This is a genomic window from Carboxylicivirga sp. (genome assembly GCF_982718395.1).
Genome location: NZ_CEXQWX010000011.1, coordinates 1 through 57,671, shown reverse-complemented (window position 1 = coordinate 57,671; position 57,671 = coordinate 1). Strand labels below are relative to the sequence as shown.

51 protein-coding genes (1 of these 51 running past the window's edge) are annotated in these 57,671 nt (G+C 38.1%); 19 read left to right on the top strand and 32 right to left on the bottom strand.

From position 1 onward, the window contains the following. A protein-coding gene (locus AC4MRQ_RS04070; protein WP_491196371.1) for an AMP-dependent synthetase/ligase crosses the window boundary here: on the bottom strand, window positions 1–938 show its 5' portion. Its footprint begins 877 nt before the window's first position; the window shows 938 of its 1,815 coding nt (coding positions 1–938); its start codon is at window positions 936–938; its stop codon lies beyond the left edge, outside the window. Between the two features lie 474 nt (window positions 939–1,412). Between AC4MRQ_RS04070 and AC4MRQ_RS04065 the strand changes: the two genes are divergently transcribed. Next, window positions 1,413–1,844, top strand: a complete 432-nt coding sequence (locus AC4MRQ_RS04065) for an SRPBCC family protein (RefSeq protein ID WP_491196370.1) — start codon at window positions 1,413–1,415, stop codon at window positions 1,842–1,844. Between the two features lie 9 nt (window positions 1,845–1,853). Next, window positions 1,854–2,660, top strand: coding sequence for a hypothetical protein (locus tag AC4MRQ_RS04060; protein WP_491196369.1), 807 nt, complete (start codon window positions 1,854–1,856; stop codon window positions 2,658–2,660). A gap of 384 nt (window positions 2,661–3,044) precedes the next feature. Here AC4MRQ_RS04060 and AC4MRQ_RS04055 read toward each other — a convergent pair whose 3' ends face one another. The 4 genes from AC4MRQ_RS04055 to AC4MRQ_RS04040 all read right to left on the bottom strand — a co-directional run bounded on the left by AC4MRQ_RS04055 (window position 3,045) and on the right by AC4MRQ_RS04040 (window position 7,897). After that, on the bottom strand, window positions 3,045–3,629 hold the full coding sequence (locus AC4MRQ_RS04055) for a DUF3267 domain-containing protein (protein ID WP_491196368.1): 585 nt from the start codon (window positions 3,627–3,629) through the stop codon (window positions 3,045–3,047). A gap of 80 nt (window positions 3,630–3,709) precedes the next feature. Further along, on the bottom strand, window positions 3,710–4,468 hold the full coding sequence (locus AC4MRQ_RS04050; RefSeq protein WP_491196367.1) for a hypothetical protein: 759 nt from the start codon (window positions 4,466–4,468) through the stop codon (window positions 3,710–3,712). A gap of 271 nt (window positions 4,469–4,739) precedes the next feature. Then, window positions 4,740–6,638, bottom strand: a complete 1,899-nt coding sequence (locus tag AC4MRQ_RS04045) for a carboxypeptidase-like regulatory domain-containing protein (RefSeq protein WP_491196366.1) — start codon at window positions 6,636–6,638, stop codon at window positions 4,740–4,742. A gap of 332 nt (window positions 6,639–6,970) precedes the next feature. Then, window positions 6,971–7,897 carry an HU domain-containing protein gene (locus AC4MRQ_RS04040; protein ID WP_491196365.1) on the bottom strand — a complete coding sequence of 309 codons (927 nt, stop codon included), beginning with the start codon at window positions 7,895–7,897 and terminating at the stop codon, window positions 6,971–6,973. A 417-nt stretch (window positions 7,898–8,314) separates the two neighbouring features. On the opposite strand from AC4MRQ_RS04040, the gene galE reads away from it, so the two are divergent. From galE to AC4MRQ_RS04015, 5 genes are all read left to right on the top strand, one after another. Then, on the top strand, window positions 8,315–9,343 hold the full coding sequence (gene galE / locus AC4MRQ_RS04035; RefSeq protein ID WP_491196364.1) for a UDP-glucose 4-epimerase GalE: 1,029 nt from the start codon (window positions 8,315–8,317) through the stop codon (window positions 9,341–9,343). A gap of 163 nt (window positions 9,344–9,506) precedes the next feature. Beyond that, window positions 9,507–9,857 (top strand): DUF5684 domain-containing protein, encoded by a 351-nt coding sequence (locus tag AC4MRQ_RS04030; protein ID WP_491196363.1) that lies wholly within the window; start codon window positions 9,507–9,509, stop codon window positions 9,855–9,857. Between the two features lie 126 nt (window positions 9,858–9,983). Continuing rightward, window positions 9,984–11,348 (top strand): hypothetical protein, encoded by a 1,365-nt coding sequence (locus AC4MRQ_RS04025; protein ID WP_491196362.1) that lies wholly within the window; start codon window positions 9,984–9,986, stop codon window positions 11,346–11,348. A gap of 59 nt (window positions 11,349–11,407) precedes the next feature. Continuing rightward, on the top strand, window positions 11,408–12,466 hold the full coding sequence (gene rfbB, locus AC4MRQ_RS04020; RefSeq protein ID WP_491196361.1) for a dTDP-glucose 4,6-dehydratase: 1,059 nt from the start codon (window positions 11,408–11,410) through the stop codon (window positions 12,464–12,466). A gap of 321 nt (window positions 12,467–12,787) precedes the next feature. After that, complete coding sequence (locus AC4MRQ_RS04015; RefSeq protein ID WP_491196360.1) at window positions 12,788–14,602, top strand: methyl-accepting chemotaxis protein; 1,815 nt, start codon at window positions 12,788–12,790, stop codon at window positions 14,600–14,602. 145 nt (window positions 14,603–14,747) lie between these two features. On the opposite strand, the gene AC4MRQ_RS04010 is transcribed toward AC4MRQ_RS04015, so the two are convergent. From AC4MRQ_RS04010 to AC4MRQ_RS03995, 4 genes are all read right to left on the bottom strand, one after another. Beyond that, a complete protein-coding gene (locus tag AC4MRQ_RS04010; RefSeq protein ID WP_491196359.1) occupies window positions 14,748–15,143 on the bottom strand; it encodes a rhodanese-like domain-containing protein in 396 nt (131 codons plus the stop codon). A 112-nt stretch (window positions 15,144–15,255) separates the two neighbouring features. Then, entirely contained in the window at window positions 15,256–16,647 is a 1,392-nt protein-coding gene (locus AC4MRQ_RS04005; protein WP_491196358.1) for an LPP20 family lipoprotein, read from the bottom strand. Between the two features lie 12 nt (window positions 16,648–16,659). Further along, complete coding sequence (locus AC4MRQ_RS04000) at window positions 16,660–17,124, bottom strand: regulatory protein RecX (RefSeq protein WP_491196357.1); 465 nt, start codon at window positions 17,122–17,124, stop codon at window positions 16,660–16,662. A 69-nt stretch (window positions 17,125–17,193) separates the two neighbouring features. Next, window positions 17,194–18,561 carry an NAD-dependent succinate-semialdehyde dehydrogenase gene (locus AC4MRQ_RS03995; protein WP_491196356.1) on the bottom strand — a complete coding sequence of 456 codons (1,368 nt, stop codon included), beginning with the start codon at window positions 18,559–18,561 and terminating at the stop codon, window positions 17,194–17,196. Window positions 18,562–18,665: 104 nt separating this feature from the next. On the opposite strand from AC4MRQ_RS03995, the gene AC4MRQ_RS03990 reads away from it, so the two are divergent. Continuing rightward, window positions 18,666–19,748, top strand: coding sequence for an acyloxyacyl hydrolase (locus AC4MRQ_RS03990; protein WP_491196355.1), 1,083 nt, complete (start codon window positions 18,666–18,668; stop codon window positions 19,746–19,748). Here AC4MRQ_RS03990 and AC4MRQ_RS03985 read toward each other — a convergent pair. The 10 genes from AC4MRQ_RS03985 to AC4MRQ_RS03940 form a co-directional block, all read right to left on the bottom strand. After that, window positions 19,745–20,197: a DUF2147 domain-containing protein gene (locus AC4MRQ_RS03985; RefSeq protein WP_491196354.1), complete on the bottom strand. Its 453-nt coding sequence runs from the start codon at window positions 20,195–20,197 to the stop codon at window positions 19,745–19,747. The two genes, AC4MRQ_RS03990 and AC4MRQ_RS03985, sit on opposite strands and share 4 nt — an antisense overlap. 57 nt (window positions 20,198–20,254) lie before the next feature. Beyond that, a complete protein-coding gene (yidD, locus tag AC4MRQ_RS03980) occupies window positions 20,255–20,527 on the bottom strand; it encodes a membrane protein insertion efficiency factor YidD (RefSeq protein WP_491196353.1) in 273 nt (90 codons plus the stop codon). Further along, window positions 20,520–20,915 carry a ribonuclease P protein component gene (gene rnpA / locus AC4MRQ_RS03975; RefSeq protein WP_491196352.1) on the bottom strand — a complete coding sequence of 132 codons (396 nt, stop codon included), beginning with the start codon at window positions 20,913–20,915 and terminating at the stop codon, window positions 20,520–20,522. Before rnpA ends, yidD begins: the two co-directional genes overlap by 8 nt. A 65-nt stretch (window positions 20,916–20,980) precedes the next feature. Continuing rightward, on the bottom strand, window positions 20,981–21,730 hold the full coding sequence (locus tag AC4MRQ_RS03970; RefSeq protein WP_491196351.1) for a uroporphyrinogen-III synthase: 750 nt from the start codon (window positions 21,728–21,730) through the stop codon (window positions 20,981–20,983). 48 nt (window positions 21,731–21,778) lie between these two features. Then, window positions 21,779–22,819, bottom strand: a complete 1,041-nt coding sequence (locus tag AC4MRQ_RS03965; protein WP_491196350.1) for a DUF4271 domain-containing protein — start codon at window positions 22,817–22,819, stop codon at window positions 21,779–21,781. Window positions 22,820–22,904: 85 nt separating this feature from the next. Then, entirely contained in the window at window positions 22,905–23,486 is a 582-nt protein-coding gene (locus AC4MRQ_RS03960; protein WP_491196349.1) for an LOG family protein, read from the bottom strand. Between the two features lie 18 nt (window positions 23,487–23,504). After that, window positions 23,505–23,939, bottom strand: a complete 435-nt coding sequence (locus AC4MRQ_RS03955) for a DUF417 family protein (RefSeq protein WP_491196348.1) — start codon at window positions 23,937–23,939, stop codon at window positions 23,505–23,507. 14 nt (window positions 23,940–23,953) lie between these two features. Continuing rightward, on the bottom strand, window positions 23,954–24,892 hold the full coding sequence (locus tag AC4MRQ_RS03950; protein WP_491196347.1) for a glutaminase: 939 nt from the start codon (window positions 24,890–24,892) through the stop codon (window positions 23,954–23,956). A 7-nt stretch (window positions 24,893–24,899) separates the two neighbouring features. After that, entirely contained in the window at window positions 24,900–25,589 is a 690-nt protein-coding gene (locus tag AC4MRQ_RS03945; protein ID WP_491196346.1) for a DUF6048 family protein, read from the bottom strand. Further along, on the bottom strand, window positions 25,564–26,061 hold the full coding sequence (locus AC4MRQ_RS03940) for a DUF6452 family protein (protein ID WP_491196345.1): 498 nt from the start codon (window positions 26,059–26,061) through the stop codon (window positions 25,564–25,566). Before AC4MRQ_RS03940 ends, AC4MRQ_RS03945 begins: the two co-directional genes overlap by 26 nt. Before the next feature lie 235 nt (window positions 26,062–26,296). Here AC4MRQ_RS03940 and AC4MRQ_RS03935 point away from each other — a divergent pair, with 235 nt between their 5' ends. Further along, complete coding sequence (locus AC4MRQ_RS03935) at window positions 26,297–27,628, top strand: M16 family metallopeptidase (RefSeq protein WP_491196344.1); 1,332 nt, start codon at window positions 26,297–26,299, stop codon at window positions 27,626–27,628. 80 nt (window positions 27,629–27,708) lie between these two features. Next, window positions 27,709–29,766 carry a M16 family metallopeptidase gene (locus AC4MRQ_RS03930; RefSeq protein ID WP_491196343.1) on the top strand — a complete coding sequence of 686 codons (2,058 nt, stop codon included), beginning with the start codon at window positions 27,709–27,711 and terminating at the stop codon, window positions 29,764–29,766. A 217-nt stretch (window positions 29,767–29,983) separates the two neighbouring features. Here AC4MRQ_RS03930 and AC4MRQ_RS03925 read toward each other — a convergent pair whose 3' ends face one another. The 6 genes from AC4MRQ_RS03925 to panC form a co-directional block, all read right to left on the bottom strand. Next, on the bottom strand, window positions 29,984–30,163 hold the full coding sequence (locus tag AC4MRQ_RS03925; protein ID WP_491196342.1) for a hypothetical protein: 180 nt from the start codon (window positions 30,161–30,163) through the stop codon (window positions 29,984–29,986). 150 nt (window positions 30,164–30,313) lie between these two features. Further along, on the bottom strand, window positions 30,314–31,414 hold the full coding sequence (locus AC4MRQ_RS03920) for a hypothetical protein (protein ID WP_491196341.1): 1,101 nt from the start codon (window positions 31,412–31,414) through the stop codon (window positions 30,314–30,316). Between the two features lie 789 nt (window positions 31,415–32,203). After that, window positions 32,204–33,571 carry a DNA repair protein RadA gene (gene radA / locus AC4MRQ_RS03915; RefSeq protein ID WP_491196340.1) on the bottom strand — a complete coding sequence of 456 codons (1,368 nt, stop codon included), beginning with the start codon at window positions 33,569–33,571 and terminating at the stop codon, window positions 32,204–32,206. 229 nt (window positions 33,572–33,800) lie between these two features. Then, window positions 33,801–34,295 (bottom strand): D-glycero-beta-D-manno-heptose 1-phosphate adenylyltransferase, encoded by a 495-nt coding sequence (gene rfaE2 / locus AC4MRQ_RS03910; protein WP_491196339.1) that lies wholly within the window; start codon window positions 34,293–34,295, stop codon window positions 33,801–33,803. A 133-nt stretch (window positions 34,296–34,428) separates the two neighbouring features. Then, a complete protein-coding gene (panD, locus tag AC4MRQ_RS03905; protein WP_491196338.1) occupies window positions 34,429–34,779 on the bottom strand; it encodes an aspartate 1-decarboxylase in 351 nt (116 codons plus the stop codon). Continuing rightward, window positions 34,769–35,629: a pantoate--beta-alanine ligase gene (panC, locus tag AC4MRQ_RS03900; RefSeq protein WP_491196337.1), complete on the bottom strand. Its 861-nt coding sequence runs from the start codon at window positions 35,627–35,629 to the stop codon at window positions 34,769–34,771. Before panC ends, panD begins: the two co-directional genes overlap by 11 nt. A gap of 254 nt (window positions 35,630–35,883) precedes the next feature. Here panC and AC4MRQ_RS03895 point away from each other — a divergent pair, with 254 nt between their 5' ends. The 7 genes from AC4MRQ_RS03895 (at window position 35,884) to AC4MRQ_RS03865 (ending at window position 45,678) form a co-directional block, all read left to right on the top strand. Continuing rightward, complete coding sequence (locus tag AC4MRQ_RS03895) at window positions 35,884–36,690, top strand: glycogen/starch synthase (RefSeq protein WP_491196336.1); 807 nt, start codon at window positions 35,884–35,886, stop codon at window positions 36,688–36,690. A 12-nt stretch (window positions 36,691–36,702) separates the two neighbouring features. Continuing rightward, a complete protein-coding gene (locus AC4MRQ_RS03890) occupies window positions 36,703–38,460 on the top strand; it encodes a DUF4270 family protein (protein WP_491196335.1) in 1,758 nt (585 codons plus the stop codon). Window positions 38,461–38,662: 202 nt separating this feature from the next. Continuing rightward, the gene (locus AC4MRQ_RS03885) at window positions 38,663–40,651 is read left to right on the top strand and encodes a DUF4954 family protein (protein ID WP_491196334.1); all 1,989 of its coding nucleotides are present in this window, start codon (window positions 38,663–38,665) and stop codon (window positions 40,649–40,651) included. Between the two features lie 24 nt (window positions 40,652–40,675). Continuing rightward, on the top strand, window positions 40,676–41,482 hold the full coding sequence (gene nagB / locus AC4MRQ_RS03880) for a glucosamine-6-phosphate deaminase (RefSeq protein ID WP_491196333.1): 807 nt from the start codon (window positions 40,676–40,678) through the stop codon (window positions 41,480–41,482). A 155-nt stretch (window positions 41,483–41,637) separates the two neighbouring features. Next, complete coding sequence (gene glmS, locus AC4MRQ_RS03875) at window positions 41,638–43,473, top strand: glutamine--fructose-6-phosphate transaminase (isomerizing) (protein ID WP_491196332.1); 1,836 nt, start codon at window positions 41,638–41,640, stop codon at window positions 43,471–43,473. Between the two features lie 323 nt (window positions 43,474–43,796). Then, window positions 43,797–44,285: an arsinothricin resistance N-acetyltransferase ArsN1 family B gene (locus AC4MRQ_RS03870; protein WP_491196331.1), complete on the top strand. Its 489-nt coding sequence runs from the start codon at window positions 43,797–43,799 to the stop codon at window positions 44,283–44,285. Between the two features lie 346 nt (window positions 44,286–44,631). Further along, window positions 44,632–45,678, top strand: coding sequence for a type I restriction endonuclease (locus tag AC4MRQ_RS03865; protein WP_491196330.1), 1,047 nt, complete (start codon window positions 44,632–44,634; stop codon window positions 45,676–45,678). A gap of 55 nt (window positions 45,679–45,733) precedes the next feature. Here the strand turns inward: AC4MRQ_RS03865 and AC4MRQ_RS03860 are convergent, their stop codons facing one another. The 3 genes from AC4MRQ_RS03860 to AC4MRQ_RS03850 form a co-directional block, all read right to left on the bottom strand. After that, window positions 45,734–46,957: a hypothetical protein gene (locus AC4MRQ_RS03860; RefSeq protein ID WP_491196329.1), complete on the bottom strand. Its 1,224-nt coding sequence runs from the start codon at window positions 46,955–46,957 to the stop codon at window positions 45,734–45,736. Between the two features lie 264 nt (window positions 46,958–47,221). Further along, window positions 47,222–48,130 carry a hypothetical protein gene (locus AC4MRQ_RS03855; RefSeq protein ID WP_491196328.1) on the bottom strand — a complete coding sequence of 303 codons (909 nt, stop codon included), beginning with the start codon at window positions 48,128–48,130 and terminating at the stop codon, window positions 47,222–47,224. Window positions 48,131–48,175: 45 nt separating this feature from the next. Further along, window positions 48,176–48,937, bottom strand: a complete 762-nt coding sequence (locus AC4MRQ_RS03850) for a LytR/AlgR family response regulator transcription factor (RefSeq protein ID WP_491196327.1) — start codon at window positions 48,935–48,937, stop codon at window positions 48,176–48,178. Between the two features lie 220 nt (window positions 48,938–49,157). Between AC4MRQ_RS03850 and AC4MRQ_RS03845 the strand changes: the two genes are divergently transcribed. Next, window positions 49,158–49,547 carry a MotA/TolQ/ExbB proton channel family protein gene (locus tag AC4MRQ_RS03845; protein ID WP_491196326.1) on the top strand — a complete coding sequence of 130 codons (390 nt, stop codon included), beginning with the start codon at window positions 49,158–49,160 and terminating at the stop codon, window positions 49,545–49,547. 182 nt (window positions 49,548–49,729) lie between these two features. On the opposite strand, the gene scpA is transcribed toward AC4MRQ_RS03845, so the two are convergent. From scpA to metG, 4 genes are all read right to left on the bottom strand, one after another. Further along, the gene (gene scpA / locus AC4MRQ_RS03840; RefSeq protein ID WP_491196325.1) at window positions 49,730–51,886 is read right to left on the bottom strand and encodes a methylmalonyl-CoA mutase; all 2,157 of its coding nucleotides are present in this window, start codon (window positions 51,884–51,886) and stop codon (window positions 49,730–49,732) included. A 10-nt stretch (window positions 51,887–51,896) separates the two neighbouring features. After that, window positions 51,897–53,765 (bottom strand): methylmalonyl-CoA mutase small subunit, encoded by a 1,869-nt coding sequence (mutA, locus tag AC4MRQ_RS03835; RefSeq protein ID WP_491196324.1) that lies wholly within the window; start codon window positions 53,763–53,765, stop codon window positions 51,897–51,899. Window positions 53,766–53,993: 228 nt separating this feature from the next. Further along, window positions 53,994–54,443: a DMT family transporter gene (locus tag AC4MRQ_RS03830; protein ID WP_491196323.1), complete on the bottom strand. Its 450-nt coding sequence runs from the start codon at window positions 54,441–54,443 to the stop codon at window positions 53,994–53,996. Window positions 54,444–54,756: 313 nt separating this feature from the next. Then, entirely contained in the window at window positions 54,757–56,799 is a 2,043-nt protein-coding gene (metG, locus tag AC4MRQ_RS03825) for a methionine--tRNA ligase (RefSeq protein ID WP_491196322.1), read from the bottom strand. 303 nt (window positions 56,800–57,102) lie between these two features. Here metG and AC4MRQ_RS03820 point away from each other — a divergent pair. Next, window positions 57,103–57,671, top strand: a 569-nt coding sequence (locus tag AC4MRQ_RS03820) for a S66 peptidase family protein (protein ID WP_491196321.1), incomplete at its 3' end; no start/stop codon positions are given.

Genomic DNA, 57,671 nt, shown 5'->3' with positions numbered 1-57,671 from the left:
GCATATAAGGGATAATTCTTACCATTGGTCCGGTAGCGTTCTCCCAAACGCATTGCCCAGAAGAACAAAGCTTTCTTAACACCTGACAGGTCATTTCCTTTCGACACCAGCTTGTCATAGATGCGCTCTATCACGCGGGGTACAGTAACAAAAGCATTGGCTTTAATATCCTTTAAATCCTGTGCGATTGTTCCCAGGTTTTCGGCATAATAGATACTGCAGCCATTAAACTGGTAAAGGTAGTTGATCATGCGCTCGTAGACATGACATAAAGGTAAAAAGCTCAGAATTCTATCCGTTGACATCAGCGGATACCTTGGCAAAGCATCATGCATATTGCTCATAAAGTTTTTATGACTCAGCATCACTCCTTTAGGATTACCAGTTGTACCCGATGTATAAATAATGGACACCAACTCATCTTCTGAAATGTTGTTCCGGATTTCTTTAAACTGATCTTTCCACTTAATACGCTCCTGCTCTCCCAGATTGGTTATTTCACTCCAATTGGCAGCATCCTTGATGTCATTGAATGTGTATATCTCCTTAATACTGCCTATGTCTTTGGCCACTTCTTTTAGTCGACGATAAAGTATTATATCGGATACGATCAGCATCTTAGCATCACTGTGTTCCAGGATATACTTATATTCTTCATCGGAAATGGTAGGATAAACCGGTACATGTACCACCCCAATCATCGACATGCCCATGTCTACAAAGTTCCACTCGGGTCGGTTGTTGGAAACCGTAACTATTTTGTCACCTTTTTGAAAGCCTTTGGCTAATAAACCATAACTAAACAGTCTGGCTTGTTCGCTATACTCTTTAACACTGAATTTAACCCATTCACCATTTCGTTTGGCACACAATATATCTTCTTTATTGATATTTTGCTTGAGGTTAGCAAGCAAATCAAAGGTCCTTTTAATCTCCATAAAACTGATCTATTGGATTTTCCATTCAAACTCGACCGCTAAAGATACAATTTTTTTGATACCATAATTCCGCAAACAGAATTTTACAGCCCGCAGATAGCGCGGATTTACGCTGAAAATAGTTTCACTCGCTTGAGCGAATAGAAATCCTTGAGGACCAGCAGAAAAGAAAAAACTTACGAATCTTAGGTTATATTCTGTATTTGCGATTAATAATGCTTCAGGGAAATCACCTTTAACAATTTCAACCTCCTCCCCACTTCAGCAATTACAAAGCATTCCATGGAATAAACTCGCTAAGCGTTTCTAATGCGTTAAGCGGAGTAGCACCGGTTTGCGCTGAATACAGTTTCACTTAACTGAGGGAATAAGATTCTGTGATAATCTGTGCAATCTGCGGGAAAAAAGCTACGAATCATAAGTAACGCTTTGGAGTTAGGTGATAAACATGTAATTTGCAGAAAACTCTTGTCAATGAAAGAAACTACTATAAAAACAGAGCAGCAATTTAACTGTAAGCCATCCAGACTATGGAAAGCCATCACCAATGTCGAAGAAATGCGCCAGTGGTTTTTCGACAATATACCTGATTTTAAAGCTGAGGTAGGCTTTGAAACCAAATTTATGGTAGATGCAGGTGAACGACAATTTATGCACCTATGGAAGATTATCGAAGTAATTCCCGAGAAGTTAATTAAATACGAGTGGTGCTACGAAGGCTACAAAGGAACAGGATATGTCACCTTTAGAATTGACAAAAATGATCATAAAACATTTTTAACACTGACCAACGAAGGGTTGGAAAGTTTTCATCCGAAAGTGCCCGAGTTCACCAGAGAAAACTGCACAATGGGATGGAGATATTTCATCAATGACAGATTAAAAGACTATATTGCTAAGCTTTAAGTACTGTCAATGAGAAAGAACTGGAAGATGTTAATGCATGTATTGGTGTTTCTGTTACTCACCTTAGTAACGCAAATTGGCGGTGTTGTTTATTTAATGTCTTTCGTTTTTTGCAATCGTATAAAACATTCCTTTCCGTTAAAGGGATTAGCTGCTTTTATTATTATCTATTCTCTTGGTACCTTTCTTACTACGCCTCTACTTGCTAAACTTTTTAACAGAGAGCGCATTGTTCACTACGATAATCTAAAGCCAGCCAATTACATGACTGTGTTGATGAACCGCAATTATGTAAGACCGGAAGTAAATAATTATCTAAGAATGGTTTCGGAAGAACTTGGTAAAAAGAATAAGCATCTTGTAATCCGTTATCTTGATGCAAATTTTCCATTGATTGATGGCTTCCCTTTACTCCCACACCTGAGTCATAGCGACGGCAAGAAAATTGACCTGAGCTTGATATATGAAAACAAACATGGTCAAATTGTTAATTCCTCAAAATCAATAAGTGGTTATGGTGTTTTTGAAGAGCCACGAAATGGTGAGATTAACCAAACAAAAGCTTGCCAAATAGCTGGATTCTCCTACTACGATGCACCTAAATACCTTACTTTAGGCAGCATTAATGACGAACTTCGCTTTTCTGAGAAAGGCACCAAAACATTGATGGAAGCGCTAATGATGCCCAACGCTGTTGAAAAGGTTTTTCTGGAGCCTCACCTGACCGAACGCCTGCATCTGAAACACAAAAAAATCCGCTTTCATGGATGCCACTCGGTGAGGCACGATGATCATATTCATGTGCAGGTCAAGTGATCATCTTGAAGAACAACCAAACGTTTATATCCGAGAACATACAATACTTTGTCTACAAAATGCATTATATTGAATCACTTTCAATAGTTGTGGATTAATGTTAATTCCCGAAGGAAGCCTTATTAATAATTTACTGAAGTTTTCCATGCCTGATAATAATATATGTAGCTTGCTGCGCAAGTAGTTGTAAACCACAAATTGATCAAATTGCACAGATGTGTTTATCTTCGATAAACATGAATTGCATGGCAATTCTCAATTTGTGATAAGTAGCATAATTTGTGGTTAAATTCATTAGTTAATTTGGTTATCAATGGTTGTTTGGTGAATATTCTTCTATTCAATTAATTATTAAATACAGAGACCATCAGTTAAATTAAATTTTCAGTCTATCTTTCTATAGACAAAACAACCTGCTTCAGAAGGATGATCCTGAACCAAATCTGTACTTTTCTCATTTCGCAACAAGTTAACCACCAAAAAGTCTCCGGCTGCTGCCATAGTAAAGAATGTCCCAAACGCCAACATTCCCAGATCTTGTGTCCAGATTCCAAATATTGCAGGTGCCACTCCCAGAAAAACAGCTGGTGTCAGTGCCCCAATAATGTACTGTCTTACACTTAGAGGCTCTTTGCAATGACAATAGGGTGTAAGCATTGTCCATAGTATGCCAAATCTAATAGACTTAAATCCTTGTTTAGCAAAGATCGCCCAGGTGATGCCATGTATTAGTTCATGTAACACAATACCTGATAATAATGAACATACAACGATAGCAAACTTATAACTTACCATCTGAAAACTTAAGCTATCCATAAATCCTTTAATATCAATTACCGGATTCCAGATTAGATAATAAGGTAATCCATAAACAATAAGGATGGGTATCAGAATTATGATTCCGAAAATATTGGCCCAGACTAAGTCTATGGTTAGTTTCTCGGTTTTATAGCCTTCAATTTCATACATAGCTTATTGGTATAAGACAGAGTAATTTCTTTCGTTGTTGGTGTCATATGAATCATTAATATATCACAATTCCAAATAACTTATTTTCGCAATATATGCGCTGATTCATTCAATATTGATTTATCATTCTTATAAACGATCAATTCACCCGGAGGTGTATCATCAGCTCCAATATTATTAATTGAACAAACATATGTATAGATTCCATTGTAAAACTCATATCTATGATTTCCTCCACTACCTTCATGGATTACAGTCCCATTTTTTAATACTAAATCCGGCGCTTCACTCATCTCAGACTTGATTGACCATGAAGCATACCTATATTTCCCATTACTCAATTGATCAATCCTTACTCTAAACCTTTTAGTCCCCATAATAAGGATTGGCTTTTCAAACTCCTTTATGCTTTCGTGAATTAATTCTTTGCTTCCATTAACGAGTGTCTCTATTTTCTTTCGTTCAAACGCAGATTGATAGTTGAGCGCAATCAGTTTTCCATCATAATCCAGCCATAACTCTCCATTGTTAAACATGATACCTCTCCAGCCAACTGCTGACCAATCATTCTCTATATCAGATGAACTTATAATTATCCTTAAACTATCATCGAATATTTTATGATATCGTTTCTGAAATTCATGTTCATTATTAATACTCATAAGAGGGTGTTTTCTCTTCAGTGGGTAAGCAATCATTGTTTTTAAATTATCAACATCATCGTTTTTGATGCAATCAATGAATGTTCTAACAACTTCCTGATGCTCTTCTTTAAGTTCCTGAGAAAAACCCCAATTAAAAGATAATAGTAAAATGGTGATTGTAATTTGTCTTTTCATCCTTTTGTATTTTACGCTGAATATATACGAAAAAATGTATTTCGAAGAATCACTCAATCACAATTAAGGGAAATTGCTTTTGAAACCGCATTTGAACCTTTATTTCCTCAAGTGGAATTTTATAGCCGCAGATAACGCGGATTTACGCTAAAAGTATTCTAACCTGTCTGGCTACGCAAAAATCTGCTGAAATCTGCACTATCTGTGGAGAAAAACTTGTAATCACAGGTGATAATCTTCTTTTAAATGAGCCAATAAACACTTCAGGTCATTAAAACATCAACCTCACCCCAACTGAGACAGACCAGTTATCATAGTTAGCTCCGCTTTGGTATGTTTGTTTCCCATCTATGGTTAAAACAGCTTCGGTCTCTGATAGTAACTCATTGGCCGTCTTACGCGTCAGGAAAAAACCTGATCGCTCTTTCAGGTATAATACATCATCTATGTCGGAAGGAATGTAGTAGTTGACATTAACATCCAGATACAACATTGACGACAGTTGATACAACAAACTGCTCCCAGTTTGTAAACCATGGTGCCTTATGCTGGGCAATGCTTCTATTTTAGAGTTTTTAAAATTCTTTCCTCCAAAACTAAATTCCATATCAAAGTTTTGTACACCAATCGACCGTCCGTATTTATGCCATACATAAGCCAATTGAGGTTCCAAAAACAGGTTATTACCCATTGTTTTCAGGGGGAGTTTGTAACTGATTTGAGGTCCATGCTTTTCTTGTAAATTACTATCACTCAAACCCATTTCAATTATATAGCCAATATTCATTTGTTGTGACAAGTTATAGGCTATCGACATATCTAAAGCTAATGTTGTACCGGCATTGTTTAGTTTTCGTTCATAGCTGACATCTCGGTAGGTTAAGTGTCTTAATCCGGATGACAAGTGATAAGGTTCATATGCAATTTTATAGGAAATATCCAGCCTCCTGAAAAAGTCCAGAAGTTGATCTTTCTTTTTCATTTGCCGATGCTTGTTCTCAAAAATATGTTTCGTCGTTAATGTATCTACCACTTCAATCTGAGCCAAAGTATTATAATCTTTCCAATCACTCTGGAAATAATCAGTTGCTTCCCGGTCGGGTACATAGGCAAGTTGAATCTGACAATTGTATGGAATAGCAGCTACGTTAGATGTTTTGCTTTTCGTAATTACCATTTCCAATGGTGAGTAAAATATGTTTCCGGTTTTAGTTTCTATTTGTTCATTCTCAAAAATTGATTTGAGGAAGCACACCGAATCGCGCAACTGATAGTTCACCACATAGGTTTTACTTAAAGATCTTAAACCATAGCTTGTTTTTATGGGACTGTCAAATCGTCTTTCCAATCCTTGATCTGTTAACTGAAGGTCAAAGCGCAGATAGCTCAATGTAGAAACATGAATAAACATTGTCCCTTTGAACGATTTCTTGCTTCCTGCTTTGGGTTGAAAACTTATTTGATGCACCTGTTCATCATTGTATTTTGTAAGGCCCTCATAAGTATATTCATAGTCCTTATGTGGCTTTATAAAACTATAGCGCTCTTTAACACAATCAAGCTCATGAATAAAATGCGGCCCTCCATAAAAACTAATAGGAAAGGTTTGACCGCTGTCGGCATCAATGTATTTCCGTGATTCAATAAGCTGCACTGTCCCTGATTGTGCATTTTTATAGCTCGATTTATTAGCCTTTGTAATAGCTTCTACTAAACGAATGTACTGGCGTTTATTATTTTGAAGCCCTTCGCGATAAAAAGCTTCATATTGCGTTGGATAGAATGGATAATTTTCGGGTATCTTCTCGTAAGCTTTACGCAAAAAGCTGCGCAAAGTACTATCGGGCATAATAGTTACCTCACCTAATTGCACATCAGCCGGTGTCAATACGATATCGCCATTCTTCAAAAGTTGAGAAACACTGACCTCTCTGGAGTCGTATCCAATACAACTAAAACAGACGGTGGCATTGGCGTATTGCATGGGAACCTTTAGTTGATATTTACCATCTGCATCCGATACAGTGCCTAGGTAGGTATTTTTAATACTGATATTGACGAAGGGGATAGCATTATGATTGACGCTATTGATAATTCGCCCATTAAGTTGTTGGGCACTGATATTACTGTATGCCCAGCAAGAAAAAAATGCTAATAAAAGTATTCGCATAATATGAGTCAGGATTAGGTTAAATGTAATTCAAAGATAAAAAATCTGACCTAATCTCATAAACATAACTTAGTTAGTCCTATCACCGTAGAATGTATCATAGTATAAAAAGCAAAATACGACTCATTGCATATGTAATAAAACATGAATGACCATTCATTTCTCCAGCATTCTTCCTGCAACTTAAAAACTTTCGTAATACACGGAAACATTGGTTGGAATGAAAGGATACCTTTTCCATCCTCTTTAACTTAAGAAAGACGATGGTTTAAATAAAAAAGGCTGCATCAGAAAAACTGAGCAGCCCTAAATTATTTCGGTTCAATAAAATTCTATCGTTGAGTTAACACCCAAACCGTTTTAAAGTTTTCCTGGTTACGGTAGGCGTTCAAATCCGATATTGCATCATTCTTAGAACTATATCCATTTAGAGCTACACGATAACGGTTATTAGGACTGGCTAAAACAAAGGCCTGATCCTCACCCATCTTTTTAATATTATTTAAAAACCGCAATGCCTGATTTTCTGATTTAAAACTTCCTGCAATCAGAAAGTATACATCTGGTTTGGCCGGAATTATCTCCTCAGCAATTGACTCATTAACTTCCTTTTCAGTTGCTACATAAGTCTCTTCTGTCACTTCATCAGGGTTACCTGACGTTACAAAAGATAAAGCATTGGCAGTAATGGCTTCTTTATTATGTAAAGGATTTTTCACAGACTGTGAAATAGCAAATAAGCCAATTACCATTGCTACAGAAGCGGCAATCTGCTTAATACCAACTGGCTGTAACAAGCGACGAACCCTTGCATTTTCGACAACTGGCTTTTGAGAAGTACTTATTGATGTAAAATGGAACGAGCTCAATCCATAAGCTTCTGCAGAATAAGACACTGAATGTTCTGCATCAAACTGCAAGTTACCCAATGCATCCTTTTTCAGGCTTCCTATTTTTTTAATTTCAGCCTTTCCTCCATTATTAATTTTTGTCATGACCTCTCCAACAAATTCCTCGACCATCACCTTAGCTTTCCCGTAGCTTAAATCATTCTGACGGGCCAGCGTACTAATTAATAAGCCATCATTGTGCGACAAGCTACGATTAAAACCAATCTCCTTCGATGGTGGTAAAAACATATTCTTATCAGTATCAATGTCAGCACTCACTGGCGTCGAAACCAAAGCTCCAAGATTCGGAATAATCACGCACTCGTGCGTGAATAATAGATTTGATATTTGTTGGTTAACTGTTGTCATAACTGCAAAATTAAGAAAAAGCCTGCTGATGATATTAACTTTATTTCAACAACTGTTAATTGCCTGTTGATAATAAGTTGATAAAGCTTCTCGTTATTAACCTCTTACTGTGAAACAATGAGCTAAGTTACTAAATAAGAGTTCAAAATCACAAGTTTTTATTGTGGATAAGTAATTTCAAAACCTGTTAATAACGTTAACAAGCTCGATGATTAAGAGCACATTATACCATCTTTACACAAAAACACAATGTCCCTTGCAATCAAACCTACTAGCTCCTTTCAAGCTAGATCATTAAAAGTACTTTCAACTTTTATTAATGTCTTAATTTTCAATTTATGCCAATTTCCTGATCGTTGATTGCAAACGATTTCGTACTTTTACGGCTCGTTTAACGACAATGTAAAAGCTAAACTAATGGCAAAGCAAATTTTAGTAACCGGTGGAACAGGTTACATTGGATCGCACACCGTGGTCGAACTTCAGGAAAAAGGATTTGATGTAGTAATTGTTGACAACCTGTCAAATTCAAAAATCGAGGTATTAGATAACATTGAAAAAATCACCGGGATTCGTCCGGCTTTTGAAAAATTTGATCTTTCAGAAAGAGATTTAACAGATGCTTTTTTCCAGAAGTACCCTAACATTGAAGCCATCATCCACTTTGCTGCTTATAAGGCTGTTGGTGAATCTGTGCAGAAACCATTAGAATATTACCGTAACAATATGGGCTCGTTGATGAACCTGCTGGAGTGCATGAACAAATATAATGTGCCCCATATGGTATTCTCATCATCGTGTACCGTTTACGGACAGCCGGATGTATTACCAGTAACAGAGCAAACACCTCGCAAAGAAGCTGAATCTCCGTATGGTAATACCAAGGCCATATGTGAGGATATTATGCGCGATTACTGTAAATCAAACGAGAAGGTGAATTGTATAGCATTACGTTATTTTAATCCGATTGGTGCCCACCCAAGTGCTTTAATTGGTGAACTACCAGTTGGAATACCTAATAACCTTGTGCCTTTCATCACTCAAACCGCTGCCGGTCTGCGTGAAGAGTTAAGCATCTTTGGTGATGATTACAATACAGAAGATGGAACTGCTATACGTGACTACATCAATGTGGTTGATCTGGCCAAAGCACATGTTGTTGCAATCGATCGCATGTTGGATGGTAAATCAAAAGCTAACTACGAGTACTTTAATGTTGGTACTGGATCAGGCTACTCAGTTATGCAATTGGCTAAAGCCTTTATTGAAGTGACAGGAGTTAATTTAAAATATAAGATAGTAGACCGTCGTGCCGGTGATATCGAAAAGATATGGGCAGATACCACTTACGGTAATAACGAGCTTGGCTGGAAAGCTGAAAAAACGTTAGAAGAAACACTTGCCTCGGCCTGGGCCTGGGAAAAGAATGTTAGAGGAATTAATTAAAAAGCAAAGCTAATTGTTGTGCAATGTAATGCACAGTACATTGGTTCAAAACTCCAAAAGATAAAAGCTGTTAGTAATTACTGGCAGCTTTTTCTATATTCACGAAACAAAATCTTAAACGTGTGGTATAACACATTATTTCTAACCAATTAAATACAGATTTATGGAAAATGTAGGATTAGTAGGAGGATTAATTTACATGGCACTCTTGATTCTAATGATAGTTTCAGGATGGAAAATTTATGAAAAAGCAGGTAAACCTGGCTGGGCATGTATCATCCCAATTTATAGTGCAATTGTGTTATTGGAAATAATCGGTAAGCCATGGTGGTGGTTATTACTAATGTTAATCCCTGGCATTGGTTTAATTTGGGCTATCTGGGCAACAAACCTTCTATCTAAAAGCTATGGTCAAGGCGTTGGATTCACAATAGGTTTATTATTATTATCTCCTATTTTCTACCCAATCCTAGGACTTGGTGATGCTAAGTATCAGGGACCCGCAGGTTCGTAAGGATATATCAACAAAACACGCAGCCCCTTTATTGGGGCTTTTTTATTACTTTGCCTCAAATTTAGTCAGTATTAATTACTTACAACTTTGAAAACAAAGCACATATATTTTCTACTTTACTCCCTATTGATTGTCATATTAATTATTCTAAACATCGACAATCCTTTTTTTTGGGATAAAGATATTCTGGATTCAAAACAAGCTCATTGGTTTATTGAGAATAACTTTAACTTAATAATGCCAGATGCTATTGATGCTGGTCACCCTCCTTTTGTTGGTTTTTTGCTGGCAATATTATGGACTATATTTGGGAAAAACTTAGTTGTTGGTCATGTATTAATGGGTATTGTAGCAATTGGTGTAGCTTATCAACTATACAGGCTGGTTAATTATTTTTTTAAAGACAACTTTGTTCCTCCTGTATTGGCAGTTACATTGGCAGAAGCAGCTTTGCTAAGTCAGATGGTGATTGTATCAAGCGATTTGATCTTAACATTCTTCTTTCTCCTTACATTAAATGCTATACTTAATAACAAGAACACCTTGATTTTTATCGGTGCCATGCTATTAGCGCTTGTTAATTTACGAGGCATGACTACTGCATTTGCCCTAGGCCTTCTGGCTTTATTTATTAACCGCCAACAAATAAAAACACAATGGCAACAGATCATTAAAGTATTACTGCCATTTGCACTTGCCGCAATACCAGGAGTAACTTACCTGATTTTTCATTGGATCACTAAAGGCTGGTTTGTTCACCACGACGACAGTAATTGGCAAGGTTGCTATGAGACGGTTGATTTTAATGGCTTCATCCAAAATTGCATTGTCTACACCTGGCGGATGTTAGATGCAGGTCGTGTCTTGGTTTGGGGAATCGGATTTGTAATTACTATTCTTTTGTGGAAAAAGAAGTATCATGTTGATGATAATATAAAAACGATTGGAACTCTCTTTGTGCTACTTATAGTCATTAGCATACCAAGTTCATTAATGGCTAATATGTTGATCGATAATCGGTATTATCTGCCACTCTTCATCATGCTATCACTTAGTGTTAGTTATTTGATTAGCACATCTCACCTAACACTTTTTGTAAGAAAATCTATATTAACAGTGCTTTTTATTAGTCTTTTTAGTGGCACATTTTGGATATATCCTACTCCTATTTCAAACTGTTGGAGTGCGACATTAGCACACCTGCCTTATCATGAGCTTCGATACGAGATGAATGAATTTATTAAAGAGGCCCATATTGGACTTAATCAAGTAGGAACTTTTGTACCATATTGCACAAGTGACAAATATGTCTTTTTAAACAATAGCGATGAGATATTTAACCGAAGAGATTTTGATCAACACAAATACATCATCTATTCAAATGTATTTAATGCGAGCGATGAAGATTTAGAACAATTGGCTACAAATTGGAAAGTGATAAAAAGTCTCGAAAAAGGACAAGTTAATATGATATTGTACAAACGACAATAATGACTTTTGCAACTTGCTATTAATCTTGATACTTTTGTCCATATATTGATACTAATACCATGAAAAAGATATTAATTACCGGAGGAGCTGGTTTTATTGGTTCACATGTTGTTCGACTATTCGTTGAGAAATATCCCGATTACCACATCTACAATCTGGATGCCTTAACTTATGCTGGTAACCTGGAGAATCTTAAGGATATTGAAAGCAAAGACAATTACACTTTCATCAAGGCCGATATTACCGATGCTGATAAGATGAATAGTTTGTTTGCTGAGCATGGTTTTGATGGAGTGATACATTTGGCAGCAGAATCACATGTTGATCGCTCCATATCCGATCCTTTGGCATTTATTAAAACTAATATTCTTGGAACAGTTAACCTTCTGAATGCTGCTAAAGAATCTTGGAAGGATAATATGAGTGAAAAGCTGTTTTATCATATCTCAACCGATGAAGTGTATGGTTCGTTAGGCGAAACCGGATTATTTACAGAAACAACCGCCTATGATCCGCGCAGTCCATATTCGTCATCTAAGGCCAGTTCTGACCATTTGGTGCGTGCTTACCACCACACTTACGGGATGCAAGTGGTTATTTCAAACTGCTCTAATAATTATGGTCCAAATCAGTTCCCGGAGAAGTTAATTCCACTTTCGATTAATAACATCAAAAACAAAAAACCGATTCCAATCTATGGGAAAGGTGAAAACATTCGCGATTGGTTGTATGTGCACGATCATGCACGCGCTATTGACTTGATTTATCACAAAGGAAGCAATGGTGAGACTTATAACATAGGAGGTATTAACGAATGGACAAACATCGACCTTATTCATAAACTATGTGAGGTAATGGATAAAAAGCTGGGTCGTGAAGCTGGCGAATCGGCAAAACTTATCACATTTGTAAAAGATCGTGCAGGGCACGATATGCGTTATGCCATTGATGCAACAAAACTAACAAACGAGTTAGGATGGGCCCCATCACTTCAGTTCGAAGAGGGTATTGAAAAAACTGTAGACTGGTACCTCGCTAACGAAGAATGGCTCAGCAATATAATTTCGGGTGATTACGAAAATTATTACAAAAAGCAGTACAGTACTGACAGAACATAAATCCTAAAGGCCCAAGTGATATTGGGCCTTTTTAGATCCTTAAATTAGTCTTGACTATTATCCAGACTATCTGTCTGGTATCCCCACCTTCAACTTAACTAACAACAATTCTCTTATTGGATAATAGCGCATAACCATGATGTGATATATCATGAAAAAAACAGTTTAAAAGCATAACCATTTGTATTTATCCGCGTAAGCTCAGCTTTCTGTAAAAGGGTCGGGGAAAACAGTCTTGTGGGGAACAAGCAGACAACTTTTACAACCTGTGAATTTGAGTGTTTAATTAAATCCGGAAGCTCCGGGTAAAAAGAATGTTGTATGCAATTAAGAAGCATCCAATCCAAAATGCTATTGTCTTTTGGGTTTGTGGTATTTATGGTTATTGCCGCTATTAGTATTACCTTTTATTATACAATTAGCAACACTTTAACCAAGGACATCAGAACGCAACAGCTTCATACCTTTATTGAAGCATCGCAAAGTGATTTACGAACAGAATTTGAGAAAGCCATTGAAACATCAGTTGCTCTGGCAAGCGATCCAACTCTTGTTGAGTGGTTTAATTCTTATGAAACGAAGGATTCATTAAAAACGCTGTGTCTTGATAAAATCGATGGTATGGTAAACGAATTTGGTTACCTCACTTCGTTTGCAGTAAGTAATAAAACACACAATTTCTGGTCGCCCAAACACACATTACTCGATGTAGTTTCTACAGAAGACCCTGATGACAGTTGGTTCTTCAACAGTATCGCAACTCCACAACGGATACAATCCAACCTGGATTATAACAGGGAGCTGAATACATCAGCACTTTTTATTAATGTGCTAATGGGATCAGTCAATTCTCCTTTGGGCGTCGCTGGTGTGGGAATCAATATCGACTTGTTAGTTGAAGAATTGACAAAAAGGAAATTTAGCGGAGGCAGTTATATTTGCGTTATCGATCAGCAAGGTACCATTAAACTGTCACAAAATCAGGATCATGTCAATCAAACTTTGTCATCGATTATCAGCTCAGCTGCAGATACTGTTATACAGGCTGATAAAAAAGGCTTGCTAAGCGAATACAAAACAGAGGATAGCGTATATGAAATTGCCTACATGGAAATTGGAGAAACAGGCCATAAGACTGTTTTAATAGTTCCAACTGATGAACTGGTTATTATGCTACAACCCATTCGATACTATTCGTTAATAATAGGTTGCATTTTTCTGGTTCTATCCCTGGCTATGGCTTATTTTATATCACGATCATTATCCAACCCTGTTCTAAAGCTCAACTCAATTGCCAATGCACTTGCAAAGGGTGATTTACGCACACCAATCGAAGATGTTTTAATCAACCGAAAAGACGAGATTGGACGCTTAGCTTCAACCTTTAAACAAATGACAAATAAAATCTCAGAAATAATAATCCAGGCTAAACAAACCGCTGAGTTAATATCAGAAGGTGGAGACAAACTGACAGACTCGGCTAATGAGTTATCAACACGCTCCATGCAACAAGCTACATCCACCGAAGAAGTATCCGCCTCGATGGAGGAAATGGGAGCAAATATTAGTCAGAACGCTGAAAACTCGAAACAAACTGAGAATTTGATGTCTCAGGCATATAAGGACACAAACAATGGCAGCGAAATTGTTAAGCGCGCAGTGGATGGTATTAAGCTAATAGCTGAGAAGGTTCAGATAATCGAAGAAATCGCAATGCAAACGAATATTCTTTCACTTAATGCCGCAGTAGAAGCTGCCCGCGCGGGCGATGAAGGAAAAGGCTTTGCCGTTGTAGCAACTGAAGTACGAAAACTTGCTGAAAGAAGTCGATTATCAGCCAACGAAATAAGCGAAAAAGCGACCGATGGTGTGGATATCGCTATCAAGGCCGGTGAAATATTTGAGAATCTTGTGCCTGATATCCAAAAAGCATATAATTTGGTAGCGGATATTTCTGCTGCTTCACTTGAACAAAACGAAGGCTCAAAACAAGTTAATAAAGCAGTTATGGAGCTTGATGGCGTATCACAAGGCAATGCAGCCGCAGCCGATAATATATCTGAACTCACCGAGTCATTCTACAGCGAAATACAAAAACTAAATGAAGTTATTGGCTTCTTTAAAGTCAATGAGTAATTGAAATAATTATAAAAATTCCTTCTGTACCGAATAGAACTATCAGCTCAAAGCTTTAATGAAAAATACCTCAACTTTCACTCATTAAAGCTTTGGGCTTTCTCTTTTTATGTTATTAGGGATTTAAATGAATCCTAAGATTCACTCAATGGTCAAAAACTTCTTCATCTAAAGGCAAGCCATTGCGACGCCAGCTGATTAAACCTCCTTTCAGCTCAAAAACATTTGTATATCCCAGACTATCTAACAGTTCTGCTGCCGGTTTTGTGCGTATATCTTTTTCGCAATACACAAATAAGGTATCATTCTTAGGAACAAGTATTACCAGTTCTTTTAAATCTTCCTTTTCTGGTGCTGGTGCTGCATTATGAATACGGTATTGGCTAAACTTCTTTGACGGCCGCACATCTATAATAAGTGAATTAGGATGTTTTTGAGTTAATGAATAAAACAGTTTGGCACTGACTCTTTTTGAGTTTTGCGCCATTGATGGCAAATTATGGAGAATCAGGAATCCTAAAATAAAATATAAAGCTTTCATAGTAATCTGGTGTTTATGTTAGCCAACGTACGATTTTTACAGATACATAGTTACTAAAAAACCCGAAGCAATGCCTTCGGGTTCATTATGTATCCTGTAAAGAATTCTTTAATTACATATCCACTTGCTCCAATCGCGGTTCTATCGTCTTTTTAAATTCATCGATCAGCTTTATTCGTGCATCCTTAAGCGCATATTCGTAGTTGCCTGGTCGCATACCTCGAATACCATTAAGACTATCCGCGAAAATTTCGGTTTTTGTATCCAAATCTTTGATTGAAATATTGAAATCAACAAAAACAGTATATACTGAATATCCTTGCCCCTTTCTCTCGTCACCCGAAACAAAATTAGAGTTAACCTTCACCACAAATTCTGCCTCTTCCATGTTAGAAGTAAATGTGAAAAAATTCTCGTTTAAACGCTTCTTCATCATGCCCGTAAAAGCGCCTTTATCATTCAAATCGCCAAAAATCTTTTCTTCACTAATAAAATAAGCTTTTGACTTTAGCACTTCAATTGCTATTCCAACAACTGGCATTTGCTTCTGCGGAAAGAAGATTTGAAGCAGGCGAATGATTTCTTCATCTGTTTCATCATCGACTACATGCCCAAAATCAAAACCAGCAGTTATCTCTTGCATCTTGCGTTTTGAAATCAGTCGGGTAATCGATACAGATGTATAGCCATCGTTATTGGTTCTGCTTTGCGATGATAATATACCTTCACCCTTTGTAAATTCAAACTGAAGCGGAAAACCAACCAATGGTCGTTTCTCCCCATTATTACCGACAAACGATGCGTTTAAACCAATTGGCACCTCCATTTTTTTTGAAAACTGAATTTGATATTTTGATTGCACAGGTGTTAACTCCACACGTCTGAATACGTCTTGTATTGTGCCGAATATGGTTGTTCCAACATTATAAGTGCCATCAACAGTCTTATAAGTTAAATCCTCTTCCAAATGATCCTTCAGGCTGATTGCGCCTTTAGCGAGATAATTCAAGGCTGAATAAGCATCGTAATTATCAATTGCCTTTTGGGCATCAGATAAATAAGAGCTGGCCATCATTTTAGCCTGATCCAGTTTCATTTGCTTGGCACGCGTATATTTTTGTTTGGATAAACGCGTCATTACCCAATACTCTTTGCGATTTTCCCAGGTTAGCACTTGATAGCCCTCAAGGGTTTGCTCCACCGAGGCTTGCACCTTCGATTCGTAAGCCTCTTTATACTCAAAATCAGTTTCTATTTTTTGCAGCACTGAGTTGGATGATATATTCACTTTTATCTCACTGCTCATTTGCTTTAATGCTGCACTGCGAGCTGCCTGACGATACTCAACTGCACTTCCATTTTTAGGTACAGTAGCAATTCCAATATAATAAGCTGGGTCATTCGGTCGCTGCTTTACCCATGCGGGCTTTCTTTTAGCCTGTGCGTTAAATGAAAGTAATAGAGCGATAAATACTATCAGGGTAATGTTTGTTTGTTTCTTCATGACGAATATGCTTCAGGTTATGTCGTTTAACAATTGGTCAATGGACTTAAATACAAGATCAGGTTCAAAGCCTCTCGACTGAGCAAAACGTGCTAATGCTGCTTTTGTTTGCCACTGATCCTTGTTTTTAATTTGCCGTTTCTTGCTATGCAATAACTCTGCCAGTTTTTCACAATACTCTGCTTCATTGATTTCCTCTAATGCTTCCTCAATTAAACTTGAGGTTACACCTTTAGTTCTTAGCTGAAAACGTATTTTTATTCGTCCCCAACCATTAAATCGGAATTTATCCCGAACGTAATATGCCGCATAACGCTTGTCATCAATAAACTTTTCATTCGACAAGCATTGAATAGCTTTATCAACCTCCTCGTCTGACAAATTCCAATTTTCCAGTTTTTTACGAATATCAAAGGTGCAATATTCTTTTCGGGAACACAAAGCGGCGGCTTTATTTATGGCCTGACGGTAATCCATTTGTTAAGTTAATTAAGTCAGGCACGAGTTGATTTACCAACATATGCCTTCAAACCTTTAACCTTCGTCTTATTTGATATATATTCCTTTAATATTCATAAACTCCTTCATCCCGTAATGTGACAACTCTCTGCCATAGCCACTCTCTTTCACACCTCCAAAAGGCATTCTCGGATCTGAGCGAACAAAGTCATTCACAAAACAGCAACCGGCTTCCAACTCTTCCTCGGCAATACGTTTACCACGGGCAATATCTTTGGTGAACACAGCAGCACCAAGCCCAAAAACTGTGTCATTAGCAATAGTAATAGCCTCCGCTTCATCCTTAGCACGAATTAAAGAAGCTACCGGCCCAAATAATTCTTCATGATAAGCTACCATGCCTGGTTTTACATCACCCAATACCGTAGCCGGGTAATAAGCTCCATCTCGATTAGGGATATAACCGCCAGTTAGCAATTTGGCACCTTTGCTAACACTGTTTTCAACCTGGCGATGTATATCTTCACGGAAATTGGATCGAGCTAACGGTCCCATTTTTTTAGATTCATCAAACGGATCGCCAAGCGTTATATCTCTCATTTTATCTGTAAACTTGATAGCGAATTCATCATACACCTCATCCACAATAATAAATCGTTTTGCTCCAATACAGCTTTGACCAGCATTTAATATTCGACCCGCCACGCAAGCTTCAACTGCCAGATCAATATCAGCATCTTCGAGTATAAGGTAAGGATCACTTCCTCCCAATTCGAGAACACATTTTTTTAGATACTTACCTGCTGTAGAAGCCACAGCCTTTCCAGCAGGAGTGCTCCCGGTTAGTGTAACAGCTTTAACTCGTTTGTCCGCTATAATCTTTTCCACCTTACTACTCCGAACAAGTAAAGTTCTGAAAACATCCTTCGGAAAACCGGTTTCAACAAATACATTTTCAATGGCTAAAGCACAACCTGGTACATTGGAAGCATGCTTTAGTATCCCTGTATTACCCGCCATTAAAGTTGGGGCAGCAAAACGGAACACTTGCCATAAAGGGAAATTCCAGGGCATAATAGCTAAAACTGGCCCGATTGCTTGCATGGAAGCATATGATTCTCTGGCTTCAGTATTTATAATTTCATTCTTCAGGAATTCAGCACCATTCTTAGCATAATACTCACAGACTAAGGCACATTTCTCTACCTCTGCGCGGGCCTCGACAATATTTTTGCCCATTTCAACAGTAATATTAAAAGCTAATCCTTCTTTCTTATCCCGAAGTGTTTGGGCTGCATTTAAAAGCAATTTACTTCGATTAAGAACAGGTTCCTTTCGCCATCTTTTATAAGCCTGATAATTAGATTCAAGTGCACTATCCACTTGATCTGAATGAAACTCCTCGTACTCTCTTATAATTTCTCCGGTAGCCGGATTTATACTCTTTAAAAACATGATTGTATTGATTAAGGTAACCACCTTAAAAGTACACCTAAAAATATGAACCTAAAAAGATTTTTATTGGGAAAATAACTGTTTTATGTCTTATTTTTGAAGATATGACCAAACCCATTTTATCTAAAAAAACTGGTGTTTTAATTATTTCAGCTCTTATGCTGTTTAACACTTTAAAAACAAGTGCCCAGATTAATCAGTCTGATAAACCTGTTTTTTTAGGATTAACCAGCTATTATGGTTCATTTCAGGTTCATGCAAGTTCACTTTATCCTTATAATGGTACACATCCATTCGGTGTGGAGTTTGAGATAAGCCGCTTACTACTTAATGATAATATCCGGGAGAATTTAGGAACATTCGTCAAATGGGGTGTTGGGCTTAATTATGTAAACTTCAATCATCACGATCTGGGTTACTCAATTTCTGGCATTGGATACATCGAACCTTTTATAAAAACACAAAACCAATGGCGTTATTCACTTAAAATCGGAGGTGGATTAGCCTATATGAGTAACCCTTTTGATGAAGTAAAGAATCCTCAAAATTTAACTTACAGTACTCGATTGGCATTTCCTTTATATGCTGGTGCGAGTGTGTACTATTTCTTTACGAAGCAACTGGCAATAAAAGCCAGCGCTTCATTTCAGCATATTTCTAATGGCGGCATCAAACAGCCAAACCTGGGTATTAACTATCCGGTAATTGGCATTGGTATGGAGTTGACTAATAATAGCTATAGCATCCCACCAAGAAGAAAATTAAACAGCTATAAAAAAGAAAAACGACTGGAAATGTTATTGGGATATTCATTAAAAGAAGATACTACCAATACCAACGATCTGAATGTCGTTACACTAATGGTTAACAGAAGTTGGCAGATTTCGCGTATTAATGCTTTAACAGCAGCAGCTTTGGTTGAATATCAGCAGATGCCCTCTAAAGAGGAAGCCATTAAGGAGTGGAGTCTGGTGCCAATGTTTGGTCATGAATTCTTATTCGGTCGATTACGATTTGGACAACAGATTGGTGCATACGTTATTCGCGGTGATCAGGCTTCTAATCTCCTGATGCAGAACTATTACCTTCGTTATATCTTCAATTCCAGAATACTTACGGGAGTTAATTTAAAAGCTCATGGCCGGGTGGCCGATTATTTATCTATACAATTGGGTATTCTTTTTTAAGCCTCACCTATAACTCTTGTCCAGCTTACTTTTTTGCCAATCAAAGAAAAACCGATATAACCTTTAACATTGAGCTTATTAGGATTACCATCAAACCACATGTAACACTTATAAGTATTTCCACTTTTAGGATCATAGATGGTGCCATCGGACCACTCTGACTCACTCTCATCATAATGAAAATTTTTCAATAGTTTCAGTCCGATAACTTTCCTTTTCTGAAGATCTTTGTCCGGATTATTTTTATCCAATTTCTCTGATCCATCCTCTTCTGTTGGATTCTTCAACCAGATCACCTGTCCGTTAAATGTTCCATCCTCATTCTGAGATATCTGAATTTTTGAATCACCATCCTGAGTCAGCCATGTGCCTACTACTTTAGTGTTTTTCTGACCGAAAGAAACGATCGATAGCAATACAAAGGCAAGACTTAACAAATACTTCTTCATCATCAACCAATTAATTCATATCGGCTGGCAATATAGTAAAAATTAAGCAAGTTGGATTCAGGGAACCGGATCATGACCATGACCACCCCAAGGATTACAACTGAGTATCCGCTTAATGGCCAGGTACAATCCTTTAAAAGGCCCATGCTTCTTGAGAGCTTCGATGGTATATTGTGAGCATGTTGGCGTATACCGGCACGACGCTCCGATAACGGGTGATATAAACCACTGGTATAACTTAACTGGTACCAGAAGAATGGCTACCAAACCATTTCGAAGTGCTAATAATATCATATTAACAAATCGATATATACCATTTTGATTATTCATCTACTGACAATTCCTTTTTAAGCTTGCTTAAAGCTTTTTTCATTCCCTTCTCAACTGCTTCATAAGAGAGTATCTCCGTTGGTAAATAAACAAACGCAATAGCATATTTACTATTCATCTCCTTAAGTAAAGATACCAGTTCATGCTTATTTAAACGATATGCTTCGCGTATTAGCCGTTTTACGCGATTTCGTTTATACGCCCGCTTAAATCTCTTTTTGGAAACACTAATCAATATTTTAGCATTTTCAGGATCATCTGAAATTAACGGCAGATAAGTAATTCGGAATGGATATTTGACAAATGATTTTCCCTTAGTAAATAAATCCTGAATGGTTGTGCGACTACACAAACGCTCATTCTTCTTAAAGGTAAATCGTTGTTCCATTTTATCAGATAAAAAAATCCTCTCTGCCAAAGACAAAGAGGATTAATCAGCCTCAGCTGTTTATGTTATTTTCCTTTATTGTACTTTTTAATGTACTGCTCCAAAGCCATAGTCATAGAAGGAGCTTGTGGCATCGGTGCCTGGATGTCAAGTCTTAAACCGGCATCTTTCACCGCTTTTGCTGTTGCAGGTCCAAACGATGCAATTTTTGTATCATTCTGCACAAAATCGGGGAAGTTCTGCATTAACGATGCAATACCCGACGGGCTAAAGAAAACCAACACATCGTAGTTCACGTCTTTCAGATCACTCAAGTCACTGCTTACCGTACGATACAAGATAGCTTTTGAGTATTTAACCTTCGCCTTGTTTAACAAGGTTGGTATCTCTTGCTTATGGATATCTGAAAGAGGTACCAAAAAGTTCTCATCTTTGTGCTTTTTCACAACATCAGCTAAGTCAGCAAACTTACCTGTTGAATGGAAAATTTTACGTTTCCGATAAACAATGTATTTCTGCAAATAGAATGCTGTTGCCTCAGAGATACAGAAATACTTCATTGTATCAGGCACAGTTATTCTCATTTCTTCTGCAATGCGGAAATAATGATCAATAGCCGTTCTACTTGTAAAAATTACTGCCGTGTGGTCAAGGATATTAACCTTTTGCTGTCTAAACTCCTTTGCAGGAACCGCTTCTACCTGAATAAAAGGTCTGAAATCAATTTTCAGATTACTTTTTTCAGCCAAATCAAAGTAGGGCGATTTGGGTGTTGAGGGTTTGGGTTGTGAAACCAGGATTCTTTTAATCTTCAATGTTCTTCAATTTAAATTCAACTAAACCTTTACCTCATTTACTATTCCCTAGTATATCATTACTTTAATAAGTATTGACAAGGGTAAAATTTCTAGGGCACAAAAGTACAAAAACATATAAAAAATTGAAAGAGGGCTGTGCAAAATTATTTTCGCGCCGCGAAGTAATTGAATTATATACATGATAATAAACAACACAAGGCCTGTTTTTATAAGGAATTCAGCAGTTAAGAGATCAACAAATGGTACTACCGAAACTATAGGTAAACAGGCCAATCCAAACACTTTACTCAACATATTAGCATTAAACAGGTACTCTTTTGTGGCTTTTTCAACATCAAAAACAAATGCTACAAAGCGATAAAGAATATTTTTTAGAAGAAAATATCCTATAATACCCGCATTAACCAATAGGAAAAAAATAATGTCCGTAAATCGTTCCGGACTTTTCCCTCCTACGTGAGCAAATTCAAAAATCAACAATGAAGTGGATAGAAAAAACAGGATCGTTAAGGCCCAGGACGGTTTCTCATTTTGAAGGTTAGCACTTGAATACAATTTAAAAGCAGATTGTTGGTATCGAATAGAAGAAAACAAATCATTCAGATACTTCCCTGCCGTCAGCTTAACAAAGCCAGCTACAATCAGGGCTAATAATATAAATCCGGCCAGCCAATCTTTTGAATCTTCAAATGGCGATCCCTTTCTCAATATTACTGGCTGAGAAGGTATTTGAATTTCCGTTTTTACTTGCTGTTGAACTGTATCCAATTGAGTTACCTGCTCCTGCCTGGTCGGTTTTACTTCCTGTTTAACCTCAGGCAAATCTGCAGAACTGGTTCCCCAATAAAGATCTTTAGCATCAGCCTCTTTCAGGTTAAGGAAAACGGAATCGCTCTCGCTCCATTTTCGATAAGTAACCCTTGGTGCTACTCTTTGTTTCTGAACCTGAAGGTGACGTGGTTGTTTTACCTCAAGCTGTTGTATGGGGGTACGTAAACTTTTAGCAGTAGCCAGACTATCCTGGCTTGCAACCTGTTGCAATTGCGCATCCTGAACTTCCTGATATGCCAAACTTAGTTCCCCCATTAAAAGTTGTTTTGACAAAAATAACTAAAAACCTGAGTTCAAATTAAATTTTAGGATTCAGCTTTGTAGTAAAAGGTTTCAATAATTATTTCACCGCGGCAAACTCAATGGCATTATCACTCCATTCAGGTATTTTTTTTAAGGCTTCACATACTTCGGATGATGAATTGACTACATACCACAGTGCGGCATGTTCTTTTCTCATAAAATTCTCTTCAATCATTGTCTCCAGCATCCTGATCAAAGGATCAAAATATTTGTTTGTATTTACAAGAATGACCGAGTGTTTGATTTGTCCTAATTTCTTAAGTGATAACACCTCAAACAATTCTTCAATGGTTCCTATCCCACCAGCAAGTACAACAATTGCATCACTTTCTTCAATCAATATCTTTTTGCGCTCAGCCATGGTATCCACATGAACCATATCACTTACTCCCTTATGCGCCCACTCTACCTCTACCATAAAGTGAGGAATAACACCCTTTACGCGTCCATTAAGAGCCAATGCCTTATTAGCCAAACTCCCCATTAAACCAACAGCACCTCCACCATAAACAATCCCATAGTTCCCATTCACCAACTCCTCTGCTAAGTGCTCTGCTTCATCCAGGTAAACCGAATTAACTTTAGGACTCGAAGCACAAAAAACGGTTACATTCTTCATTTGATCAGTTTTAACAATTTAAGCCGAATCACCAACGCACCACATGGCGGCACCTAATAAAACCATATCTTTCAGGATACTCTGCCCCACCTTTGAAAGCTCGGGAAAACCATAGGGTGCCTGCCATACAAAAGTTGATGTAAATAAACTTGAAACGCTCAAAAACAACACAACAGATGCCAAAACACCTCCCCAAAACGATAGTTTACGCGCAACAGGTTTTAACGCAATCAGTACACCAATTATTATCTGCAGATATGCAATCATCATCGAGAAAGTATATGAGGTGATGTACTTTAATAACCATTTAAAAAGCGACGAATTGGCTAATATTTGTTTTAAGTAGTCAGCCTCACTGTTTTTTAATTTCATTAAACCTAACCAGATAAAAGCAATAGCTAAGCCATATCTCAGAATAAATTGTCCGGCAGTTGTAAAAGTTTTAGCAATCATTATTAAGGAATTATTTAAAAGATTGAAATACCCGTTTTTGTCGTAAATAACTCAAGTGCTTTAACTCCAGCTAAGGAATTGCCATATTTATCCAATCCGGGGCTCCACACACAAATGGACAACAAACCAGGTATTATTGCAGCAATACCACCACCTACGCCACTTTTACCCGGCATACCAACCCGAAAAGCAAAATCACCAGCCTCATCATAAGTTCCACAGGTCAGTAATAATGCATTTAAGCGTTTTGCCTGGCTGGCTGTAAGGTATTGTTTATTATTTAGCGGATGAATACCATGATTAGCCAAATATAAAAACGATCGGGACACATCAGCACACGACATATTTAAGGAACAGTGTCCGAAATAGAAATCTAGCACTTCATCAACATCTGATTCTATATTGCCATAACTCTTCATAAAATGTGCTAAGGCTGCATTGCGGTGTCCATAATCTTTTTCGGATTGAAACATTGCCTGATCAATGGAAATATTTTTATTTCCTGCTAACTCCCGTATATAGCTCAATATATTATTTACCGAATTATTAGTATTGCTGACAACACAATCTGCCACTACAATTGCACCAGCATTAATAAACGGATTTCTTGGCTTACCGTTTTCATGTTCTAACTGAATTAAGGAATTAAAGGGATTACCAGAAGGTTCTTTTCCAACGCGATCCCATAAATCATCGTTCAACAAAGAAAAAGCCTTTGTAAGACTGAACACCTTTGAGATACTTTGTATGGAAAATGGTGTATGAGCCTGTCCATAGAAAAATTCATTTCCATCCAGCAAGTTAACTGAGATGCCAAATGCTTCTGCATTCACATTCGCCAATTCGGGAATATAGTTGGCCACTTCACCTTCTTTTAACAGCGGACGTACTTCAAGTGTAATTTCCTCAAGTATTTTTTGCCAATCAATTTTCTTTGGAGAATCAATGATCATTCCTGTCTTATTTATTTCTGAATGGTAGAAAATACTCAAGCGAATAAGTAAAACCTATATTGGTAGACCGGTCTCTTCGTCCATATCCAGGAATTGAGTAGGGCTCAAGTTCATTATCCTTGCCAACATTAATGATTGATCTGAAACGAACTGTCCAGCCCATATAGAAATTTTTCAGTACTTCTGAACGCAAACCAAACACAAACTCTCCCCAATGTGAAGCTACAGTGGATGCCCCGAAAGAACCGGTTACATCGCCCCAATAATCTTCAGTAACAGTATATCTTGGGCTGCTATGCTCTTGAATTGCCGCACCATACCGGAATCCTAACAAAATGTTATCGTTATTACCAATCTCCTCAACCCGAAAAATGTTATAATCAAGCCCAACTCTCAGAAAGCTTCCGTCTGAGGTATAGCTCATCTTTTCATTATCAAGATCAACATTCTCGTATCCAAGCTCTCCTATAGCCTGCCATTTACGATTAATGGTATACCGGGCACTTGCCTCGAGACCAAATCGCTCATTGGCAAATAAATAATTAATAAAGGGGCCCAAATCAAAACCAATGGATAAGCCAGGTTTTCCTTTGTTGGCCAACTTCTTTTCTTCCCTGGTCAGTTCTTCGTCTGTTCTCTGTGCAGAAGCACCTGTAAATATCAAAAACAGACTAAGGCTCAATAAATATTTGTACATTTTGAAGATTTTCGTTGTAAAGCACCGATGAATAACTAATTACCACGGAATCAATAAAGTTAATAGTATGAATAACTGTATCAAGTTCAAGATTATATGAAAAACCGCAATCTCCCGACACATAATTCAACTCCCGTTTGTAGATAAACAGTAGTGTATCCTGCAAATCGCTTGCAACAGTTTGCTCACGAATAATCAGCCTGGTACTATCCCGATCAATATCAGTAGGCATATACATCTCAGACACCCTGGCACTATCAAGCAAGAGATCTTTGTTTTCGCCCGTTACGGGATCAATTCCCCAAAGATAGAAACCACTTAAAGTTGTATCTTTTGCTTCTCCGCTTATGCCGGAATATAAACCTGATTGAATAGCATGCTGCCCGGATAAACACAGGCTACTACTGTCACATGATGTGAATATAATAACGGACCAGACTACGATTGCCAGCCAACTTAGTTTTATCTTCATTTATAAAAGCTTTGATACAAAAATAACATGTCCATTTAAGAATGAGGATAAAGCCTCAAAAAAAATAATCTTTTTAACATACTGTCCTGTCTGTTCGTTATCGTACATAGTGCTGTTCGTATTAGAACAGCCATAATTGTTTACTAAACACTTATTACCCTGTTAATTTGCTAGTTACACATTTTGGCCTGCAAATTGACCCATGGGCAAACCTATAACAACAAGAAGTTTGAATATGAAGAACCGTTTTTTACTGCTGGCTTTTTCGCTATTTTTTGCCAGTATTGGTGTAATCACTGCCCAATCGAATAAAATAAGCTTTGAAGAATATGACTTGGATAATGGCCTGCACGTTATCCTGCATCAAGATCAATCAACGCCAATTGTTACTGTTTCTGTAATGTACCACGTTGGTTCAAAAAATGAGAATCCAGAATTAACCGGATTCGCACACTTTTTTGAACACCTGATGTTTGAAGGTACTGAAAACATTGAGCGTGGTGAATATTCCAATTATGTTGAGCGCTCGGGTGGTACATTAAATGCCAACACCTCAACTGACCGCACTTACTATTATGAGATTCTGCCTTCCAACCAGTTAGAAATGGGTTTATGGTTAGAATCAGAGCGTATGCTTCATGCCAAAGTAGATGAAATTGGCATCAAAACACAAAAGCAAGTTGTTACCGAAGAAATGAAGCAAACGGTGGACAGTCGTCCTTATGGAACTTTACTGGAAGAAATTACAAAACGAGCATTTAAGGAGCACCCTTACCAATGGAGAGTTTTAGGATCTGCTGAGCATATTTTTGCAGCAAAAGATCAGGACTTTGTTGATTTCTACAACCAGTTTTATGTACCAAACAATGCTGTACTGGTTATTGCTGGTGATATTGAGATGGACAATGCCAAAGAAATGGTTAACAAATACTTTAGTGAAATACCTAAAGGCTCTAAAGACATTTACCGCCCTAACATTGTTGAAAAACCACTTGGAGGTGAAGTTCGCGACACAATTTTTGATAATGTACAACTTCCTTTAATTGCACAGGCTTATCGCACACCTGCTCTGGGTACAGATGATTACTACGCATTAAGTATGTTGAACACCTTACTTTCAGAAGGACAGAGCTCTCGCATGTATAAATCATTGGTGGATGAGCAACAAAAGGCTTTGGAAGCCGGTTCTTTTGCTTTCCCATATGAAGATCCTTCTTTGGCGTTAACATATGCACTGCCAAATATGGGTGTAGATTGTGCTGATCTTGAAGCAGCAATTGACAGCGAGATCGAGAAAGTTAAAAATGAACTTATTTCTGAGCGTGAGTTTTTGAAGCTTCGTAATCAGGTTGAAAATTCATTTGTCAAGTCTAATGTTAAACTGGCTGACCGCGCCGAAAACCTGGCAACTAATTATACCTATTTTGGCAATACCGATTTAATCAACTCTGAACTTGATAAGTATTTAGCTGTAACACGTGAAGACATTAAGCGTGTTGCCAATAAGTATTATACAAAAGGCAACCGGGTTGTATTGTATTATCTGCCAAAATCGCAGCAAAACTAAACATTACTTTTTTTGATTAAAGAGTACTGATTATAAAGACATAACCAATCTGCTATGATTGGTTTCAAAAAAAATTAAGAATGAAGAAATCAGTTATATTTTTACTAGCACTATTAGTTGCTTTTAATATAAATGCCCAATTAGACAGAAGCACGCCCCCTAAACCGGGACCGGCTCCGAAAGTAAATATTGGTCAGGCAAAGTCGTTCGAGTTGAAAAACGGACTTAAAGTTTTTGTTGTTGAAAACAATAAAGTACCTGTAGTTTCTTACACGTTATCTTTAGATATTGACCCTATTGTTGAAGGTAAAAAAGCAGGCTACACAGGTATGGCCGGTGATCTGATGGCTACCGGAACAACCACAAAAAGCAAAGCTGAAATTGATGAAGCCATTGATTTTATCGGTGGTAGCTTAGGCACCAGTTCCGGAGGTATTCAGGCTTCATCGCTTAAGAAGCACTCCGATGAGTTACTAAACCTAATGACCGACGTTTTATACAATCCTTCTTTTCCTAACGAAGAACTTGAGAAAGCGCAAAAACAAATGTTAACTGCGCTTAAATCTCAAAAAGATGACCCTAAAGCCATTTCCTCTAACATTAAAAGTGTGTTGCGTTATGGCAGTGACCACCCTTATGGAGAAATTTTAACTGAAGAGACTGTTAAAGCAATAACAGTTGAGGACTTAAAGGCGTATTACGACACCTATTTCAGACCTAATGTTGCCTACCTTGTAATTGTTGGTGATATTTCAGTTAAAGAAGCTAAAAAGCAGGTGAAAAAGTACTTTTCAAACTGGGAAGCTAAAGATGTACCTAGCTTCAAGTATGAGACACCAAAAAGCTTTGAGCAGCCTAAAGTTGTAGTAGCCAATAAGGATGGCTCAACTCAATCAACTATCTCATTATCTTACAACATCAATCTTAAACCAGGTCATCCTGATGCTATTAAATCACGCGTGATGAACCAGGTTCTTGGTGGTGGCTCATTCAGCGCCCGTTTATTCCAAAACCTGCGTGAAGACAAAGGCTTTACATACGGTGCTTATTCATCATTAAGTTCTGACGAATTGGTTGGTTCATTTAATGCAGGTGCTAATGTACGTACCAGCGTTACCGACAGTGCTTTTACTGAGATCATTTACGAAATGGAGCGCATGCGCACTGAATTAGTACCAGAAGAAGATCTGCAATTGGTGAAAAACTCCTTGACGGGAAGCTTTTCTCGCGCTTTGGAAGATCCGGCTACTGTTGCCCGATTCGCTTTAAATATTCAGAAGTATAATTTGCCGGAAGATTATTACGAGACTTATCTTGAAAAATTGAACGCGGTAACTCCAGCTGATATAAAAGCAATGGCTGAAAAATACATTACTCCTGACAATGCGCTCATTCTTGCTGTAGGTGATGTACCGAATATGAAAGCCAGCCTGTCTAAGTTTGCCAAAGATGGTAAGGTTGAGATGTATGACTTTTATGGAAACATTGTAAAATCAATGCCTTTACCTGCAGATTTAACTGCTGAGAAAGTAATTGCTAAATATGTTAATGCAATTGGTGGAACAGAAGCTCTTGCAGCTGTTAACAATTACGTTTTGGAAGGTAGTATGAGCGTTCAGGGCATGCCTTTAAACATGAAAATGTATAGTCGTCGCCCCAATCACCAGTGCGTTGAAACCTATATGCAAGGCAACCTGGTTTCTAAGCAGGTTTTTAACGGAGAAGCCGGTAAAGTTGTAAGCCCGATGGGAGAACAAAATATTGAAGGTGAAATGTTGGAAAACATGAAGATCGAATCTATTCTTTTTCCTGAAACACAGTTTGCTGAATTAGGATACAAACTTGAGCTTCTTGGCGCTGACAATGTCGATGGTCAGGATGTTGTTAAAATGAAAGTTGTAAGCCCGGGCGGAAAAGAACAAACAGTTTACTATAGTCGCTCAACCGGACTAAAGGTTAAAGAAGTTAGTACAAGCCCACAGGGAACAATGGCCAGTACTTTTACTGAATATGCTGAGGTTAAAGGTGTGAAATTCCCTAAGAAAATGAACCAGACAGTGGGACCTCAGTCATTTGATATCACCTTCGAAACCATTAAGGTTAACGAAGGAATAGACGCAAGCAAATTCGATATCTGATACATTGGCATGGGAAAGGTATCGACGCAATTATAGTTTTTATAAATCTGATTTTTTTTATTTCGGATAAAGTTAGATTGATAGTTTGAAGATTGCTAAAATGAAGGCGGCCTAACGAGGTCGCCTTTTTTTATACAGTTGAATTCAGTTGGTTAGTTGGTTAGTTTAATAAAGCGAAAGGATTAAATATACTTTATAGTGAGTTAAAAGTTACTTGTTATTTATTAGTCACCTCCGTCGCCCCCACCATCACCATCCCAGAATCCACCAGAGCTGTCTGAATCACCCAGGGATCAGAACCAGAATCACTACTGTTTTTCTGAATGTAAACGACGAGTCCGATTGTCATAATGACCAATAATATCTTAATCACATCAGGCAGAAAACTTAAATCCATTCAAATTATTTTTATTATTTGTAATCAATGAAACTGTAAACTCAGGTTTGTTCTTAAATATTTATACTTGAAAAAATCTATATTCTACAATTAACTGACTAGTTCCATTGCGCTCACAAAAGTTCTCTCATATGGCCAATTTAATCATTATTAAGGGTCCACTAAATATAATCCTCTCATAATCTCTATTTTGCGTGGATCTTGGAGTAAAGGTCTGTCCGAAAACATCATAATTCCGCTTGAAGGAAATGAGCTACCTTGTAGCATTGCTTCTCGAAATTCCGCGGGGCTAACTTCTCCCGGATGATTATGTGCTTGCACAATGGGCCAAATTTTAGGTTTCTTTTCAGGGTCTATTGAGTTGCTTACCGAATCCAACCAGGTTGTATATTCGCCAATCCAATTGACAGGACGATCTTTCATATGATGAAACAACATCGGAGCCAAAACATCAGCTTCCCTTGCAAAGTCATTTATATCTATACCTAAAATGCGATAAAGGGCAGCATCATACTCATCAGGATACCAAGCACAATAAAACAAGCCTAATAAGGATTCTGGTTGGTGACTTATCAAGATTTGTTTCAGATCTGTTATCCAATTGGTTAGTATGCTACTACGCCACTCTCTCCATTCCTCTTCGTGAAAAGACAAGATATGATTTGAAATATCAGAAATACTTCCCTCAGGAATATCAATATTGTATTCATTAGAAAACAAATCAGTACAACGCTCACAAAAACAAGTTTCAGGTAAAATTGGTTCGGGAGTTTCGAATTGAGCATGCCAATGCAGATAATCAAGAAAAATACCATCTACTTTAAACTTGTTAAGAATGCTCTGAAGATGCTGTCTTCTATCTGTTTTAAAATCAGGGCAAGTAGGGCATACACCCATAAACCAATCAGCAGGAGGTGATAGTTCCCCTGTTTTTTCTATCGGCGCGCATTGCGGATTGTTTTCAAGAAATTGCTTTCCATTTAATACAGGAAACTCTACAAAAACCTTGCATCCTTGTTCATGCGCTGCATTGTACAATTCATCATTGAGCGAATAGCTTCTGACAAATATCGCATTCACACCCAATTCTTTAAAGGAATAACCGGCTTTCAATAATGTACCCGGGTCGCCATAGACACCTTTGATAAAAACCTTTTCTGTATTATTCACGCTGGAGTTGCATGCGCAAATACAAAAGATCATTAGTAAAGTAACAAATATAGTCTGTGCATTAAAGAGTTTTTTAATCATACCTTTCATCCTTTAGTTTATATGAATGATATATTTAGCGGATAACACCGATTGTCTTTCTATCTGAAATCTTTACAGTTTTTCATCTTGTTTTCAATTGCATCTGCCCATTTATCATAGGCAGGGCATGCGAACCTTCAGATCATAACAACCTAATAAACAGAACTTTTAACCTACCAAAAATAGCAAAATATTATTACCGTAGCTACAACATTCTAAACATTACAGGATGATGGATCTATCCAATGCAGCACTCTCCATTACAACTGTTGCCTGATAATTTGTAACCTGTACAACAAACAAACTAAGGTCAGTCAAGCAATAATGCTTATGTCACTTGCCTGTTTTTTACCGGAGAGTATTCTTTATATCAATAATAAGCATCCCGAAAAAAGTTGCGTTCTTTATATAAAGAATGGTTGTCCTAGCAATAGGGGAAGCGTTCTACATATGAATAAAGCTTGTCCAAATAAAAAAGGAGACAATGTACATATGAAGAATGATCGTCCAAGTAATAAGGGAGGCGTTCTTCATATAAAGAAAACGTGCCCAAGAAGAAAAGGAAGCATTCTACATATGAAGAATGGCTGTCCAAACAAAAAGGGAAGCATTCTTTATATCAATAATGCTTGCCCAAGTAAAATGTGACTTTTATTACTATAACAATTGGGTGGCGTCGACAATAAGCCCATGTATATATAACAATGGGATTACAGTTATTCGTATTGACAGATTAGGGGCTGATTACATAACTTTTTTCGATGATGCTATGCATGAGCAAATCATGAATTATGCAAACAGAAATTTGAAGGCCTCCTCTATTTTATTGGCTTTTACAATCTGAATATCATATTTACTCAGTTCAACACCTTTCACATAGCTAGGTATAATTATAGTTTTAAATCCCAGTTTAGCAGCTTCACCAATGCGTTGGTCCAGGCGAGTTACCGGACGAATCTCACCTGACAATCCCACTTCACCGGTCATGCACACATCGGGTGAAACTGTCATATCCATATTGGATGATAATACCGAAGTGATAACGGCTAAGTCAATAGCCGGATCATTCACCTTCAGGCCACCGGCAATATTCAGAAATACATCTTTCGCTGCCAGTTTAAAGCCGGCTCGTTTTTCCAATACAGCTAAAAGCATGTTTAAACGGCGTAAATCAAAACCTGTGACTGAGCGTTGTGGATTTTGGTAAGCTGCTGTACTGGCCAATGCCTGAACCTCAATCAAAAATGGGCGAACACCTTCCAAAGCGGCCGATATTGCTACCCCACTCATTTGCTTCTGTTGGGTTGCCAGTAGTAGTTCAGATGGATTACTCACCTCACGTAAGCCTGAACCCAGCATTTCAAAAATCCCAATCTCATTGGTCGATCCAAAACGATTTTTGATGGAGCGTAAAATACGATACATATGATGACGGTCGCCCTCAAACTGTAACACCACATCCACCATGTGTTCCAGCACCTTTGGTCCGGCCAGGCTACCTTCTTTAGTGATATGGCCTATCAGGAACACGGGAATATGTTTGTCCTTACATACTCGCAAAATTGTGGCGGTACATTCCCGGATTTGAGAGACACTACCTGGTGCTGACTCAATACGTTCGGTTTCCATTGTTTGTACCGAGTCAATCACCAACACATCCGGCTTTTCATTTTCAACATGCTTGATGATATGCTCTACAGACACTTCACTAACAACATGGCAATTATCGGCCGATGAACCGGAAATCCGGTCAGCCCTGAGCTTTATTTGTTGTGGACTTTCTTCGCCCGAAACATACAGCACTTTTACATTTGGCAGGTTCAAGGCCGTTTGTAACACCAAAGTGGATTTACCAATACCAGGTTCTCCTCCTATTAACACCATGGCACCCGGCACCAATCCACCACCCAATACACGGTTAAGCTCTTCATTCCCGGTACTCATGCGCGGCTGCTCCTCTACCGACACCTTTGACACAGGTAGAGGTTTGGTACGTTCGGCAATCACAGTACCCGGGCGACTGTTTTTCGTTTTTCCGGTTATCTTTGCTTCTTCAACAAAGGTGTTCCACTCACCACAAGCATAACACTTCCCTTCCCACTTGGGTGATTCATTACCACAATTCTGACAAACAAAAACAGTTTTGGATTTGGCCATTATTTATCTTTTTGTTTCCCGCAGATGACGCAGATACACACATAAAAATCAACGATATTCCGCAAAATCTACAGGGTCTTATTCTTATAATCGTTCGTTAAAGTTTTGTCTTATAATATTAATCAGCAGTTTACAATTTTCGAATAAAATTCATCAGATCATTCACATTTAAGGAAGATGTACATCAACTACAGCCTTCTGACTAATAATCTAACAAACTAGTGTTTGTTTACATCAATGTTTTGATCTTTTCTACAATGGAGGTCGTTGAAAAACCTTCAACAAAATCAATGGTTTTTACCTTGCCGCCTTTAGCCATTAATATATCATAGCCCACAATGTCTGCAGCTTTATAATCGCTTCCTTTAACCAATACGTCTGGCTGTAATGCTTTTATCAATTCATAAGGCGTATCTTCATCAAAAAACACTACCAAATCAATAAACTGCAGGGCGGCCATTAGAATTGCCCGGCTTTGCTCATCTACCACAGGTCGCTGTGGTCCCTTCAAACGCTGAACAGATGCATCGGTATTCAGACCTAATATTAACTTCGTTCCTAAATCTTTGGCTTTCGACAAATAATCAATATGTCCCCGGTGAACAATGTCAAAACAACCGTTGGTAAAAACAATTGTTTCATTGGCTTTCTCCCAATGCTTTATTATGGCAACAGCATCTTCGCGAGTTTTTATTTTATTGCTGATTTTATCTAGTTCTGTCATATTCATTTGTCGAATTGCTTTGTATAACGAGCTGTTTAAAATTTCATCCTCAAGGTGATGACCTTTACACTCTTCCAAAAATAATAAAACCCCGACATCTGCCGGGGTTTCATTAAAATATTTTCTTTCTGCTTTAAACCAAGGCGTTTGTAGCCGTATCCGGGAATACAAATGTTGGTTTAAACTGTTTTGCCTCTTCCAGTGTCATATGACAATAGGTAATGATGATTACCACATCACCCACTGCAACTTTTCGAGCAGCTGCACCATTAAGGCAAATAACTCCGGAACCCCTTTCACCTCTAATAACGTAGGTTTCAAGGCGCTCTCCATTGTTGTTGTTCACCACCTGTACTTTTTCGTTTTCAATGATATTGGCAGCATCCATTAAATCTTCGTCAATGGTAATACTTCCAACATAATTCAGGTTGGCTTCTGTAACAGAAACATTGTGTAACTTCGATTTTACAACCTCAACATTCATGATCCCTATTTTTGTATATCACGTTATCTATCAATCTTATTTCTCCGGCAAACACAGCTATACAAGCAACAATGTACTCACTCTCTTCCCAGTTGTCAACAGGCTGTAATGTATATCCGTCAACAATTTCAAAGTACTCAACTTCCAGTTTTTCGTTAGCATTAATTGCCTCTATCACTTTGTTTTTGACACCTTCCACCGAAGTATCCGGGACAAAGTTACAAGATTCAAATAAAGTACTGGCAATTAAAGGTGCATTTTTTCGCTGAGCATCTGAGAGTAACATATTTCGTGAGCTCATGGCCAGTCCATCTGCCTCCCTCAAGATAGCACATGGAACGATCTCAACGGCCAACTGAAGTTGTTTAGTCATGTCGCGGATAACTGCCAACTGCTGAAAGTCTTTTAATCCGAAAAAAGCTTTATCAGGTTTTACGATATCAAACAAACGACTTACCACTTGCGCCACGCCGTTAAAATGACCAGGACGATACTTTCCTTCCATTACACTTTCCAGATCACCAAAGTTAAATTGGCGCTTATCTTCCTTCGGGTAAACCTCCTTTACATTGGGAGCAAAAACCACGTCGCATTTAACTTCTGACAAAGCATTCAGGTCAGTTTCCAGATCTCTTGGATATCGCTCAAGGTCATTGGAATTATTGAATTGTGTTGGATTAACAAAAATACTGACAACAACAATGTCAGAAGAGTCTGCTGCCTGTTCTACCAACGATAAGTGACCTTGATGCAAGGCGCCCATTGTTGGTACAAAACCAACTGTTTGATCTTCACTCTTAGCCAACTCCAACAGTTCCTGAAGTTTAGCAATGGTTTTAATTACTTGCATGGTTAATGTAATTATCTGATGTATAAACCCTTTATATAATTTAAATACATCATGAAAAAAATGCGGGGCAAAGTAATAAAATCCCTTCCATATTTAATTGAATAATTACTAAAAAGCTTGTTAAAATTTCAATCTGTAGTTAATCGTTTACTCATTTTAACTGTTTATACTACCATGCAAGTTAGGGCTTTATTTGTCAGGTGGTATATTTTTAGTACTTTTGCACTTGCTAAAAATATTCTACCGTATTTATAATGGAAAAAGCAAAAGTCTTATTCATCTCTCAAGAAATAACACCTTACCTACCCGAGACAGAGATGTCAAAAATTGGTCGATATCTACCTCAAGGTATTCAGGAATTAGGTAAAGAAATCAGAACCTTCATGCCTCGCTTTGGTTGCATTAACGAACGACGTAACCAGTTACATGAGGTTATTCGCTTATCAGGTATGAACCTGATTATTGACGATACTGACCACCCGTTAATTATCAAAGTTGCATCCATTCAGGCTGCACGTATGCAGGTTTACTTTATTGATAACGAAGATTACTTTCAGCGCAAGGCAACTTTAGTTGATGCGGAGGGCAAAGAGTTTGATGATAATGATGAGCGAACTATCTTTTTCGCACGTGGTGTTCTGGAGACAACAAAAAAATTACGCTGGGCACCAGATGTTGTTCATTGTAATGGTTGGATTACTGCCTTGGCTCCTCTTTACATTAAAAAGGCGATGAATGAAGACCCTCACTTTGCTAATTCCAAAGTGGTTTATACTGTTTATGATAACGAATTCAGTACCATGTGGAGTGAGAACTTCAAAGAAAAACTTAAGTTGGAAGGAGTTGAAGATAGTGATTTAGAAGTGATGATGGCCAACGACTACGTTAACCTGACTAAATTAGCCATTTCAATGTCTGATGGAGTTATTCAGGGAAGCGAAACAATAAATCCGGAGATTAGTGAGTTTATTAAACAATCGGGCAAACCTTTCCTTGGATATCACAATGAAGAAAGCTATGTTAGCGCTTACAATGGCTTTTACGATTCATTGCTAGATTAATTTAAAGAACTTATGAAAAATTTTTCATTAAAAGATACTATACATACAGTTGGCCAATTTTTATTGATTGGCCTTCTTTCTTTAACAGTCGCTTGTAAAGATGATCCGGCACGTATATCGGGCGATGTATTGCCGGACGGTGAGAAAATTAAAGGACTGAATTACGAAGGGCATATTTTAACAACAACTAACACCGGTAGAAAAAAAGTCAGAACCAGTGATGCTACATATGGTATTATCGGAACATTTAATGATCCTGTTTTTGGACAATCAGAGGCTTCTTTTGTCACCGATTTCTCAATTGGTAGTGAAGTTAAGTTTATTGTTGACATCCTTGATATCAGCAATTCGGAAGATACTGTTATTCATGAAGATTACATTTTTAGTCAATTCAACAATAACGTTGATACCATTGCTGACACATGGAAAGTTGATAGCCTGGTATTAAACCTTCAATACCAATTTAACAACTGGTATGGCAATATGCTACAGAACCAAAGTATCAACATTTTTGAGTTAAGCAGCCCACTCGGTTCTAACAACCAGGAATTCTTTAGTGATCATGATGTAACAGGCATGTATTTTCCTGAAGCAAGAGCTACCCAAAGTGTTCATCCTAATAATGAAGTGCCTGATTCCCTAAAATCAAGTAACTGGACTAATCTTTATGAATACCCGGATAGTTTGTGGAACCATCCTCAATATCTATGGAATAACGATAAAGTTCAGGCAGATAAAGACAGTTCATGGTTAGATGCTGACTTTAATGGTAACACAACCACTATAAAATACTGGCCTTTTAAGCTGAATGAGACTTTAGCTGATAAGATTTTCAATTTAAGCGAGTCAGAACTTAAAAACTCAAATGCATTTAAAGAAGCATTTAATGGTGTTTACGTAACTCTGGATGAAGCCTCAGTAATGAGTGGTGAAGGTTGGTTAACCAGAATAAACCTATTAAGCAGTTCAAATGCAATCGCTACTAATTTAACCATCCACCTTTCCCGTGATTATAAATACCTCAATTCAGTGAACGAGATACGTGATACAATCTCTAATTATCAATACACTTTCCCTGTAAACCTGGAGAATGTTCGTTTTAATACTTACAGCCACGAACTTAATACTTCAAATATCGATACAACCGATATGGAACCTGAACGTATTTATATTCAGGGAATGGCTGGAAGTTATATGCAAATGAGCTTGCCTGACGATGTTATTAACTGGGTAGATTCTATTGGTGATCCAAGTGAATCTGATATAGATAAAGATTATCATTTGGCAGCCAATGTAGAGTTTTTTATGGAGATCGATACCATTCAATCTGATCTGGATAAATACCCGGCACCTAACAGACTTGTCATTAAATGGCTTGATGACAAAGGTGAATTAGTTGATCCTGTACACACGATTGAAATAAACGGAAATGATATTGTCACACCGATTTTTGGAAGTAATGCCGACAGTCAAGGTAATCGTAGCGGAATTGGAGAAAGAGTGATACGATTCAGTGATGATGGTAACCCTGAATTCATATACAGGTTTATCATGAGGTCCGATTATTTTAATCATATAATGCGTCGTGAGGGGGGAGCCAAATTAAATGAAAAACAATTCTTCATTGGTCCCGAGAGTACAACAGCTAATTTCCAACGGGTTGTTTTATACAGTGGTTCTGAAGAAAATGAACAGACTGTGATTGATGGCCAAACAGTTGATAAACGCATGAAAATGAATGTGAAATATTATCAATATCGACCACGATAGAAAATAATATATAAGACTTTATAAAAAGGGTGTTTCTTCCGAAACACCCTTTTTATTTACAGAGAAATGCCTTTCTATTCCTTTACGTTTAGTGATCGAACTTTCGATTTTGTTTTAATTAGCTTTCTTTTCATTCTCTACATGTTATGGCAACTAATTCTTTTTTACTTTAGCTTTGTAATTAATTTACGCTACTGAGAGAATGCATAAATACCGGAGATTAACTGAGCTAGAAATTCAAAATCTGGAACAACGTAATTGCTTTTGCACTGATTGGTCAAAAGTGGCGGTTGCTGAAGGGTTCCATTATAATTCCATTCGTAATGTCTCATTCTCGGGTGATATTAAACTAGGAGTATTCAATCGGATTTTCACCTTCCCGGGAGGTGTTCAGAAGAAGGCTGGCATATCAAATGCCACCATACACAATTGTATTATTGATTCTGACACTTATATCAATCAGGTCAAAAACCATATTGCCAATTACCACATCCAATCAGATGTTGTTATTGAGAATGTTGATTCGATCATTACAGAACAAGAAAGTTGCTTTGGTAATGGTATTCAGGTTTCAGCACTTAACGAAGCAGGTGGACGAGAAATTTCAATATATAATAAGTTATCTGCACACACGGCATACATTATGGCCATGTATCGACATCAGCCTGATGTAATTGGGAAACTTCAAAAACTTATAGACGGTTATAGAGCCGATATATGCAGTTCGATGGGCACAATTTGTAAGGGAGCTCAATTGATTAACTGCCGGACTATTATCGATACAAATATTGGTGAGTTTGCCAAGGTAGAAGGCATCTATCGTTTATCCAACGGGTCGATAAACAGTTCAGAAACGGCACCTAGTTATTTTGGCCCAGGTGTCATTGCCGAAGATTTTATAGCCGCATCTGGCAGTAAAGTCAGTGACAGTGCCTTGATATCAAAATGCTTTGTTGGACAAGGCTGTGAATTGGGCAAACACTATTCAGCTGAGAACTCTGTTTTCTTTGCCAATTGTCAAGGTTTCCATGGTGAAGCATGCTCAATATTTGCGGGCCCCTATACAGTCACGCATCACAAGTCAACTTTATTGATTGCCGGTTATTTTTCATTTATGAATGCCGGAAGTGGTTCCAACCAAAGTAACCACATGTATAAGTTAGGACCTATTCACCAAGGAGTTGTCGAGCGTGGTTCAAAAACCACCAGTGATTCATATCTGTTATGGCCGGCGCGCATTGGTGCTTTCTCATTGGTAATGGGTCGCCATTATCGCAATCCGGATACTTCCCAATTGCCGTTTTCATACCTCATCGAGAACAAAGATGAAAGTATTTTGGCACCGGGAGTTAACTTACGAAGTGTAGGTACCATCCGTGATGCCAGAAAATGGCCCAAACGAGACAAAAGAACAGATAAGAATCTATTAGACTTTATCAATTTTAACCTGCTAAGTCCATTTACTATTCAGAAAATGATAAATGGAAAAAAGGTTTTGAAAGATCTTATGGTTTCATCTGGTCAAACTTCAGACTATTACATGTACAATAGTGTGAAAATTGCAAGCTCGTCATTAAGACGTGGAATTCAACTATATAACACGGGCATCATAAAATTTTTAGGTAATGCCTTAATTAAAAAGCTGGAAGATGCTATCTTTGAATCATTAAGTGAATTAAAAACAAGCCTTTCGAAAACTTCCGATTTTGGAATCGGCGAGTGGATAGACATGGCTGGTTTGTTGGTTCCCAAAGAAAGGGTAATGACCCTGCTTGATGATTTGCAAAATGATAAGATATCGAACCTTGAAGAACTCAATGAACGATATGCTTTATTGCACAACAGCTATTTTGATTATACGTGGACCTGGTGCCTGAAAGTCTTCAAGGATGAATTTGATCTGGATTTCCAAACAGCCGAAATTGATCAGATTATTGCCTTTGTTGACGAATGGAAAAAATGTGTAATTGATTTAGATAACTTAGTTTATTCCGATGCCCATAAGGAATTCACATTGAATACCCAAACGGGCTTTGGTATTGATGGATCAGAAGAAACCCGTATTATGGATTTTGAACAGGTACGTGGTGAATTTGAAAAACACCCATCAGTGCAGGACATCAGTAATCATATCAGGGAAAAAAGCAGACTGGCTGAAGAACTGAAAGAAAGGCTTATCCTCTTAAAGTAGAGAATAAACCTTAAATAGATTACTATGCGTTTAATTATTGAGCCGGATTACCAACAGGCTTCGGAATGGACAGCAAGTTACATTGCACAAAAAATCAATAGCCATAAAGGTGATAAACCTTTTGTTCTTGGATTGCCAACGGGCTCGTCTCCACTGGGGACTTATAAAGAACTGATCAAACTGAATAAAGAAGGAAAGGTATCTTTTCAGAATGTAGTGACTTTTAATATGGATGAGTATCGTGAGATTCCTCGCGAACACCCGCAAAGCTACTACACATTTATGTGGGATAACTTTTTCAGCCATATAGATATAAAGCCTGAGAATACCAACCTTTTGGATGGTCAGGCTGAAGATGCTGAAGCAGAATGTCAGCGTTATGAAGATAAAATAATGGAAATGGGTGGTATCGACCTCTTTTTAGGTGGTATCGGCCCCGACGGTCACCTGGCTTTTAATGAGCCTGCATCGTCGTTACAATCCAGAACCAGGGTTAAAACGTTAACCTATGATACCATTTTAGCGAATTCCCGCTTCTTTGATCATGATCCTGACAAAGTACCTAAAACGGCATTAACCGTAGGTGTAGGAACAGTTTTAGATGCCAAAGAAGTGTTGATTATCGTTAATGGTCATAATAAGGCGAGAGCCTTACAACATGCTGTAGAAGAAGGAATCAATCACATGTGGACCATCAGTGCATTACAAATGCATCCGAAAGGCGTTATTGTTTGTGACGAAGCGGCTACTTATGAACTTAAAGTAGGTACTTATAACTATTTCAAGGATATTGAAAAAGACAATCTTACGCCGGCAAGCTTATGGAAGTGACAGGCATACAGCCTGAATAAGATACACACATTTGTTTGAAGAGGAAAACTTTAAAGTTTTCCTCTTTTTCGTAACTACAGCTTAATAAAAAAGAATGTAGAAGATGATCGAACAAAATAATCCGATCAGATAATTTTGATACAAAGAAGAAAACTATGTGTGGAATTGTAGCATATGTTGGTGGCAGAACAGCTTACCCGATTATTGTAAAAGGCTTACAAAGGCTTGAGTACAGAGGATACGACTCTGCCGGTATAGCACTTATCAACAGTGAAGTCAACGTTTACAAGTGCAAAGGGAAGGTTAAAGATTTGGAGAATCATGCTAAAGGAAAGTCCATTTCGGGTTCCATTGGTATGGGGCACACACGCTGGGCCACCCATGGCGAGCCAAGCGATAATAATGCTCACCCACATGTGTCGCAAAATGGCAAATTCATTGTAGTGCACAACGGTATAATCGAAAATTATGCCCACTTGAAGAATGAATTAGTTAGCCGCGGTTATGAATTTCAAAGTGAAACAGATACCGAGGTATTGGCCAACCTGATTGAAAATATTTACATCAGTAAAGAAGTCAATGCTGAAATGGCTGTACGATTAGCCTTAACAAAAGTAGTTGGTGCTTATGGTCTGGTTATCACCTGCACCGATGAAAAAGATCAGCTGATTGCTGCGCGTAAAGGTAGTCCATTGGTAATTGGCGTTGGCGAAAAAGAATATTTTCTGGCTTCAGATGCAACACCTATTGTTGAATATACCGATCAAGTCATCTATATGAACGATGAAGAGGTGGCGGTTATCAACAGGAATAATCTGACACTTAAAAGCATCGAAAATGATGCCCTCAAACCAAAGATTCAAAAGGTTAATCTAACCATCGATGAAATTGATAAGGGAGCTTACGAGCACTTTATGCTCAAAGAGATTTATGAGCAGCCTATCTCCATCGAAGATACCTTCCGGGGACGTATCTCATTGGATCATTCCAAAATTTTCTTAGGTGGTATTATCGATGTATTACCAAAGCTATCGCAGGCGCGTCGCATTATAATTGCAGCTTGTGGTACATCGTGGCATGCCGGTCTGGTTGGTGAATACCTGTTTGAAGAATTTGCCCGCACACCTGTTGAAGTGGAATATGCCAGTGAATTCCGTTATCGTAACCCGGTGATTAACGAAGACGATGTAATTATCGCTATTTCTCAAAGTGGTGAAACTGCTGATACACTCGCAGCTATTAAGATGGCTAAAGAACAAGGTGCTACCATTTTAGGAATTTGCAATGTAGCCGGTTCTTCAATTCCACGTGAAACTCATGCTGGGGTTTACACCCATGCCGGTGTTGAGATTGGGGTAGCTTCAACCAAAGCTTTTAGCTCTCAGGTAACTGTATTGACGATGATGGCACTGATGCTTGGAAAAACAAAAGGCCACTTATCTGACATTGACTATAAAGAACTGATTGGTGAGTTGACGCAGGTACCTGATAAAATCAGAACCATCCTGCAATCAGAGGAGGAGATTAAACGAATCTCAGAAACCTATAAAGACGCCAATAATGCACTTTATTTGGGACGAGGCTATCTGTTTCCGGTAGCACTTGAAGGAGCTTTAAAACTTAAGGAAATATCTTATATCCATGCTGAAGGCTATCCGGCGGCTGAGATGAAGCACGGTCCGATTGCCTTAATCGATGAAAATATGCCGGTATTTGTATTGGCAACCAAAGATAAGTCTTACGAAAAGATCGTAAGTAATATACAGGAAGTGAAAGCCCGTAACGGTAAAGTGATTGCTATTGTTACCAAAGGTGATGGTGTGATAAAGAAAATGGCCGATCATGTGATTGAAGTACCTGATTGCCACGAAGCCATTGCTCCTTTGTTGACATGTATTCCGCTTCAGTTTATATCTTACCACATTGCCGTCATGCGCGGTTGTAATGTGGATCAACCACGTAACCTGGCAAAATCAGTTACCGTGGAATAAAAAAGGATTACTTCGTTGTCATTCACATTTGAATGACTTTCATTGTAATATTTTAAGGTTTATCTCTCAGTAAAAGCCCGTTTGAAACGTCATCCGGGCTTTACTTTTTTCTTCGAAGAATGTTAAACCCGCAATATGCATTAGAAAACCTATTACGCATCGAAACTACTTCAAAACAAAGCTCTTCGTTCATTTGCTTCAATTCACCGTAGCGGTGCTACGACTCATTTCAGTAAATGCTTATTTTATTGTATTTTCAATGCTCACTACGATGTTCCAATGCATAATCCGGGTTAAATTTACTCCAAACTCCATTCAAAAAGATGATACGACCTGTTAAACCATCGGATGCCAAAGCCATCGCCCGTATTTATAATCACTACATTACACATAGCATAGCCACGTTTGAACTCGACCCTGTAAAAGTGGATGAAATGGAAAAGCGCATAAAGGATATCCACCCAAAATATCCTTATCTCGTTTACGTTGACAAACAAGAGGTTGTAGCCTACGCCTATGCCTGTCCTTGGAAAGCCCGCAAAGCTTATCAACACTCGGTTGAGAGTTCAGTTTATCTGCATCCTGAGGTGCAAGGTAAAGGCATTGGATCAAAGCTCTATTCTGTTTTGATTGATAAACTTAAAGCGAAGAATATTCATGCTGTCATTGGAGGCATTTCATTGCCTAATGAAGCCAGTGTGGCCCTGCACGAGAAATTTGAATTTAAAAAGATAGGGCAATTTGCCCAGGTAGGCCGGAAATTTAATCAATGGATCGATGTGGGATATTGGGAGTTAATTTTGGACGATTAGATCAATCTTTGTGCAAGGATGAGCTTGACTTCGCATATGTTTAATATTAAAAAATAACTTTATTCATAAGAAATAAATGGTTATCGATGAATTTTCAATACCTATGAATAAACAAAAGTTATTTGAGGTTAATATTTAAACCCAATACTAAATATTAACCTCAACTCATATATCTCAATTTGTATTCAGTATAAATAGATACTAAATTAAATCAACATCTTCGCACATTACATAAAGCATCAACTGAAAATCTAATTTAAGAGTCTAGATTAATTCAATTTGTTTATTTGACAATATTATATAAATTGGATCATTAAATTTTTATTGAACTATAAACTAACTCACGATGGATTTTCAAACGAACCTTAAAACATTCACAGAAAGAGTACAATCTCTTAAGCCAAACTTACAAACTGAAGAAGCAACCAAGAATGGTCTTATAATGCCTTTCATCCAATTATTAGGATATGATGTCTTTAATCCTATGGAGGTTATTCCTGAATATGTTGCTGATATAGGAACAAAAAAAGGAGAAAAAGTAGATTATGCAATTTTGCAGGACAATCAACCAATAATGATTATTGAATGTAAACATTGGAAGGAGAATCTGGACGTTCATAACTCCCAGCTCCATCGATATTTTCATGTAAGTAAAGCTCGATTTGGTCTGCTTACAAATGGCGCGGAATATAGATTCTATACTGATTTGGCAGAAGCAAATAAGATGGACACTGAGCCTTTCTTAATCATTGATTTCGAAAACTTAAAAGATCACGAGATAAACGAATTGCGTAAGTTTCAAAAGACAAACTTTGATGTTGATAAAATTATTGATAGTGCCAGCGAATTAAAATACTCATCGGCTATTAAAGAAATATTAGAGAAAGAACTTAACGAGCCTTCTGAGGAATTTGTTCGTTTCTTCGGAAAACAAATCTATAAGGGAAAGATAACAGCAAAGGTTCTTGAGCAACTTACTAACATAGTAAAAAAGGCAACTAATCAATCCATTAAAGAGATTGTCAACGACAGACTGCATTCTGCACTTAAGAAAGAAGAAGAAGTTGTCGAAGAAATTGTTGATGAAACGGAAGAAAATAAAATCGTAACAACTGAAGAGGAAATCGAAGGCTACCATATTGTCCGTTCTATTGTACGAACCAAGATTGAAGCTGATAGAATAGTGTTCCGAGATACTCAATCATATTTCGGTATATTAGTCGATGATAACAACCGCAAGCCTGTATGCAGGCTTCATCTTAATGGTAGTAAGAAATATTTAGGATTATTTGATGACGCCAAAAAAGAAGAGAGAATTCACATTGAGACACTCGATGATATCTATAAATACTCCGAAAAATTGATAGACGCAGTGTTAAGGCATATGAACTAATTCCAATATAAAAGCCACCCAACAAGGTGGCTTCTCTATTTTATTTGAAGAAATCCTACAATTTCATCTCCACTTTAGTACTAAAGATATGCTCCGGATCAATGCGCACACTCAAGGATTCGTAAATTGACTTAATAGTGCGATTTAGTTTGATCTTTTGGACTACCTCTCCATCTTTTTTAAACACAACTGGTTTATTTAGGTTTAGCATCTTATCATTTAACATTACCTGAATAGCGTCCATATAGGTCTCTGAGATGTTAATGGAGTTGTCTTTTTTATTGTATTCAGCTACGATCTGTTTTCCGGCACGTGGTTGGAAATTATGGCACCACAACCAATAAAACTGCTCATGGTAGCGATTATCCTGTCGCCAAATCACCCTCTCCGGAAATGGATTGCGTTGATATTGTGCCATCCATGGCAATGCCATTGCATCCTGTAGTTTCATCCAATGACCACACTCTTCGTGTATCACCGCCTGATGCACGTAATGGCCCGGATTGGCCGTAGACAGACTATCTAAAGTATCTTTCCATTCGCGCGCCAGTCCATTACGATTATAAGCTGCATCTTTACCTCCTATATGCAAGGCAAAAGGCAGGTTATACAGGTTATTGGGAGAGGCATCACCCGGATGCCCTGCCATCATGGAAGCTCCAGCCAAACGATCGGCCATACGTGGTGCCAACTGATACAGGCCATCACCACCTGCCGAATAACCCAAAAGGTAAACCTTATTAGGATTCACGCCTTCTTTAATCACAGCCATCTGGATAAGGATATTGATAAAATCATCGATATCATCCTGATGCCACATATTCCATGTATTGGTTGGGGCCCGCATGGCTAAATAAACACCCTCCATATCCTTCATGGTTTTATCGTAAAGGTGCTTTTGGTTATTATATTGCTGATCGTTCACTTCTGCAGGAGCTCCACCACCACCGTGTAATGATAACCATAAGGCTCGGCCATCCTCAGGCTTTTCACCAAATACATTGTAGTAAAATGGCATCACATGATCCTGAAATTTTAGTTCTCTCTGTTCCCACTGATCATTGTATTTTGTGGCAAACTGTTGCTGTGCATCAGCATAAAGCAAGTCGCCTGCTTCTTTTGCTTCTTTCTTAGACAGGGCTTCATTGGCAAATGGTGCTTGACTTAGATCAGTTCGTTCATCAACAGGTTGTTTCAGCCAATCTTTTAATTTATTAATCTGGGCATGCGAATATAGGTTGACTAAAACGGTCAACACCAGTGTAATTCTATATTTCATATGATTATAAATTTATTTTTCAATTGCCATATGGAACTCGCACATAAATCTGATCTTCCTCCCGTATGTCAATTGGAATAATCAAACTTATATGGTCGTTTCATCTTTTATTTGGTTTTAATAGATAACACGCAAAACATCCGTTTTGGTGACAAGCCCGAAAATAAAAGCAATATTACTTGCTCATTAGTCACTGATGTAAATAATAGGGGACTAAGGTTCGAAACTCTCTCTTCCTATTACAATATGGCTTCTTAACTCCTACTAATGCAGAATATCCTCGTACGACCATTCCCTGACTCCATACTTATCAAGCAGTTGTTTGGCAACTTGATTTGGAATAGCCACAAATCGAACAATCGGATCAATGTCTTTGCTCCCTTTATCGCCACTGGTAATGTAGATATTATCAGCTGAAAGATAAGCTCTCTCTTCCTGATCAATATAATAAAGGCTAACCCTGGAATGGCGATGTCCATCTCCCTTTGGATAATGCAACAGGTTAGAAGCATTTGAGTCCCGAAGTTCTTTGATATATGAGTTAATACCTGAAACATAGGCAAAGTCTTGCGCCAGTATCTTTTTAGGGTACCACCGGGTTAGTTTTTCAGAAAAAGGACTTATCGGATGTTTGAGAAGAATTAATAGGGGGGCTCCAATTATGATTACTGCTTCGGCAATCCAGATTAAGAGTAAAAACACACCATTTACTGTAATGCCAAAAATGCTCCACGATCCATAGGTGTAAAGATCCAACAACAAGTTTTTTAACACAACAGGGTCAAGGATAAATAAACCTTCTTGAATGGTTTCCTGCAGAGGTATTTTTCCGGTTACCCAAAAGAACAGGTAAACCATCCATTGCACAAACACACCTACAAAACTAAAAATAAGTCCAATTGAAAAACGAACCTTTCCATTTCGTATCAAAGATATTCTACTTGTATAAACAACTGTATAGCCGATAATAAGGCCAAACGTTCCAGTGATTAAGGCATTTAGATAGATAAATGGAATAAAGGTTACCAGTAAAGCATATAAATAGGCTGCCAGTGTTGTTATAACTGCCGATAATCCTACTGCAATGGTTAAACCAGCTAAAGTAAAATTACCTGACAAATGAAAATCACCCTGATCAGGCACATAGAATCTTTGAAGAAGTGTTGCGAACATTTTTATAAGAGTTAGAATTGATCTTATAAAGATGCTTAATATTAATCACAATACCTTTTCTTTAACCATTGCTTTATAACTTCTTCCAACAGGCAAGGTATGATTGGTTAATGTAATTTCGCTAAGATTAGCACTTGTTATCTTCTGAGTATTGACAATATAAGAACGATGAATACGAAGGAAGGTCGCAGGAAGGCGATTGATAATATGACTTATCTTTTCTTTACTCGACATATGACCTTTTTCAGCATGAATCTTTATATAATCCGACAAACTTTCGATATAAATAATCTCATCAAATGGAACTTTCAACAACTTCCGATTGGACTTAATCTCAAGCACACCTTTGATCACCTTTTGGTTTTCTTTGCTTAACTCCTCGATTAATAATTGCTTTTCCTTTATTTGTTTGACCATCAATAAAACAGAACCCATTATAACCAACATATAAAGAATAACTGCGAATAAAATTGTATCGGAAGCATTGGGAGCCAAAGGATGAAAACTATATTGGCCCAGATAAACGTAAGAGTACATTAATACAATGGACTCCAAATAGAGTGATACAATAATAGTATATACTGTGTAGACGCCAAATCTGAAGTGCTTCTTCTTTAATAAGAATTGTGGTACAAGGTGATAATTAAAAAAGTAAGATGTACCCAAAACAATAGGCATTAACATGCTGATAAAAAAGAAAGCAGCTATATTATTAGCCCATTTTTGACCAAAAACTAAGGTCAGTATTACAAGTACAAAGCACCAATATGCGAAATGATAGAATGGATTCGATGATTTAATCTTCATTCGATTCGTGTTAATAAAATTCATTTACAGCTTAAATTTGATCAAAAAATCGAAGAAAAAATACTTTTGTCGACGAACTACAACTTTCAAAACGGATACGACCTTGTTTCAAACACCTGTTAACCTTTACTTTGTTACAGAAGTTAATCATTAACAATCTGAATAAGTCGACTTAACTAATTAATGTGATTAATGAGCTATTAACATTAAAAAAGAAACAATGACGGATTTATTTTATCAAGGAGGTCCCTTATTTATGGGTATGCTTACCTTATTCTTATTAGGCTTATCAGTGTGGATGATTTACCATTTATTAGTATTTATCAAGTCCAATGAAGTAAATGCTAAACAAGCACTTCGCAACATGTCGTATGGTCGATCAATCGGATTATTATCCTTAATTACAGGCATATTTGGTCAGCTTATTGGTTTTTACGATGCTTTCTCCTATTTAGAAACAACACCTGTATCTTCCCAGATCTTATCTGCCGGAATCAAAGTATCAATGATCCCAACAATGTATGGAATGATCATTTACATTTATTCGCTATTGCTGTGGTTTGGTTTCAGCCATATTATTGAAAGACGATCCAATAACAAGAAAGCTTGATATACAATAAAAGCAACCTCAGTAAACATTGAAATAACTCGATGTAAATAAGGATTCGATCTTTATCGACAAGATGCCAATAAAGATCGAATCCGTAAAAATCAAAAGCCACCCCAATAACGAGGTGGCTTTCCAATATCTACTGCACTGTGCATGACGCACCGCGCACTAATCTCTAATTACTATTCCGCAGCCTGCTCCATCAATAAGTTCAGGATGTCAGAACCTGCTTTAGCAACTGAAGTACCAGGGCCAAAGATAGCAACTGCACCAGCGTCATAAAGGAATTGGTAATCCTGTGCTGGGATAACACCACCACAGATTACTAAAATATCCTCACGACCTAACTTCTTAAGTTCTTCAATAATCTGAGGAACCAAAGTCTTGTGACCTGCCGCCAATGAAGATACACCCACGACGTGTACATCATTTTCTACAGCCTGCTTAGCCGCTTCTTCTGGCGTCTGGAACAATGGTCCCATATCCACGTCGAAACCTATATCGGCATAACCGGTCGCTACAACTTTAGCACCGCGGTCGTGACCATCCTGACCCATTTTGGCAATCATGATACGAGGCTGACGGCCTTCTTTCTCAGCAAATTCTTTTGCTAACTCTGATGCTTTTGCAAACTCTTGATCGTCTGCTGCTTCTGCGCTATACACTCCTGAAATTGATCTGATTACTGCGTTATATCTACCTACAATTTTTTCGCATGCGTCAGAGATTTCTCCTAATGAAGCACGCTTCTGAGCCGCGTCAACAGCTAACTCAAGCAAGTTACCTTCACCAGTTTCAACTGCCTTAGTAATCTTAGCTAATGCAGCTTGTACCTCTTCCTCATTACGCTCAGCACGAAGCTTCTGTAAACGCTCAATCTGTGAACGACGAACCTCCATGTTATCAACATCCAAGATGTCGATTGGATCTTCTTTCTCTAAGCGATACTTATTAGTACCCACAATTGTCTGAGTTTTGCTATCGATTTTAGCCTGTGTACGAGCAGCAGCCTCTTCGATACGCATCTTAGGAATACCTGACTCGATTGCTTTTGCCATACCACCTAATGACTCAATCTCCTGGATATGAGCCCATGCTTTTTCTACCAAGTCATTAGTCAATGACTCAACGTAGTATGAACCAGCCCATGGATCAACAGCCTTACAGATTTGCGTTTCATCCTGGATGAAAATCTGCGTATTACGAGCAATACGAGCAGAGAAGTCAGTTGGAAGAGCAATCGCTTCATCCAATGCATTGGTGTGTAACGACTGTGTGTGACCAAGGGCAGCACCCATTGCCTCAACACAAGTACGACCAACGTTGTTAAACGGATCCTGCTCAGTTAATGACCAGCCTGAAGTCTGTGAGTGCGTACGTAACGCTAAGGACTTAGGATTTTTAGGATTGAACTGCTTCACAATCTTCGCCCATAACATACGTCCGGCACGCATCTTGGCAATCTCCATAAAGTGGTTCATACCAATAGCCCAGAAGAATGATAAACGAGGTGCGAAAGCATCAATATCTAATCCTGCCTTAGTACCGGCACGAAGGTATTCTAAACCATCGGCCAAAGTATAAGCTAACTCGATATCTGCAGTTGCACCTGCTTCTTGCATGTGGTAACCTGAGATAGAAATTGAGTTAAACTTAGGCATCTTCTGTGATGTATATTCAAAGATGTCGGCAATAACCTTCATCGAGAATTCTGGTGGGTAGATGTATGTGTTACGTACCATGAACTCCTTCAAAATGTCGTTCTGGATAGTACCAGCCATCTGTTCTAACTTAACACCTTGCTCTAAACCTGCAACGATGTAGAAAGCCATTACAGGCAATACAGCACCGTTCATGGTCATCGATACAGACATCTTATCCAATGGAATACCATCGAAAAGAACATTCATATCAAGGATAGAGTCGATAGCCACACCCGCTTTACCAACGTCACCTTCTACACGTTTATGATCTGAATCATATCCACGGTGAGTAGCCAGGTCAAATGCTACAGATAAACCTTTCTGACCTGCAGCTAAGTTACGACGGTAGAATGCGTTTGACTCCTCAGCCGTAGAGAAACCTGCATACTGACGAACTGTCCAAGGACGCATCGCGTACATCATTGAGTAAGGTCCGCGTAAATAAGGAGGTAAACCAGCAGCATAACCTAAATGCTCCATTCCCTCTAAATCGTCCTTACCATATACTGGTTTAACAGGGATTTGCTCTGGAGTAACCCAGTCTTTTTTTACCCCGTGCTTTTGTTCCCAAGCTTTTGCATCTGTCGTTCCGCAAGGCTTGGTTTTGAAATCTATGTTATTAAATTTTGGTCGCATAATTGTCTCCTTATTTTAAAACCATCCCGTTGAATTCCTGAAGTGTTTCAAGAACGTTAGAACGAACATTAACAAAGTGCTTAATACCTTTTGCTTTTAATTCCTCAGCACAAGCAGGTGCACCGGCGATTACCAATGGCGTGTTACCTAATAATTCAAAAGCTTTAGGCGCTGCTTCTGCGTATTCGTCATCGGAGCTACAAAGAACCACGATATCTGCTTTAGCAGCTTTAGCTGCTTCAACACCAGCCTCTACAGTTTCGAAACCAAGGTTGTCCTGAATTTCGTAACCGGCACATCCGAAGAAGTTACCTGAGAATTGAGAACGCGCTAAACGCATGGCTAAGTTTCCGTAAGTCAACATAAATACTTTAGGACGCTTAGCTGCCTTTTCGGTTGCTAAACGTAAAGTTTCAAACTGGTCAGCAGCACGGAATAATGTGATTGGCTCAACTTCTTTTTCGCCTTCGCATGATACACTTACTTTCTCTAGTTTAGAGAAATCGATGTCGCCAGAGATGATTTCACCTGTGTTAGGGAACTGATTAGTTCCTAATAGGTTTTCACGACGAGTAGCTACCGCCTTACGACGCTTGTCAGCTGTTTCTTTAACAAGACCCTGAATAAAGCCTTCTTTCATAGCTGCTAAGTAACCACCTTTTTCTTCTACCTCAACAAACAATGCCCATGCTTGCTCAGCAATGCTGTTTGTTAGGTTTTCGATATAATAAGAACCCGCTGATGGGTCAACAATCTTCTCGAAGTGAGACTCTTCTTTCAATAATAACTGTTGGTTACGTGCGATACGCTCAGAGAATTCGTCAGAATCCTTGTATAATGAGTCGTATGGTTGAACAGTTAAAGACTGGGTTCCACCCAATGAAGCAGACATAGCTTCAGTTTGCGTACGAAGCATGTTTACGTTTGGATCGAAGATGGTCTTATTCCACTCAGAAGTTTCACTGTGAACGTGCATTTTGCAAACCTCAACACCAGTCGGCTTATATGCTTCAACAATCTTCGCCCATAGCATACGACCAGCGCGCAACTTAGCAATTTCCATAAAGTAATTACCACTAACACCAAAGTTGAACTTTAGGTTGGCTGCTGCTTCATTGATTGAAAGGCCACGTTCAGTTAACTGAGATAAATACTCGTTACCCATTGCCAATCCAAAAGCTAACTCCTGCACGATAGAAGCACCGGCATTGTTGTAATGCTTCGCATTAACAGCAATTGTTTTGAACTGCGGGAAGTTTTTAGCTACCTCAACGATTTCTTTAGCACGGTCCAAGGCTTTATCAGTTGCCAGGCAAGCCTTGCCTTTGATAGTAACCGAACCAATTGGGTCAAAATCAATTGAACCTTTTACCTTAGCATGTGTACGGTTCATCTTGTTAAGAACTGCTACCACTGATTCAACCAACTTCTTGTTACCACAGCAAGCGTTGAAATTAATCTCTACATCATCAGAAATGATGTTCTTTAATAAAGCTTCAATATTAGCTTCTGAAACAAGCTCTTTGTCTTCAATTACGAAGCCAATACTATCCACACCTTTAGTAAGGACAGTTAGTGCTTTTTCGTTTGCCTCTTTAGCATCTTTTACAATGATGTCCTGACGTACAAACCATTTATTGGTTTTAGCATTGTTACCGCGTACATACGGAAACTCGCCAGGCTGGCTTTCAAGGTAATTCAATGATTCAAGGTCTTCAGAACGATAGAAAGGCTGTACGTTGAACCCTTCGTTGGTTCTCCATACCAGCTTTTTCTCAAAGTCTGCCCCTTTAAGGTCTGCCGTGATTTTATCCATCCACTCTTGAGTAGATACTTTCGGAAAATCACTAAATAACAGTTGTTTCGTGTTATCTGCCATAATGTAACTGTTTGTTTTTTCCAAGGCGCAAAAATAAACCTTTTGTTGATATTAATTAGATATTTTAACTGTTTTTAATGGTGTTATAGAGCATGATAATCAATAACATATGCAAGTATCTTCATACATTAAATGTGTTCTCAATGCCCCAACTTAAACTTAATCAGTCAGTTATTAAAGCTAAATTTCTTTAATTCAGGTTGCTCATCTGACTTAAACAGAATTATTCTAAAATCTTTGAATTAAAAAAACACCTGCAATCAGCAATACAATTCCAATAATTCTTCCGGGCGAAATAGCATGAACCGGAATATTAAAGAAGCCATAATGATCGATTATGGATGCAACAATCATTTGCCCACCAATTGAGGCTCCTAACATGGTTGCTACACCGATTTTAGGGATAAGGATAATGGCAGAACTAACATAGATAGCTCCCATAACGCCTCCAATAAACAGATATAAAGGCATTTCTGAAATAAGCGCCTTTGGTGGCAACTCTGTTCTCATCAGTACATTCAATACAAATAAGGTTACAGTACCGACGAAGAAACTGACAAAGGCCGCTTGAATTGGACTTTTAAGTATCCCACCCAATTGTGAATTGATGCTGCCTTGAACAGCTAATAGACCACCAATTAATAAGGCAATGCCAGTAAGAATATATTTTAAATACATAAAATCCGGATTGATTTGACGGTTATTAAAACCAATTGCGTGCTGCAAGTTACGGGAAAATGTGAGTAAAGGAAATGGTATTTGTCAGTAAAAAGGATCGGACCCTTCAGTACACATTTAACACAGAGACGCAGAGGTGCAGAGTCTATTCTGAAAAAGGATCGTAGATTTCACTGCAACTTCCTAAGCATCTTGAAGATGCTAAGGAAGTGGAAAATGAACAAAAAAAATCGCACCATAAAATGATGCGATTCTATATATCATCCGGACCACGGACTTTCTTCTGTCACCAGTCCCCGGTCTTCTGTCTTCCTTACCTCACTTCCGAACCTTCTTTAACAGCATTAGCAGGTGCAACAAACTCCAATTTGCCTGTCGCATCCTCAGCCATCAGAATCATGCCCTGAGATTCGATACCACGAATTTTACGAGGAGCAAGATTAACCAGAATACTAACTTGCTTCCCAATGATATCTTCCGGTTTGAAGAACTCAGCGATACCCGAAACGACCGTACGTTGATCGATGCCGGTATCTACTTTTAGTTGAAGCAATTTCTTTGTCTTAGCTACCTTCTCTGCTTCAATAATGGTTCCTACACGAATATCCATCTTCACAAAATCGTCAAACTCGATATTGCCTTTGGCAGGCGCTGCTGTTTTGTTAGCAGCTTCGTTATCTATTTTAGTTTGCTCCAACTTGTCCAGTTGTGCCTGAATGGTTTCGTCTTCAATCTTTTCGAACAACAACTCAGGTTTGTTTACCTGGTGACCCTCAGCAATAAAATCAAGGTTACCACACGCTTCCCATGTTAAACCATCAAGGTTCAGCATGTTTTGCATTTTCTTAGCTGTGAATGGTAAGAAAGGTTCAATCAATATAGCAGTGTTAGCTGTAATTTGAAGAGCAATATTCATAATTGTCTTCACGCGCTCACCATCAGTTTTGATGAGTTTCCAAGGCTCAGTATCAGCAAGATATTTATTACCCAAACGCGCTAAATTGATGGCTTCCTTCACTGCCTCACGGAATTTGAAGTTATCCAAGGCCTCTTCTACCTTCTTCACCAATACAGGAATCTCATTTAAAGTTTCCTTATCGTAATTGGTTAATTCACCTTGCGCAGGAACAGCTCCATCATAATATTTGTGTGTCAACACAATGGCACGGTTCACAAAGTTACCTAAGATAGCAACCAGCTCGTTATTATTACGTGCCTGGAAATCCTTCCAGGTAAAATCGTTGTCTTTGGTTTCAGGTGCATTGGCTGTTAATGTATAACGCAATACATCCTGCTTGTCTTTAAAATCAACTAAATACTCATGCAACCACACAGCCCAGTTGCGTGAAGTTGAAATCTTATCACCTTCAAGGTTCAAGAATTCGTTGGCAGGTACATTCTCAGGTAAAATGTAGCTTCCCTCCGCTTTCAACATAGATGGGAACACAATACAGTGGAATACAATATTATCTTTCCCAATGAAGTGCAGCATGCGTGAATCTTCACTCTTCCAGTACTTTTCCCATTCTGGTGTTAGCTCTTTAGTAGCAGAGATATAACCAATTGGCGCATCAAACCAAACGTATAACACTTTACCATCAGCGCCTTCAACCGGAACAGGTACTCCCCAATCCAAATCACGACTTACCGCACGAGGCTGTAATCCTAAGTCAATCCATGACTTACACTGACCATATACGTTTGATTTCCATTCTTTGTGGCCATCTAAAATCCATTCTTTCAAGAATCGTTCATGCTTATCTAATGGCAAATACCAGTGTTTAGTGGTTTTAATAACAGGCTTGCTTCCAGACACTACTGAACGAGGATCAATCAGGTCTGTCGCATTTAATGAAGTACCACAACTTTCACATTGATCACCATAAGCACCTTCACTCTTGCAATGCGGACAAGTACCTGTTATATAACGGTCGGCCAAAAATTGTTTGGCTTCCTCATCATAATATTGTTCTGACTCTTTTTCAACAAACTCACCTTTATCGTATAAGGTCTTAAAAAACTCACTGGCTGTTTCGTAATGCGTTTTACTGGTTGTGCGTGAATACACATCGAACGAAATACCAAATTTCTCAAAAGAATCTTTGATTATACCATGGAACTTATCCACAACATCTTGTGGTGTTACGCCTTCATTCTTGGCTTTTAATGTGATAGGTACACCATGCTCATCAGAGCCTCCAATCAACACAACATCCTCCTTTTTAAGGCGTAGGTAACGCACATAAATATCAGCCGGTACATATACACCCGCTAAGTGACCAATATGAACAGGCCCATTGGCATAAGGTAACGCCGTGGTTACCAATGTTCTTTTGAAATCTCCAGCTTGCTTCATTCTGCTTGAATTGTTTTATGGTTGCTTACAACCTTATATTCTATGGTTTATTTTAATTGCGCAAAGATACAATTGTCAGCTAGTTTTTTAGTCAGTAGCCAGTAGTTTATTTCGTATAAATTTGAATATCAGAAGTACATAGAAAATAATTCTCCATGTTTTTGCGTCTACGTGTTTCTATCCTTAATATTGTAATATCTTTCGCTGATAACGCAGATATTCGCAGAAGATTCAATTCATTAAAGTAATTCTCTGCGTTAATCCGCGTAATCTGCGGGAAAGAAAAACTAACAACCTGATACCATGATATTCCCAAAATCCCTCGAAAAAGGCTCAACTATTGGCATCGTAGCTCCGGCTGGTAAAATCAATGCTGAAACCATTCACTTTGCTGAGAAGTTATTACACAAGCGCAGTTACAAAGTCGTGATAGGTGAAAATGCTTGTAATACCCTCCATCAGTATGCCGGTAATGACGAGCACCGGGCTGCAGACTTGCAGCATATGTTGAACAGTAAAGATATAGATGCAATTTTTTGTGCGCGAGGCGGCTATGGAACCATTCGCATCATTGATCAGATTGACTTTACTCATTACCTGGAATATCCTAAATGGATTGTTGGCTACAGCGATATTACTGTATTACATGCCGCTTTGCAAAATAAGATTGGTGTCGCTTCCATTCATGGTCCCATGCCAAAGAACTTTCCAGACAAAGCAGAGGACGAAGAAGACATGGAACACTTGTTCAATATTCTGCATGGAGAGCTACCTCATTACAAATTAAAACCACATCAACTAAATAAAACAGGTGAAGCTGAAGGCATACTGATTGGAGGCAACTTATCATTGATTTATGCCTTACGTGCTAC

Coding starts and splice junctions, on each gene's coding strand:
- rfbB (WP_491196361.1), top strand. CDS start 11,408: ATGAAAAAGATATTAATTACCGGAGGAGCTGGTTTTATTGGTTCACAT.
- AC4MRQ_RS03850 (WP_491196327.1), bottom strand. CDS start 48,937: ATGAAGATTAAATCATCGAATCCATTCTATCATTTCGCATATTGGTGC.
- rnpA (WP_491196352.1), bottom strand. CDS start 20,915: ATGGAACAACGATTTACCTTTAAGAAGAATGAGCGTTTGTGTAGTCGC.
- AC4MRQ_RS03990 (WP_491196355.1), top strand. CDS start 18,666: ATGACCAAACCCATTTTATCTAAAAAAACTGGTGTTTTAATTATTTCA.
- AC4MRQ_RS03895 (WP_491196336.1), top strand. CDS start 35,884: ATGGAAAAAGCAAAAGTCTTATTCATCTCTCAAGAAATAACACCTTAC.
- AC4MRQ_RS04065 (WP_491196370.1), top strand. CDS start 1,413: ATGAAAGAAACTACTATAAAAACAGAGCAGCAATTTAACTGTAAGCCA.
- AC4MRQ_RS03995 (WP_491196356.1), bottom strand. CDS start 18,561: ATGTTTTTAAAGAGTATAAATCCGGCTACCGGAGAAATTATAAGAGAG.
- rfaE2 (WP_491196339.1), bottom strand. CDS start 34,295: ATGACAGAACTAGATAAAATCAGCAATAAAATAAAAACTCGCGAAGAT.
- radA (WP_491196340.1), bottom strand. CDS start 33,571: ATGGCCAAATCCAAAACTGTTTTTGTTTGTCAGAATTGTGGTAATGAA.
- yidD (WP_491196353.1), bottom strand. CDS start 20,527: ATGAATAATCAAAATGGTATATATCGATTTGTTAATATGATATTATTA.
- AC4MRQ_RS03890 (WP_491196335.1), top strand. CDS start 36,703: ATGAAAAATTTTTCATTAAAAGATACTATACATACAGTTGGCCAATTT.
- AC4MRQ_RS04030 (WP_491196363.1), top strand. CDS start 9,507: ATGGAAAATGTAGGATTAGTAGGAGGATTAATTTACATGGCACTCTTG.
- AC4MRQ_RS03885 (WP_491196334.1), top strand. CDS start 38,663: ATGCATAAATACCGGAGATTAACTGAGCTAGAAATTCAAAATCTGGAA.
- AC4MRQ_RS04015 (WP_491196360.1), top strand. CDS start 12,788: ATGCAATTAAGAAGCATCCAATCCAAAATGCTATTGTCTTTTGGGTTT.
- scpA (WP_491196325.1), bottom strand. CDS start 51,886: ATGCGACCAAAATTTAATAACATAGATTTCAAAACCAAGCCTTGCGGA.
- AC4MRQ_RS04005 (WP_491196358.1), bottom strand. CDS start 16,647: ATGAAGAAACAAACAAACATTACCCTGATAGTATTTATCGCTCTATTA.
- AC4MRQ_RS04040 (WP_491196365.1), bottom strand. CDS start 7,897: ATGACAACAGTTAACCAACAAATATCAAATCTATTATTCACGCACGAG.
- mutA (WP_491196324.1), bottom strand. CDS start 53,765: ATGGCAGATAACACGAAACAACTGTTATTTAGTGATTTTCCGAAAGTA.
- AC4MRQ_RS04060 (WP_491196369.1), top strand. CDS start 1,854: ATGAGAAAGAACTGGAAGATGTTAATGCATGTATTGGTGTTTCTGTTA.
- AC4MRQ_RS04010 (WP_491196359.1), bottom strand. CDS start 15,143: ATGAAAGCTTTATATTTTATTTTAGGATTCCTGATTCTCCATAATTTG.
- AC4MRQ_RS03845 (WP_491196326.1), top strand. CDS start 49,158: ATGACGGATTTATTTTATCAAGGAGGTCCCTTATTTATGGGTATGCTT.
- nagB (WP_491196333.1), top strand. CDS start 40,676: ATGCGTTTAATTATTGAGCCGGATTACCAACAGGCTTCGGAATGGACA.
- AC4MRQ_RS03865 (WP_491196330.1), top strand. CDS start 44,632: ATGGATTTTCAAACGAACCTTAAAACATTCACAGAAAGAGTACAATCT.
- AC4MRQ_RS04000 (WP_491196357.1), bottom strand. CDS start 17,124: ATGGATTACCGTCAGGCCATAAATAAAGCCGCCGCTTTGTGTTCCCGA.
- AC4MRQ_RS03945 (WP_491196346.1), bottom strand. CDS start 25,589: ATGTACAAATATTTATTGAGCCTTAGTCTGTTTTTGATATTTACAGGT.
- AC4MRQ_RS03870 (WP_491196331.1), top strand. CDS start 43,797: ATGATACGACCTGTTAAACCATCGGATGCCAAAGCCATCGCCCGTATT.
- AC4MRQ_RS04050 (WP_491196367.1), bottom strand. CDS start 4,468: ATGAAAAGACAAATTACAATCACCATTTTACTATTATCTTTTAATTGG.
- AC4MRQ_RS03935 (WP_491196344.1), top strand. CDS start 26,297: ATGAAGAACCGTTTTTTACTGCTGGCTTTTTCGCTATTTTTTGCCAGT.
- AC4MRQ_RS03925 (WP_491196342.1), bottom strand. CDS start 30,163: ATGGATTTAAGTTTTCTGCCTGATGTGATTAAGATATTATTGGTCATT.
- glmS (WP_491196332.1), top strand. CDS start 41,638: ATGTGTGGAATTGTAGCATATGTTGGTGGCAGAACAGCTTACCCGATT.
- AC4MRQ_RS03960 (WP_491196349.1), bottom strand. CDS start 23,486: ATGAAGAATGTAACCGTTTTTTGTGCTTCGAGTCCTAAAGTTAATTCG.
- AC4MRQ_RS04045 (WP_491196366.1), bottom strand. CDS start 6,638: ATGCGAATACTTTTATTAGCATTTTTTTCTTGCTGGGCATACAGTAAT.
- AC4MRQ_RS04055 (WP_491196368.1), bottom strand. CDS start 3,629: ATGTATGAAATTGAAGGCTATAAAACCGAGAAACTAACCATAGACTTA.
- metG (WP_491196322.1), bottom strand. CDS start 56,799: ATGAAGCAAGCTGGAGATTTCAAAAGAACATTGGTAACCACGGCGTTA.
- AC4MRQ_RS03940 (WP_491196345.1), bottom strand. CDS start 26,061: ATGAAGATAAAACTAAGTTGGCTGGCAATCGTAGTCTGGTCCGTTATT.
- AC4MRQ_RS03830 (WP_491196323.1), bottom strand. CDS start 54,443: ATGTATTTAAAATATATTCTTACTGGCATTGCCTTATTAATTGGTGGT.
- AC4MRQ_RS03855 (WP_491196328.1), bottom strand. CDS start 48,130: ATGTTCGCAACACTTCTTCAAAGATTCTATGTGCCTGATCAGGGTGAT.
- panD (WP_491196338.1), bottom strand. CDS start 34,779: ATGAATGTTGAGGTTGTAAAATCGAAGTTACACAATGTTTCTGTTACA.
- panC (WP_491196337.1), bottom strand. CDS start 35,629: ATGCAAGTAATTAAAACCATTGCTAAACTTCAGGAACTGTTGGAGTTG.
- galE (WP_491196364.1), top strand. CDS start 8,315: ATGGCAAAGCAAATTTTAGTAACCGGTGGAACAGGTTACATTGGATCG.
- AC4MRQ_RS03950 (WP_491196347.1), bottom strand. CDS start 24,892: ATGATCATTGATTCTCCAAAGAAAATTGATTGGCAAAAAATACTTGAG.
- AC4MRQ_RS03965 (WP_491196350.1), bottom strand. CDS start 22,819: ATGGGGGAACTAAGTTTGGCATATCAGGAAGTTCAGGATGCGCAATTG.
- AC4MRQ_RS03930 (WP_491196343.1), top strand. CDS start 27,709: ATGAAGAAATCAGTTATATTTTTACTAGCACTATTAGTTGCTTTTAAT.
- AC4MRQ_RS03955 (WP_491196348.1), bottom strand. CDS start 23,939: ATGATTGCTAAAACTTTTACAACTGCCGGACAATTTATTCTGAGATAT.
- AC4MRQ_RS03920 (WP_491196341.1), bottom strand. CDS start 31,414: ATGATTAAAAAACTCTTTAATGCACAGACTATATTTGTTACTTTACTA.
- AC4MRQ_RS03985 (WP_491196354.1), bottom strand. CDS start 20,197: ATGAAGAAGTATTTGTTAAGTCTTGCCTTTGTATTGCTATCGATCGTT.
- AC4MRQ_RS03860 (WP_491196329.1), bottom strand. CDS start 46,957: ATGAAATATAGAATTACACTGGTGTTGACCGTTTTAGTCAACCTATAT.